The organism is Nicoliella sp. ESL1120 (assembly GCF_058508515.1).
Genome location: NZ_CP196383.1, coordinates 749,728 through 807,398 on the forward strand (window position 1 = coordinate 749,728; position 57,671 = coordinate 807,398).

Sequence of the window (57,671 nt, forward strand, 5' to 3'; positions counted from 1 at the left end):
CGTTAAGAAGCATCAAAAAGCTTCACAAAGCAATCCACAAGGTGGAATTAATGATGTTGAAGCACCAATTCATGTTTCTAACGTTATGATTATTGACCCTTCTAACAATGAACCAACTAAGATTGGTATCAGAGAAGACAACGGAAAGAAAGTTCGTTTCTCAAAGAAGACAAACACATCACTCGATTAAAATTTGACGAAGGGAGGATATCTCATTTATGCCAAGTCGCTTACAAGACAAATACACTAATGAAATTTCAAAAGCATTAGTTGAAAAATTTAACTACTCATCAATCATGCAAGCTCCTAAGCTTGATAAGATTGTTTTGAACATGGGTGTTGGTGACGCTGTTACCAACGCTAAGAATTTAGACGAAGCCGTTGCTGAATTAGCTTTGATCTCAGGTCAAAAGCCTTTAGTTACTAAGGCTAAGAAATCAATTGCCGGTTTCAGATTACGTGAAGGTATGTCAATCGGTGCTAAGGTTACTTTACGTGGCCAACGCATGTACGAATTCTTAGACAAATTAATCAATGTTTCACTTCCACGTGTTCGTGATTTCCATGGTGTTAGCAAGAAATCATTTGATGGCCGTGGTAACTACACTTTAGGTGTACGTGAACAATTAATTTTCCCAGAAATCAACTACGATAACGTTAACCGCGTTCGTGGATTAGATATTGTTATTGTTACTACTGCTAATAGTGATGAAGAATCACGTGAATTATTAGCACAGTTCGGAATGCCATTCACTAAGTAGTGAATCAATAGGGAGGCTTTATATTGGCTAGAAAAGCATTAGTTTTAAAAGCAAATCGTCCTGCAAAGTTCTCAACTCAAGCATACACAAGATGTGAACGCTGTGGACGTCCTCACTCTGTTTACAGAAAATTCCATCTATGCCGTCTTTGTATTCGTGATTTAGCCCACAAGGGTCAAATTCCTGGTATGAAGAAGGCTAGTTGGTAAAATATAAAAAATAAAGGGAGGCTTATCGTTTATGTCTATGACAGATCCAATTGCAGATTTCTTAACTCGCATTCGTAATGCCAACATGGCTCGTCACGAATCAGTTGAAGCACCTGCATCCAAAATTAAACGTGCCATTGCTGAAATCCTTAAACGTGAAGGATTCGTTCGCGATGTTGAATACATCGAAGACGACAAGCAAGGTGTTATCCGCGTATTCTTAAAGTACGGTAAGGATAACGATGGTAGAAACAACCGTCGTGTTATTACTGGTTTGAAGCGTATTTCAAAGCCAGGTTTACGTTCATACGTTGATTCTCAATCTGTTCCTAAGGTTTTAAATGGTTTAGGAATTGCGATTATTTCAACTTCTGAAGGTGTTATTACTGATAAGGAAGCTCGTGCCAAGAAGATTGGTGGAGAAGTATTAGCTTACATTTGGTAAAATTTTAAAAGTATTGGAGGTGTAATTTTGAGTCGTATTGGTTATAAAAAGGTTGAATTACCTGAAAAGGTTGAATTCAGTCAAGATAATGACAAGTTAACTGTTAAGGGACCAAAGGGTACTTTATCAACTATCCTTTCTCCTGAAATTTCAGTTAAAGTTGAAGACAACGTAGTAAGTTTCGAACCTAACGTTCGTTACACTAACAAAGTTCGTGCAATGCACGGTACTATGCGTGCTAACTTTAACAACATCGTTGAAGGTGTTAGCAACGGTTTCAAGAAAACCCTTAAGCTTATCGGGGTTGGATACCGTACTCAACTAAAGGGTAAGACTTTAATTCTTAACGTTGGTTACTCAAACCCAGTTGAAATTGAAGTTCCTGAAGATCTTGAACTTGAAGTTCCTGATAACACTACTATCAACATTAATGGAATCAACAAACAACACGTTGGTGATTTCGCAGCTAAGGTTCGTGCCGTTCGTTCACCTGAACCATATAAGGGTAAGGGTATTCGTTACGAAGACGAATATGTACGTCGTAAAGAAGGTAAAACTGGTAAGTAATATTATTATTACTTATTATTTTGCTACTATATTAAATTAGAGGTGACTATTTTGATTACAAAACCAGATAAGAACAAGACACGTCAACGTCGTCATTTACGTGTCCGTAATAAGATCTCTGGTACTGCCGAGTGCCCACGCTTGAACGTTTTCCGTTCTAACAAAAACATCTACGCTCAAATTATTGATGACGTAGAGGGTGTGACGCTTGCTAGTGCCTCAACTCTTGATAGCGAAGCTAGTGAAGGTAACAAAACTGATCAAGCTAAACTTGTAGGTAAGTTAGTTGCTGAACGTGCAGCTAAGAAAAATGTTAAAAATGTTGTATTTGATCGTGGGGGTTACTTATACCATGGCCGTGTTCAAGCCTTGGCTGAAGCCGCTCGTGAAAATGGACTAGAATTCTAAAAAAGGAGGAATTGATAACACATGGCTAAAAAAATTCGTCCGAACCAAATTGACGCAAGTAAATTAGAACTTGAAGATAATGTTGTTGCTATTAATCGAATTACCAAGGTTGTTAAGGGTGGACGTCGTCTACGTTTTGCTGCTTTAGTAGTTGTTGGTGACAAGAATGGACATGTTGGTTTCGGTACTGGTAAAGCTCAAGAAGTTCCAGAAGCTATTCGTAAAGCTGTTGAAGACGCTCGTAAGAACTTAATTGAAGTACCAATCGTTGGAACTACTATCCCTCACGAAGTTGTTGGTATCTTCGGTGGTGGAAAGATCATGTTGAAGCCAGCCGTTGAAGGTTCTGGAGTTGCCGCTGGTGGTGCTGTCCGTGCCGTTATGGAATTAGCTGGTATCGATGATGTTACTAGTAAGCGTTTAGGTTCAGACACACCAATTAATTCAGTTCGTGCAACTTTTGAAGGCTTAATTTCATTGAAGAGTGCAGAAGAAGTTTCTGCTTTACGTGGTGTTTCTGCTCAACACTTAGCAGAATAAGGAGGAGTTTAGAGATGGCTCAATTAAAAATTACTTTAGCTCATAGTGCAACGCACCGTCTCCCTAAGCAACGTAAAATCGTTGAAGCACTTGGTTTACATCGTGTTAACAGCACTGTTGTAAGACCAGACAACGAAGCTGTTCGTGGTGCATTATTCAAAATTGCACATTTAGTTAAAGTTGAACAAGTTAAGTAATTTATCTATTTAATAAGGAGGTGTACTTTTAATGAAGTTAAATGAATTAAAAGCTGCTGAAGGCTCACGTTCATCAAGATCAAGAATTGGTCGTGGTCGCGGAAGTAAAGGTAAGACCGCTGGTCGTGGACAAAAAGGTCAAAAGGCTCGTAGCAAGACTCGTTTAGGTTTTGAAGGGGGCCAAATGCCTCTTTACCGTCAAATGCCAAAACGTGGTTTCTCTAACATTAACCGTAAAGAATATGCAGTTGTTAACTTAGCATCATTAAATCAATTTGATGATGGTGCTGATGTAACTCCTGAAAAGCTTGCGGAAGCTGGTTTAGTTAAAAACGTTAAGTTCGGAATTAAGGTCCTTGGCGAAGGCGATTTAACTAAGAAATTGACTGTTAAGGCTAACAAGTTTTCTAAGTCAGCCCAATCAGCAATTGAAAACGCTGGCGGTAAAATTGAGGTGATCTAATGCTATCAACCATAACGAACGCTTTTAAGATAAAGGATATTAGAAATAAAATTCTCTTTACTTTAGGAGTACTAATTGTTTTTAGACTTGGTTCATTTATTACTGTTCCTGGTATAAACGCGAAGGCACTTCAAAGCGTTTCTTCTTCTGGATTGGTTAGCATTTTAAACACCTTTAGTGGTGGTGGATTAACAAACTACTCCATCTTCGCTATGGGTGTTTCACCGTATATTACTGCTCAGATTGTTGTTCAACTGCTCCAAATGGACATCGTTCCTAAATTTGTGGAATGGGGAAAACAAGGGGAAGTTGGACGACGTAAATTAAATCAGGTTACTAGAATTATGACCGTTGTTCTTGCATTCATCCAATCTGTTGGGATTACTGCAGGTTTTAATACTTTAAGTAGTTTAAACCTTGTTAAAAACCCAGGAATTGCGACATATGTAAGTATCGGTATTATTCTAACCGGTGGTTCAATGTTAACAACCTGGATGGGAGACATGATTACTGATCGAGGAATTGGTCAGGGTGTTTCCATGATTATCTTTGCAGGTATTGTTGCAAGAATTCCAGTTGGAATCCAACAACTATATACTGATTATATTTTGGGTGAAAGTGGATCTGGTTTATGGCAAGGAATTGCATTCTTAGCTGTAATTCTTGTTGCTGTTTTAATTATTGTTACTTTTGTTACCTGGGTTCAACAGGCTGAACGAAGAATTCCGATCCAATATACCAGACGGGTTTCTAGTTCAAATGATAGTAGTTATCTACCATTAAAAGTTAACGTTGCTGGGGTTATCCCAGTTATCTTTGCCAGTTCGTTTATTTCGACTCCGCAAACAATTTTGATTTACTTTGCGAATAACCATCAAAACGATACTTGGTATCAGATTATGTCACAAATATTTAATATGCAATCAATTTATGGTTCCATATTATATACACTTCTAATCGTTATCTTTACTTTCTTCTATGCTTTCGTTCAGGTCAACCCAGAAAAACTTTCTGAGAATTTAACAAAGCAAGGAAGTTATATTCCAGGAGTTTGGCCAGGTAATGAAACTCAAACCTATATTTCTAAATTATTAATGCGTTTGAGTGTTGTTGGTTCTGTTTTCTTAGGAATCGTTGCATTAATTCCACTTATTGCTCAAAACGTTTGGAACTTGAGTGAATCAGTTGGTTTAGGTGGTACTAGTTTGTTGATTATTGTTGGTGTTGCAATCGAAGCAATTAGACAAATTAAGGGATTGATGATGAAGCGTGAATACGTTGGATTCATTAAGAACCCAAGACCAACTGATTTATAAAATCAAAGGGGATAAATAGCTATGTCAATGAATCTTATTTTAATGGGCCTTCCAGGTGCTGGTAAAGGTACTCAAGCAGAATATATTGTTGAAAAGTATGGAATTCCTCATATTTCAACTGGTGACATCTTTCGTGCTGCGATTAAAAATCAAACTCCAATGGGAGTTGAAGCTAAGAAGTACATTGATAAAGGTGATTTAGTTCCAGATGAAGTTACATCTGGAATCGTTAAGGATCGTTTATCAAAAGATGACACTAATAAGGGTTATATGTTAGATGGTTTTCCTAGAACTTTACAACAATCAAATGATTTAGAAAAAATCACAAGTGAACTTAATAAACCAATTGATGCAGTGATTAATATTGATGTTGATCCTAATACATTAGTTGAAAGATTATCCGGCCGATTTATTTGTAAGAATTGTGGTGCTACTTATCACAAACTTTACAAAATGCCTAAGGTTAAGGATACTTGTGATGTTTGTGGCGGACATGAATTTTATCAACGAAGTGATGATAAGCCAGAAACAGTTAAGAATCGTTTAGATGTAAACATTAAGATGAATACACCTTTAATTGATTTTTACAAGAATAAAAATGTTTTATTCACTGTTGATGGTAATCAATCCATCGAAGATGTTACTAAGGCAATTACAAAAATTCTTGATCAATTTAAAGCATAATTTCTCTTAAATATCAATTTATTGTTGATATAATTGTTCAGCTGCGTTTTGTGTGCTAAACTATCCTATGTATGTAGGATTTTGAGAGATAAGTGGGCTTTTTGCTCATTAATAAAATCTATAAATTTTTAGGAGGATTTTTCTTTGTCTAAAGATAATGTCATTGAAGTTGAGGGTAAAGTTTTAGAAACTTTACCTAATGCAATGTTTCGTGTTGAATTAGAAAACGGACATGATATTTTGGCTCACGTGTCAGGTAAGATTCGGATGCACTACATTCGCATTTTGCCTGGTGATAAAGTTACTGTGGAACTATCTCCATATGACTTAACTAAGGGTCGCATCACATACCGTTTTAAGTAAAACTTTTGTTTAGGAGGCAATTAGAATGAAAGTACGTCCATCAGTAAAACCAATGTGTGAAAATTGTAAAGTTATTAGACGTAAGGGTCGGGTTATGGTTATTTGTACTAACCCTAAGCACAAACAACGTCAAGGTAAGTAATTAATTTATTAATATAGGAGGTGTAATTTAATGGCTCGTATCGCTGGAATTGATTTACCACGTGATAAGCGTATCGTAATCGGTTTAACTTACATTTTTGGTATCGGTAAGTCAAGATCACAAGAAATTCTCTCAAAAGCAAACGTTTCTGAAGATGTTCGTGTTCGTGACTTAACTCCTGACCAAGAAGATAAAATTCGTGAAGTTGTTGACAGTTACAAAATTGAAGGTGACTTACGTCGTGAAGTAAGTATGAACATCAAGTTACTACAAGAAATTGGTTCATACCGTGGAATGCGTCATCGTCGTGGTTTACCTGTTAGAGGTCAACACACTAAGAACAATGCTCGTACTCGTAAGGGTAAAAAGGGTAGTAAGTAAAAAATATTTATGAAGGAGGTAAATAATTCTCATGGCAACTAAAAAAAGAAATACACGTAAGCGTCGTGTAAAGAAAAATATTGAATCTGGTGTTGCTCATATTCACTCCACTTTCAATAATACTTTAGTAATGATCACTGATGTTCAAGGAAATGCTATTGCCTGGTCTTCTGCTGGTGCTTTAGGTTTCCGTGGTAGTCGTAAGTCAACTCCTTTTGCTGCTCAAATGGCTGCAGAAGCTGCTGCTAAGACTTCAATGGAACATGGTATGAAGACTGTTGAAGTAGCTGTTAAGGGTCCTGGTTCAGGTCGTGAATCTGCTATTCGTGCACTTCAATCTACTGGTTTAGAAGTTTCCGCTATTCGCGATGTAACTCCAGTTCCTCATAACGGATCTCGTCCTCCAAAGCGTCGTCGGGTTTAAGGTTATTTATCCGTTATTTGCTTAACGGTGATAAACTTTTATTGACTCGTAACGTTTTGAAAGGGGTAGAAGATAAGAATGATTGAATTTGAAAAGCCTGATATTCATAAAATTGATGAAACCGATAACTATGGTGAAGTTGTTGTAGAACCATTAGAACGTGGTTATGGAACAACCCTTGGTAATTCTTTAAGAAGAATTTTACTTTCATCTTTACCTGGTGCTGCGATTACTAGTGTTCAAATTGATGACGTCTTACATGAATTCTCTACTATTAAGGGTGTTGTGGAAGATGTTACTCAAATTATTCTTAATGTTAAGAAAATTGATTTGAAGATTGAAGGATCAGATGACGCTGAAAAATCTTTCGAGATTAATGTGACTGGTCCAGCTAATGTTACTGCTGGTGATATCGAAGCCGATGCAGATGTTACAATCTTGAATAAAGATTTACACATTGCAACGGTTGCAGAAGGGACTACTTTCCATATGCGCTTAACTGCAAATAAGGGTCGTGGTTACGTTTCTGCTGATGAAAATAAAGCACGTAATGAAGGAATGCCAATCGGTGTTTTACCAGTTGATTCCGTTTATACCCCAATCGAACGTGTAAATTACCAAGTTGAAAATGCACGGGTTGGTCATAAAGCTGATTATGATAAGCTTACGCTAGATGTTTGGACTAATGGTTCTATGACACCTAGTGAAGCTGTTAGTTTGGCTGCTAAGATTCTAACTGATCACCTTAATATGTTTGTTAACCTTACCGATGAAGCTAAGAACACAAAGGTAATGGTCGAAAAAGAAGAAACACATAAGGAAAAAATGTTAGAAATGACAATTGAGGAATTAGACCTTTCTGTTCGTTCTTACAATTGTTTAAAACGTGCTGGGATTAATACTGTTCAAGAACTTACTGATAAGAGTGAACCTGATATGATGAAGGTTCGTAATCTAGGTCGTAAGTCCCTTGATGAAGTAAAAATTAAGTTAAATAACTTAGGCTTGTCCCTACGTAAAGAAGATTAAAAGGAGGATATCCAGATATGAGTTACCGTAAATTACAACGCACTAGTGCTCATCGTCGTTCATTACTTCGTAATTTAACCACTGAATTATTAATCAATGGTCAAATTAAGACTACTGAAGCACGTGCTAAAGAAGTTCGCTCAACAACTGATAAGATGATTACGCTTGGTAAGCGTGGTGATCTTAGTGCTCGCCGTAAAGCAGCTGCATTCTTACAAAACGTAATTGCTGATGCTAAAGAAGATGGCGATACTGTAACCGTTCAAACTGCTTTACAAAAGCTTTTTGATGATGTTGCACCTAAGTATTCCGATCGTAACGGTGGATACACTCGTATGTACAAGACCATGCCTCGTCGTGGTGATGGTGCATCAATGGTTATTTTACAATTAGTTGACTAATTAATTGTTTATAATTTCATATTAAATGAAATCACTAGGGTTAGTAATATAGAACGTTATGATGATGGGAATCCCGAGTCTAGTTCGAATATAGATTTTTATCTATGCATTACTAACCTGTTAGTGATTTTTTTATACATAAATTTATATTAAAATAGAACCGAGGGATTATTATCAACGATTACATTATTAAAGTAAGCCATCTAAAATATAAATACGCAGATTCTGATCAATATTCAATAAATGATGTGTCTTTTAACGTTAAGCAGGGAGAATGGTTATCTATTATTGGGCATAATGGTAGTGGAAAAAGCACTTTGATTAGTGCTTTAGATGGTTTAATTGAAATTGATAGTGGATCGATTGAGGTAGAATCAGTCCCATTAAGTCCTGATTCCGTTTGGGATATTAGAACTAAAATTGGATTAGTATTTCAAAATCCAGATGATCAATTTGTTGGAGCAACCGTTGAAGATGATATTGCATTTGGGTTACAGAATCGACAAATTGAATATAATAAAATGCATCAAATTGTTGATGATTCATTAAGGGCTGTTGATATGCTGGACTTTAAGCAAAAAGCACCTTCAGATTTATCTGGTGGGCAAAAACAAAGAATTGCATTAGCTGGCATCATAGCTCTAAAACCTAAGATAATTATTTTGGATGAAGCTACTAATATGTTAGACCCTGCTGGTAAATCAAATATTTTATCTGTAATTAATAAGTTGAAACAAGATTATGGATTAACAATTATTTCGATTACTCATGATGTAAATGAATTAAAGCTTGCAGATCGTATTCTAGTCTTAAATAATGGAACAGTAGTCGCTGAAAATCAACCTGACGAAATATTTAGCGATCCTGAAAAACTAGTTGACATGGGTTTAGAATTACCATATGCGGCTAAAATAAAGGAAAATTTAAAGCAGCACGGAGTCAGTGTCCCCAATTATTATTTAAATGAAGGAGCATTTATAGAATGGATCAAGCAGTTTCCTTTAAAGAAGTAAGTTACTTGTATCAGCCTAATACACCATTTGAATCTAAAGCTTTAAATAACATCAGTTTTAATATAAATAAGGGTGATTTTTGGGCCCTTGTTGGTCATACTGGAAGCGGAAAATCAACATTGATTCAACAAATTAATGGGTTATTGTTACCAACCTCTGGATCTGTTACTGTTAAAGATGCAATTTTAAATTCAAAAACGGCCATAAAGGAAATTTATCGAATTCGAAAAAAAGTTGGAATTGTTTTTCAACAACCGGAGAATCAACTATTTGAGGAGACCGTTGAAAAGGACATTTCGTTTGGACCGAAGAATTTTGGAATTGCAGAAGATAGGCTACACCAGTTAGCCTTAGACAGCGTTAAGCGAGTTGGACTCCCTAGTTCATTATTACAACGTTCACCATTTGAACTATCAGGAGGTCAGATGAGAAGGGTTGCAATTGCTGGAGTTTTAGCAACTAATCCAGATATATTAGTTTTAGATGAGCCGACAGCGGGATTAGATCCAAAGGGGCAATTTGATATTATGAATTTGGTATCAGATTTGAGAAATAAACATGGCATCACAGTGATCTTAGTTACTCATCAAATGGAAATGGTTGCTAAATATGCTGACTACGTAGCTGTTCTAAATCATGGAGCTCTTTGTTTTAAAGGGACGCCAAGAGAACTATTTCAGGATCAATCCTTACTTTCTAAAATGAATCTAGCAGTGCCAGAAACCGTTAGATTTGCCAATGAACTTAGTAAAATTGGAATTAAAATGTCATCTTTTCCTTTGACCCCTGATGAATTGACATCAGAACTGCTTGCCAAAATAAATTTTAAAATGAGTGATCAAAATGAATAAGTTATTATTAGGCCGTTACATTCCTGGCAATTCAATTATCCATAAAATGGATCCAGCATCTAAAATATTGTTATCGATATTTTTTGTTTTTATTATTTTTTTTGCGAATAACATCATTACCTATGGTTTAATGACTATTTTATCTTTAACGGCTGTTTTGGCTTCTAAAACGCCATTAAAATTCTTTTTACGTGGAATCAGGCCCTTAGTCTGGGTAATTATTTTTACTGTAATTATTCAAATTTTATTTGATAATACTGGACAGGTATTATTTAAATTTAGCTTTATAACGATTACTGACGATGGATTAAAAACTGCTGGATTCATTTTTATCCGTTTCTTGTTAATTATTTTTTTCTCGACGGTATTGACGCTCACTACTGACCCGCTTTCGATTGCTTCTGGAATTGAAAAAATTTTGATGCCATTGAAAAAAATTAAATTTCCTGTTTATACAATGTCTTTGATGATATCGATCTCATTACGATTTGTTCCAACATTGATGGATGAAACTGAAACAATTGTGAAGGCTCAGAGTTCACGTGGGGTTAATTTTAAAGAGGGAAATATATTGAATCGCGCCAAAAAAATGGTGCCAATTCTAATTCCATTATTTATAAGTTCCTTTAAGCATGCTGAGGGATTAGGCCGAGCAATGGAAGCTCGTGGTTATAAGGATGGCGATAATCGGAGTCGTTATCATATTTATAAAATGTCTAGAATTGATTTTTACACCTGGATGATTTTTATTCTAATTGCGATTTTAGTGATTTTATTTAGGAGGTGAGGAATTGGCACGCTTTAAAATCATATTAGCTTACGATGGCACTAATTTTGCGGGATTTCAAAAACAACCCCATCAACGAACGATTGAGGGAGTTTTAACTAGTGTTGTTAATAAAATGGCTAAAAACCCAGATCCTAAAATTCCTGTATTTGGATCGGGGCGCACTGATGCAGGTGTTCATGCTTTGGGCCAAGTAGTTCATTTTGATTTTCCGTATCAAATTAGTGAAATTGGAATGTTAAAGGGGATTAACAGTATGCTGCCCCTTGATATGGAAGTTACAAACGTTCAAATAGTTGCTGATGATTTTCATGCTCGATATGATGTTTCTGGAAAACGTTATATGTATCGATTTGATTTAAGTGAATTTATTAATCCTTTTAAAAGATTCTATACGGGACATTGGCGTTTCCCAGTAGATATTGATAAAATAAAAAAAGCAATTGTCGACTTGGTTGGTGAACATGACTTTTCGAGTTTTGTTGCTTCTGGATCGACGGCTAAGACAAATGTAAGAACAATTTACGAAGCCACTTGTTACCTTGATAAACAACAAAATGAAGTTGTTTTAGAATTTTATGGAAACGGGTTCTTATATAACATGGTAAGAATTATGGCTGGGGTTCTAATCGAAATCGGTGCTGGCAGAAGAGATGTTAACGATATTAAACGGCTCTTTAAAGTTAAAAATCGAAATCAGGCGCGCTTGACAGCGCCAGCTAGCGGACTATATTTAAAGCGGGTTTATTATGAGGGCGATGATCCTAAGCATCCAACTAAATTACCAGTCAAACAACGTTAATTTATTATTGACTTTATTGATAAATGTTTGTATTATGGTAGTTGGTATTGTTTGCCCCACAATAAAGCCCCGGAAACTTTTAGTTGGTGTCGAACAAACACAGAAACATGGAGGAATTCAAATTGCGTACAACATATATGGCAAAACCAGGTGAAGTAGAACGCAAATGGTACGTTATCGATGCAGATGGCATCGAATTAGGACGTTTATCAACTGTTGTTGCTTCAATCTTAAGAGGAAAAAATAAACCAACATTTACACCAAACGTTGATACTGGTGATAATGTTATTGTTATTAATGCATCAAAGATTGCATTATCAGGTCGTAAGGCTGCTAACAAGGTTTACTACCACCACTCCAGTTATATTGGTGGTTTGAAATCAAAGACTGCAGGCCAAATGCGTGAAAATACACCTGAAAAGCTTATCGAAACTTCAGTTAAGGGTATGTTACCTCATGGTACTTTGGGTCACCAAGTATTTTTGAAGTTACATGTATACGCTGGCGAAGATCATAAGCATGAAGCTCAAAACCCAGAAAAGTTAGACATTAGTAAATTAATTTAAGGAGGGGACTAATTTGGCTCAAGTACAATATCGCGGCACTGGTCGCCGTAAAGATTCAACTGCACGAGTACGCTTAGTACCCGGAACTGGTAAGGTTGTTATTAACGACAAGCCAGTTGAAGATTACATTCCATTTGCAAACTTACGAGAAGTAATTATGCAACCATTTAACGTTACTGAAACTCTTGGTAACTATGACGTTTTTGCTAACGTTAATGGTGGTGGTTACTCTGGTCAATCTGGAGCAACTCGTCATGGAATTGCACGTGCATTATTAGATGTAGACCCAGATTTCCGTGGTCCATTAAAGCGCGCTGGTTTATTAACTCGTGATCCTCGGATGAAGGAACGTAAGAAACCAGGTTTGAAGAAGGCTCGTAAGGCTGGTCAATTCTCAAAACGTTAAAATTTATTTTTATACATTTTGGCTCTGCTCCCGTTTGGAAGCAGAGTTTTTTTGTTCGATTTAAAAGGAGTTTAGTCATGAATAATACATCAAAATTAGTGATAAGGGCCATTTTTATTGCTTTGATAATCATTCAAACTACAGTACCAGGATTGGGATATATTCCAATTGGCCCGTTAAGTTTAACCATTATTCCAATCACAGTGGTTATTGCTACGGTTACATTAGGGACTAGTGATGGGGTATTAATTGGAACGATTTGGGGATTAATTACGTTTGTAAGAGCGTTCTTTTGGCCGACTAGCCCATTAGCTCAATATGTTTTTATTAATCCGCTTGTGTCTGTTTTACCGAGAATTTTAATCGGATTAGTAGCTGGAATAATCTATAACCGTATTTTTCATGCCAAAAATTCTAAATTAATTTTGGCACTTACTGGTATAATTGGATCTTTGACAAATACAGTTTTGTTATTGAGCATGATTTACGTTTTTTATCATGGATATGCTCAGCAACTATACAACATTAATGTGAAAGAACTTTTGCCTTATTTGTTAACTGTATTTACCACAAATGGAGTTTTGGAGGCGATAATAGCTGCTGTTATAACACCGCTAGTCTCTATCCCATTAACTAAATTCATTAATAAGCAAAGAAGACTGTGACATACGTCTTCAAATATAAAAATGACGGATCCTATATTCATTAGGGGTTGGTCAAATAATTATGGATTCGTATTAACGATGATGAATAAAAAATGGTTCTTGGTATAAGAAATTTTTATTTCCTATATCAAGAACCATTTTATGGTCTTACGATCTATTCTCCGTTTTAACTAATCTTCTTTTTTAGGTTCTTCCTTTTTACGAGGAGCTGCTTTGATCATCTTTAACTTCTTATTATTGATAACGACCTTATTATGGTACTTATCAACGATTGCAGGATCATCAGAATTGAAGGAAATGAGAAATGAATTTGTATATCCCTTTTCGATAATTCCAGTAAATTTCTGTTTTTCTAATGTAAATGATACTTGGTCTCCAACGTTGTACTTTGCTTGTTCTGGACTAACCTCAGTATTTTTAGCCAAAATGCTCATCTCCTAAAACGTTTTATCCTTTGCAATATAACTAAAAAAAACTACAATGTCAATTTATTTTCTTAAAAATCTCTACATATCATCTAAATTAGATTGTTTTTAATTTTAAATCTCGTTAAAATGAATTATAAATATAGTTCACGGAATAGGAGAATATAAATGAAATTACTTGAAGAACGGATCAAAAAAGAGGGAACGGTACTACCAGGTAACATTCTAAAAGTTGATCGTTTTTTAAATCACCAAGTTGACCCACAGCTAATGGATGAGTTAGGGCAAGAATTTGCTAGACTGTTTAAAAATGATCATATCACTAGAATCTTAACTGTTGAATCTTCCGGTATTGCTCCTGCTGTTTTTGCAGGACTTCATTTAAACGTTCCAGTCGTTTTTGCACGTAAGAACAAGAGTTTGACGCATAATTCTAATATCTATTTTGCAGATGTTTATTCATATACTAAGCAAGTTACTAATCAAATTAGTATTGATAAGCGTTTTATTAATTCAAATGATAATGTTTTGATCATTGATGATTTTTTGGCTAATGGACAAGCTGTTTCTGGTTTATTAGATATTATTAAAGATGCTGGAGCTAAGATCGCAGGGGTTGGAATCGTGATCGAAAAGAGTTTCCAAGATGGTCATAAGTTAATCAATGAAAAGGGAATCAAACTAGAATCACTTGCTAGGGTGAAGTCCCTTGATGATAATCAAGTTACATTTGTAGAATAAAATAGTTGAAAGTAGTGATTTAATTGACTAATAATTTTATTTATCCCGGTGATACTATCGGAATTATTAATAATGATGTCAATTCATTTAATTTAATCACAGCAGCAAAAAGAAACGGACTAAAAGTGGGAATGTACACTGATAATGCTGATAATCAGTTTGATTCAATTGCTGACTTTGTGATCAATGCCTCTTTAAAGGATACCGATAAGCTAAAGGATTTCGCACAACGTTGCGATGTTATTACCTATAATTCAATTCGTACGAATTCAGACTTAATTAACTATCTGACTCAGTTTACGAGGGTCCCACAGGGAACTGATATTTTAGAAATTATGAATGATCGTCTGATTGAACAGGCATTTTTAAATGATTTGAATGTTAATACGTTGCCTTATGTTACGATCGTAGAATTAAATGATCTTTATAATTCAATTGATTCAATTGGCTATCCAGCAATTTTGAAGCCGATTCAAAAATCATTTTTCAATGATCAACAGTTAATTATTCATAATCAAGTTGATATTGCCAGGGCAGCGATTATGCTAGATCGGGGTACCTACATTTTAGAGCCATATATTGAACATGAATTTGAATATTCATTGAATATTATTAATGGGATGAAAGATGAACCCAAGTTGATTCCATTAGTTCAGTGTAGATATAAGGGAAAGCAGTTAATTAGCGCATCTAATATTACCGCCTTGAGTTCGGATGTTAAAACGGAAATGAATCGGATTGGAAATCTAGTTTCTGATAATTTAAAATATTTTGGAGCCTTTAAAATAAAATTCTTGGTTACTAATAATGATACGATCTACATTAAATCGATTGAACCAAGGCTAGATATAGAAGCAATGATCTTCGACCGTTGTGTTGAAAGTATCACCGACGGTCATTTAAGATCGATTTGCGGATTACCTACTTATCCAAAGGTAGATGATGATACTTTTTACCTTAGAACGTTTACTCAAGATCAACTTGAAGATATAAAACGTCAATGGGCCCTAAAACCGAATTGGCAATTTGTATTTTATACCAAGGGTGAGAACGAACATGGTGCAATTGGTCATGTAATCGTTCCGACTAGTGATTTAGATAAAACTTTAGAGCAAGTGAATAACTCTGGAATTTGGGATTAATAAGTGTCGGTATATTAACTATATCGGCGCTTTTGTGTTATTAGTTATTAAAAAATTGCTATGCTATAATAATAATGATAAGAGATTGAGAGAGGATTGAATAACGTTGTCCAATAATGAACTTTTGGCAGGGATGAACGATAAGCAAAGTGAAGCCGTTTTACAAACTGATGGCCCGCTATTAATTATGGCAGGTGCAGGGAGTGGTAAAACGCGTGTTTTAACTCATCGGATTGCACATTTAATTCAGGATAATAATGTTTTACCCTGGAATATTTTGGCGATTACTTTTACTAATAAAGCTGCACGAGAAATGAAAGAACGGGTCATTAAACTATTAGGACCTAGTGGAAATGAAGTTTGGGTTTCTACCTTCCATGCTCTTTGCGTTAGAATTTTAAGACGTTATATTGATATTTTAGGTTATGATAAATCATTTACGATTGCTGGGACTAGTGAACAACAAACTTTAATTAAGAATATTTTAAAGGATTTAGATTATGATCCAAAGATTTATAGCCCCCGTTCAATTTTATCGATGATTTCGAACGCCAAAAACGATTTACAAACGCCAAATGAGTTCGTATCGAATAATAATAATGCTGAAAATCCCTTTATTAAGGTGACTGGTGAAGTTTATAAACAATATCAAAAAGAACTTCATCGCAATCAATCGGTTGATTTTGATGACTTGATCATGATGACAATTCAATTGTTTGAAAAAGCCCCTGATGTTTTACATTATTACCAAGATAAGTTTAAGTATATCCACGTTGATGAATACCAAGATACGAACGAGGCACAATATAGACTCGTTCACATGCTAGGTGAAAAGTACGAAAACGTTTGTGTAGTTGGGGATGCTGACCAAAGTATCTATGGTTGGCGTGGTGCAAATATGAATAATATCTTAGACTTTCAAGATGATTATCCTAAGGCGCATGTGACATTATTGGAACAAAACTATCGTTCGACTAAAACAATTTTGAACGCTGCAAATGCAGTTATTCAAAATAACGAAGAACGTAAGGATAAAAATTTATGGACTGAAAATGCAGTCGGAGAAAAAATTACTTATTATCGTGCGCAGAGTGAATTTGATGAATCACGCTTTGTTGTTACAAATATTAAGAATGAAATGAGTAACAATCATTATTCATATGGTGATTTTGCGGTTTTATATCGAACTAATGCACAATCACGTGTAATTGAAGAAACCCTTTTAAAATCTAATATTCCATATACAATTGTTGGTGGTCATAAGTTTTACGATCGTAAGGAAATCCAAGATGTTTTAGCGTACTTAACATTGCTTGCTAATCCAAGTGATTCCATGAGTTTACAAAGAATCATTAATGAACCTAAACGTGGAATTGGCGCCGCTAGTATTGAAAAACTAGTTAACTTTGCTAATGCTAACTCATGGAGTGTATTTGAAGCTTGTCAAAACATTGAATTAAATAATGATATTAGTAGTCGAGCTAGAAGGGCAATTGATAATTTTGGTGCGGTAATGACAGCCCTACAAGCCGATGTAAATAAATTATCATTAACTGACTTAACGAATGCCGTATTAGAAAAAACTGGTTATTTATCGACTTTAAAAGCTTCAAAGACATTGGAAGCAAATGCGCGTGTTGAAAATATTGAGGAATTTTTATCAGTTACAAAGCATTTCGATGACTCCCATCAAGATGGCTCAGATGATGGTACGTTAGTTGACTTTCTTTCTGATCTATCGTTAGTATCAGCACAGGATGATATTGCTGAAAATACCCCAGAAGTAACCTTAATGACTTTGCATGCAGCAAAGGGACTAGAATTTCCAGTCGTATTTATGATTGGGATGGAAGATAGTATTTTTCCACTTTCCAAAGCAATGGAGAATCCAAAGGAGCTAGAAGAAGAACGTCGATTGGCTTATGTTGGAATTACACGTGCACAAAAGAAACTTTATTTAACAAATACATTTGCCAGGATGTTATATGGTCGAAGACAAACGAATCCAGCCTCCCAATTTATCGAAGAGATTAACCCTGATTTAATTAATGCAGTTAACTCGAATGGAAGGACTGCTTCTAGTGGGGCAATTAAAACCCCATTTGATAGTCCAAATAATCGTAATGCTCGTTTTGCTAATTCTTCTCCTTATCGGGGACCAAGTAGTCATAAGTCAACGAAGCAAACAACTGGGGCTAGCAACCAGACTTGGAATGTTGGAGACAAGGTTTCTCATAAAGCTTGGGGAACTGGAACCGTTGTTAAAGTTGATGGAAACGGTGAAAGTATGGAATTAGATATTGCATTTCCAACTCCAACCGGTGTGAAAAAATTACTTGCAGCATTTGCACCAATTACTAAGGAATAAATCTTTTGAGGAGGAATGTTTGTGAGTACTAAAGGTTCTGAACAAGCTGCTGAGCAAAAGATAAATGAAATTAAGCCAAAACTAAAAAGATGGAGTCGTGAATACTACGTTCAAGATAAACCTAGTGTTGAAGATGCTGTCTATGATGCCACTTACCAGGAATTAGTTAACCTAGAAAAGAAGTATCCTAATTTAATTACCGCTGATTCACCAACTCAAAATGTGGGTGGACAAGTCCTACCACAATTTTCAAAAGTGAATCATAATATTCCCTTATTATCATTAGGGGATGTTTTTTCAAAAACTGAATTGGATGATTTTACCGTTAGAATTGAAAAAAATTACCCAGAAGTAGCGCAATTTAACTGTGAACTGAAAATTGATGGACTCTCGATATCATTACGTTATGAAAATGGATTACTTGTTGAGGGATCAACTCGTGGTAATGGTCAAATTGGTGAAGATATTACTAGGAATTTAAAAACGATTCCTTCGATCCCGCAAAAATTAACCCGTCCAATCACGATTGAAGTTCGGGGAGAATGTTATATGCCCAAGGATTCCTTTGCAAAATTAAATGAAGAACGGGAACGGAATGGAGAAAATGTTTTTGCTAACCCTAGAAATGCAGCTGCCGGTAGTTTAAGGCAGTTAAATCCACGCATTACTGCTAGTCGTCATTTAAGTACGTTTATGTACAATGTGGCTGATTATAATGATTTAAAAACGAATACCCAAAGTGGCTTGTTAGCTGAATTAAAGGATTTAGGATTTACAATTAACCCTAGCTACCATGTTGCTAATAACTTAGATCAAATTAATTCTTATATTGATGAATATCAAGCAAAACGTGATAGCTTAGAATATGGAATTGATGGAATCGTGGTTAAAGTGAACGAATTAAATTTACAAACCCAAATTGGGGCGACCGTTAAAGTTCCCAAGTGGGCGATTGCATATAAGTTCCCTCCCGAAGAAGAAGAGACCAAATTAATCGATATTGAATGGACGGTCGGTAGAACTGGGGTCGTAACTCCTACTGCTGTTATGGAACCAGTTAAGCTAGCTGGAACCATTGTTTCGAGAGCTTCTCTTCATAATCCTGACTATTTGAAAGAAAAGGGTGTTCGAATCGGTGATACCGTTAAGTTGCATAAAGCCGGGGATATTATTCCAGAAATATCCGAATATATTGCGACTAAGCGACCGAAAGATTCTAAACCATATTTAATTCCGACCGAATGTCCTTCTTGTAAGGCTAAATTGGTTCATTTAGATGACGAAGTCGCATTGAGATGTATTAATCCAGCTTGTCCTGCACAGCTTACTGAGCAAATGACTCATTTTGCTTCTCGAAATGCAATGGATATTACTGGGTTGGGCCCTAGAATCGTTCAACAACTTTTTGATCATAAGTTATTATCTGATGTTGCAGGACTTTATAGTTTGAAATTGGATGATCTATTAAATTTGGATAAGTTTGGTCCTAAATCTGCTGAAAACTTATTAAATTCTATTAATAATAGTCGAAATAATTCTATGGAACGCTTATTATTTGGGTTAGGAATTCGACATGTTGGTTCTAAAGCAGCTAGATTAATCTCTGAACACTTTAAAACGATCGACGCTTTAAAAGAAGCTGATGCAGATTCGATTGCTTCAATTAATTCAATGGGGACTGTGATTGCCGATAGTGTTACGACTTACTTTAGTAGTACTCCAGCACAAAGATTAATAAATCAACTAAAATCATTGGGGGTTAACATGCGTTATACCCGTTCAGATGAATCGAAGAATGATAATTCATTTTTTGATCAGAAAAAAGTTGTACTAACTGGTAAACTTGAGCAAATGACCAGGCCTGAAGCAACTGCCTGGCTGCAAGATCATGGTGCTAACGTTACCAGTAGTGTTTCTAAGAGTACTGATTTAGTGATTGCTGGCAAGGATGCCGGTAGTAAGCTGACTAAGGCGGAAAGCTTGGACATCACGGTTTGGGACGAACAACGTTTTATTTCAGAAATTAAAGGTTAGCGCATTTAGGAGGAATCATTTTGAAACGTTTAAGTGTTGTTATCGCTGCCTTGGCATCGATAGTTTTATTGGCTGCCTGTGGTAGTAGTAATAGTAGTAAAAATAGCAGTAAGACCAGTGATACTCAATTGACTGGCCAATCTGATACTAATTATTATCAAAGTGTAATTAAAAATGGACATTATTTGACTAGTAAGTCACGTGGAGTCAATGTTCAACAAAACGGAAATCAACTGAACTTAAAAAGTTTTGAAGCTGGTTTAATGAACATCTCAAAAAAGCAATTTTCAACTGGTAAATATGTATTCCAAGAGGGACAATACGTTTCCACTGATACGACTGAAAACTGGCTAGGGAGAAAGACTAAGAGTAATCCTGAGGGGTTGAACCCAGCTGGTAAGGATACCAAGGTACCACTATATTTGCAACAAATGGATGAGCAAGATTTCTTAACCCAAGATGGGAACTCACTTAAAATGAGTGGAATGACGATTGGATTAGGAATCAATTCCATTTACTATTACCAAAAGCAAGCTTATGGTGCGACTTATCAAATGAAGCTTAGTGATGCTGAAATCAAGTCACAAAGCAAGCGGATTGCGAATACAATTCTTGCTAGACTACGCAAAAATAAAGCGTTGAAAGATATCCCAATCGTAATTGCATTATATAAGCAAGCTCCAGATGACAGTTTAGTTGGTGGTAATTTCTTTGCTTATTCTGTTAATGATGGATCTTCAACCAGTGTTTCAAATTGGACTTCTATTAACCAACAAAACTATGTGTTCCCAGTTGCTTCTGGTCAAAAGGGGCCTTCTAATAACAGTGATGAAAATGATTTTTCTAACTTCAAGACCCAAATTCAAAACTTCTTCCCGAATTTAAGCGGAGTGACTGCACAAGCACAATATATGAATGGTTCATTAACTGGGATGAATATTAACATTACGACCCAATTTTATAGTCAAACTGAAATCATTAGTTTTACCCAATATCTTCAATCGACTGCTTCCAAGTACCTACCTACTGGGGTCCCGATTGATATTACCGTTGCTTCCACAACGGGAGTCCAAAGTTTCCTATCAAGAAGTACAAATTCAAAGAACTTTACATTCCATATATTTAACAGCTATTAATAATAAATAGTGTTAAAATATGAGATGAGATCAAAATTAAATTCAGAAAGAAGGACAATTGATGGCTGACAGAATTGACAAAGAAACGGTTAATCACGTTGCTGAATTAGCAAAGTTATCTTTAACCGAGGATCAATTACCTTACTTCACTGGTCAATTAGATAGTATTATGGATTTAGTTGATACATTAAGTGAGGTTGATACTGATGGAGTAGAACCTACTTACAGTGTTACCGACCAAATTAATGTAATGCGCGAAGACGTTGCTCAAAATTGGGGCGAACGTGATGCATTGCTAAACAATGCTCCCGAAGTAGCAGACGGCTTAATTCGGGTACCTACGATCATTGACGAAAGCGAGGATTAATGATGAATTATTTTGATAAAGATATTACCAGTATTCATCAAGCCTTAGTTAATGGTGACATTACCGCTGAAGAATTAACTAAGCAAACGCTTGATAATATCAAAGCTTCAGACTCAGACATCAATGCCTTCATTAATTTAGATGAAGATGGCGCAATTAAAGCGGCCCAAGCAATTGATAAAGCTGGAATTGACCCAGATAACGTCTTATCAGGGGTTCCAGTTGCCATTAAGGATAATATCCTAACCAATGGCTTCACCACCACTGCAGCATCTAAAATGCTTGAAAACTTCAAGCCTATTTTTGACGCAACGGTAATGAAAAAGTTAAATGCTAAGCAGACCATCACCGTTGGTAAAACGAATATGGATGAGTTTGCCATGGGTGGATCAACCGAAAACTCAGCGTTCAAAAAGACCCATAACCCTTGGAACTTAAGTAAGGTTCCTGGTGGTTCTTCTGGTGGTTCTGCTGCCTCAGTTGCCGCTGGTCAAATTATCTTTGCACTGGGTTCTGATACTGGTGGTTCAATTCGCCAACCAGCTGCTTATAATGGGATCGTTGGGTTAAAGCCCACTTACGGTCGGGTCTCTCGTTGGGGATTGATCGCTTTTGGTTCTAGTTTGGATCAAATCGGTCCATTGACCAGAAATGTGTTCGATAACGCAGTGGTATTGAACGCCATTGCAGGCCATGATGAACATGACTTGACCAGCTCAGACAAGGAAGTTCCTGACTATACCGCTACCATTAAGGACGGGGTCAAGGGCATGAAGATTGCATTGCCTAAGGAATACCTTGCTGAAGGAATTTCACAAGACGTTAAAGACGCTATCTTAAAGGCTGCCGAAACCTACAAGCAATTAGGCGCAACCGTTGAAGAAGTATCATTACCACACACTAAGTACGGGGTTGCTGCTTACTATATTTTGGCTTCCTCAGAAGCTTCTTCTAACTTACAAAGATTTGATGGGATTCGTTACGGATACCGTTCTCCTGAAGCTAAGAACCTTGAAGAAGTTTATGTCAAGAGTCGTTCTGAAGGATTTGGGGACGAAGTTAAACGTCGGATCATGCTTGGAACCTTCTCGCTTTCAGCTGGGGCATTTGATGCCTATTTCCAAAAAGCTGCAAAGGTTAGAACTTTGATGATCAATGATTTCAAGAAGGTCTTCAAAGATTACGACTTGATTTTAGGACCAACTGCACCGACGACTGCTTTTGGAATTGGCGAAGATATTTCTGACCCAGTTACCATGTACTTGAACGATGCAATGACGATTCCAGTTAACCTAGCTGGTCTCCCTGCAATGTCACTTCCAGCAGGGTTTAGTGATGGGATGCCAATTGGGATGCAATTAATCGGCCGCCCATTTGATGAAGCTACCATCTACAAGGCTGGTTACGCATTCGAACAAAATACTGATTTCCATAAGGAAACGCCAGAAGTGGGAGGGGACAAATAATGAATTTTGAAACGACTATTGGTTTGGAAGTTCATATTGAATTAAAGACCAATTCTAAAATTTTTAGTCCTTCACCAGTTGACTATGGTGATGAGCCTAATGCTAATACCAACGTGATTGATTGGGGATATCCTGGGGTATTACCTAGCACTAATAAGCAGGTAGTTGCCAATGGGATTACTGCTGCGTTGGCATTAAACGCTGAAATTGAAAGACACCCACACTTTGATCGGAAGAACTATTTCTATCCAGATAATCCAAAGGCTTACCAAATCACCCAAAATGATAAACCAGATGCCCATGATGGTTGGTTGGAAATTGAAGTTGATGGTAAGAAGAAGAAAATTGGAATTGCAGAAATGCATATTGAAGAAGATGCTGGGAAAAACAGTCACGGGCGGAATTACTCCTACGTTGATTTGAATCGGCAGGGAACTCCTTTGATCGAAATTGTTTCAAAACCTGAAATCTCCACCCCAGATGAAGCGTACGCATACCTTGAAACATTAAGACAACGAATCCAATTTACTGGGATTTCTGATGTTAAGATGGAAGAAGGTTCGATGCGGGCAGATGTTAATATTTCAATCCGTCCAATTGGCCAAAAGGAATTTGGTCAAAAGGTTGAAATTAAGAACATGAACTCATTTAACTATGTGCGCAAGGCCTTGGCATACGAACAACAACGGCAAAGACAGGTCCTTATGTCTGGTGGCAAGATTCAACAAGAAACCCGTCGGTTCGACGAAAAGAATAATACTACAATTCTAATGCGGGTCAAGGAAGGTGCGGATGATTACCGTTACTTCCCAGAACCAGACCTACCAGCATTGGATATTTCAGATGAATGGATCAACGAACTGCGTGAATCCCTTCCAGAAATGCCAAACGAAAGAAAACAACGTTATGTTAATGATTTAGGCTTAACAGATTATGATGCGATGGTTCTGACCCAAACCAAGGAAATGTCTGATTTCTTTGATCAATTAGTTGCATTAGGAGCTGATCCTAAAATTGCTTCTAACTACTTGCAAGTAAACGTGAACGGATACTTGAATGAAGAACAGGTCGACCTAGCTGATACCAAGATCACTCCTGAAAACCTAGCATCCATGATTAAGCTAATTAGTGATGGTACGATTTCCAGTAAGATGGCTAAGAAGGTCTTTAAGGCGGTAACCGAAGGGGAAGAACCTAAGGAATTCGTCGAAAAGAAGGGCTTAGTTCAATTATCAGATCCTGCTAAGTTACAACCAATTATTGATGAAATCCTAGCTGCCAACCCACAATCAATTGAAGATTTCAATAATGGGAAGGATCGCGCTAAGGGATTCTTAGTTGGTCAAATCATGAAACAAACTCGTGGAAAAGCCAACCCACAAGTGGTTAACGAGTTGTTAATGAAAGCTTTAAACAAATAGGAGAGTTGTGTAAGAATGCGAAAGCGGGCAAGAATTATTTATAACCCGACCGCCGGACGTGAAGCTCTGAAGCAAAAAATGATTGACATTTTAAGTGTTTATGAAAAAGCTGGTTATGAAACCAGCGTTTTTGCAACTACTCCCCAACCTAATTCTGCTAAGAATGAGGCGATTAGAGTGGCTAAAGATGGGTTTGAATTAGTAGTTGCTGCTGGTGGTGACGGAACCTTAAATGAAGTAATTAACGGTTTAGCACCACTGCCGCATCGGCCTAAATTAGCAATTATTCCGGCCGGAACTACTAATGACTACGCACGGGCGCTTCATATTCCGCGTGAAGATCCAGTTGCGGCTGCTAAAGTTGTCTTAAAGAAGCAGTCTTTAAAAATGGATGTTGGTCAAGCTGGCGATAATTATTTTATTAATATTGCTGGTGGTGGTTTATTAACTGAATTAACTTATGATGTTCCTTCAGATTTAAAAACCATTTTCGGTTACCTGGCGTACTTAGTTAAGGGTGCCGAGATGCTACCCAGAATTAGACCAATTCAAATGGATCTTAAGTATGACGGTGGTCACTTTAAGGGCAAAGCTTCAATGTTTTTATTAGCAATGACTAATTCGATCGGTGGGTTAGAAAGAATTGTTCCTGACGCATCATTAGACGACGGTCAGTTTACTTTAATTATTGTTAAAACCAGTAATCTGGTTCAAATTGCTAGATTGTTAGCAAAAGTGATTAACGGTGGTCGACATATTGATGATCCTAAAATCATTTATAAGAAGACGACTAGGTTAACCGCAAAACCAGTAAATAATAAAATGCAGATTAATTTGGATGGTGAATATGGTGGAGACGCCCCAATGGTATTTACGAACCTAAAGCAACATATCGATACCATTGTGGACGTTGATAAATTACCGGATACTGCGTTTAGTGATACTGGGACAATTGAAGCCGAACAAAAATTTGTTCAAAAAGTTGATAAATTAAGTTAAAACAAGTTTTAAAAAAGAAAAATTTTGCTGTATGATTGAGATATAGCAAAATTTTTTTATTTATAGAATAGGGGACTAAATTTGAAAACGCCAGTACAAGCAGGCAAGACCTATAACGTTAAAATCGTTGATTTAACATACCAAGGACTCGGGGTTGCTAAAATCGAAGACTTTCCAGTCTTTGTTAACAATACCCTGCCTGGTGAAACCGCAGTAATTAAAGTGAAGGATATTAAAAAGAACTTTGCATTTGGATCACTTGTTGAACTGACCAGCAAGAGCGCCGATCGGGTTGAAAATGTCAATTGGGACTATCTCCAAACTGGAATTGCACCATTGCAACACTTGAGCTACGAAGCTCAATTACGCTTTAAGCAACACCAAATTGAAGAGTTATTTGATAAGCAAAAGATTAAGGTCGATGTCTTACCAACGATGGGAATGGAGCATCCTGATCACTATCGTAATAAGGCATTGATTCCAGTTAAGATGATCAATGGCGAGTTGACAACTGGTTTTTATAAAAATCATTCCCATGACTTAGTTCCGATTGAAGATTTCTATATTCAACAACCAGAAATTGACCATGCGATTCTAGTGGTTCGGGATGTTTTACGCAAGTACCATGTTCGTCCGTATGATGAAAAGAATCACAACGGAGTGATTAGAAACATTATGGTTCGCCGCGGTTACTACAGTCATGAAATGATGATTGGTTTGATCACGCGGACTAAAAAATTACAATTAGCTGATCAAATTGTAAATGAAATTGTGGATGCCCTGCCAGAAGTGAAGAGTATTGTGCAAAACGTTAATTTGAAGGACAACAACGTGTTGTTGGGCAAGAAGAATAATGTTTTATATGGGAAGCAATACATTACGGATGAATTGCTGGGCCTGAAGTTCGCAATTTCTTTGAATTCGTTCTACCAGGTCAATCCAGTGCAAACTGAAAAGCTGTATTCACTTGCGATTGACCATGCTGATTTAGGTCCTAATGATGTCGTGATCGATGCTTACTGTGGAATCGGAACGATTTCATTGGCTGTTGCGCAACACGTTAAGCAGGTCTACGGGGTGGAAATCATTCCCCAAGCAATCGAAGATGCCAAAATCAACGCCCAAAAGAACCACATTAACAACGTGAAGTTCGTGGCTGCTAAGGCTGAAGATCAAATGGCCAAGTGGCAAGCACAGGGCTTGAAACCTGACGCCATCATCGTTGATCCACCACGCAAGGGATTAGCATCATCATTCATCGACAGTGCGGTTGAAATGCAACCTAAGAAGCTAATCTACGTCTCATGTGGACCATCAACGTTGGTTCGTGATACAAAGCGCTTAATGGAAAAAGGCTACCATATTTCACGGCCCATCCAGCCAGTTGATCAATTCCCACAAACGGTGCATGTGGAAAGTGTAACCATTTTTGAAAGAGATTAGATAAATTAAGAGAGCTATTCCGTTAGGGATAGTTTTTTTATTTGGTTATTCTTGACTGTTTAGTCAAAAAACATATAATGTAATTATGGGAAGAAGAAAAAGTTTTAATCAATCAGAAGTATTAAATAAAATTAGTATGGTGTTTATCCAATACGGTTTTGAAGGAACTTCACTAGATTTACTAGTTAATGCCACTGGACTGCTCAGAGGTAGTCTTTATGCTACATTCGGTAGCAAGTTAGGGATGTTCATTGCAGCTTTGAAAGAAAATATTAATCATGGGAAGGATTCGTTTGTAACAACTTATTTAATAATTATTGCAATGATGGAATTAATTGGTATCAATGTGGAGGTAAAGCAAATTGTTTTAAATTGGTATCATACTCAATCCCAAGGTGATATTGAATTAACCCTGGGAAGAGCGTTGTTACATAAAAGTGGACTTTTAGGAGGAATTGATGATGGAAAACAAAGTTGAAATTAATTCAAGAAACTTAGTTGTGATCCCACAAGGAATTGACAAGGTATTAAGTTTGAAAAAATCATTAACTTTTCAATTAAATCATATATTAGGGGCAACAATTGATAACGAAATTCTAAACGAATCAAAGGGAATTAAAGATGGCGGAACTAATATTCCAGGGTATTATGCCGGAACTTTTATTAAAAATAATCGTAAATCGTTTTTTAATATTAAGAGATCTAGCACTGCAGTTGTAATCGAATTAACTAATGAAGACTATAATCAGCTGGTAATTGGAGTTGATAATCCGAGAGAGTTGGTTGATCAAATTAACAATTTGGTTGCAATTAATAATAAATAGCTAGCTATTTACTATTAAAATTAAAATCAATTACCCATTGACGTTGGCTGAGATTCGAAACGCTTAATGGAAGGGGATTATAACATTACTCGGCCGATTAAATCGGTTAATCAATTCCCACAAAAGGTGCATGTAGAAATGGTAACCATTTTTGATGAAAATTAGGTAAAAAGTATAACTACTTAAAAAAGAACGTTATTATTATATTAATAACGTTCTTTTTGTATGGTAAGATAGTACTAAATCTTTAATTTATGTGAGGAATTAAATGAAAGCAGACAGTACTACCTTAGTGGATTTTTTATCCCAAAATAAGACCCTTTTTAAAATTCCTGTATACCAGAGAAACTATGAATGGGGAGAAAACCAGTGTAAGCAACTTTTTAATGATTTGATCAAATCAATTGAAATAAATAGTGGACATTTTATTGGAACGGTAGTATATGTTCCTGAATCTGGTGAAAAGATGAGCCACATTGATATTATTATTGATGGTCAGCAGCGTTTAACAAGTTGTATGTTGTTATTATGTGCACTTGCTAAAAGTGATTCAAACATTAGCAATGAGATTACTGAGAATTTAATAATGAATAAGTTCGTTTCAATGAATGACCATATAAAATTGCAGTCCGTAGATAGTGATAAGTTGGCATTCAGGGCTGTTGTAAATGACTTAGAATATAGTCATCCTTCAAAAATAGTTCAAAACTACCAATTTTTCAAAAAGTTAATTTCAGAATCTAAATATACTCCACAACAATTGTTTGAAGGCTTGAATTTTTTAAATATGGTTTATATAGATTTAGATGGAAAGGGTGAAGCCGAAAACCCACAAATTATTTTTGAAAGCCTAAACTCAACCGGCTTATCATTATCATATTCTGATTTAATTCGAAACTTTTTATTAATGAGTTTAGATTCAAATGATCAAGAAAAATTATATAAGGATTACTGGCTAAGAATAGAAAGTTTAATTACAAATAAGGATTTTGATGGCTTTGTTCGAAATTATTTAATTATGAAAACTAATAGAATAGTTGCTATTAAGAATGTTTATTCCACTTATAAGCATTTTTATTCTGATAATGATTTTAATTCAGAGACGGCTTTAATTGATTTATATGAAAATGCTAAAAATTACGATAAAATTTTGAATGCTAATAGTGAGTCGAATGATTTTAATCGAATTATGAGACATATTAATATCTTAGACAAAAAAGTTGTTTATCCTTACTTCATGAAGTTATTAGATATGCAGTCTTCATCTAAAATCACTTGGAGTGAGATTAACGAGATTGCTCACGTAATTGAAAGCTTTTTATACAGAAGAATGGTGTGCAGTGTTCCTAGCAATGGACTAAATACAATCTTTATTGGTTTAACTGGGACTAGTAAGAATGATAGTGAATTGAGCATTCTACAAAAAAGATTTATAAATGTTAATTTTCCCGATGATAAGATGTTTAGGGATAACTTAATTGACTATCCCATTTATGATAGAAAGCCCAATTGGGCCAAGTTAAGCTTGGTGGTAATTGAAGAGCATAAGACAAAAGAGACAATTGACTTTGAAGATGCACAGGTAGAACATATAATGCCGCAAAAATTGTCTGATGATTGGAAAATAGACGTTCCCAATGCTGATTCGATTAATCGTGATTACGGTAATACAATTGGGAATTTAACGTTGACCAAGTATAATCAGGAATTAAGTAATAAAACTTTTGATGAAAAAAGGGCGTATTACTCACAATCTAACGTTCTTTTGACTAGGGAATTATCCAATAATTATGACGATTGGAATAAAAACAGCATTATTAGTAGAACTAATGAGTTAGCTCGTGAATTGATTCAAATTTTTCCTAAGTTAGGGATATTTAGTAAATTTACAATTGCAGATCTTAGCGGAGAACATTTAATTGATGAAAATATAGATGTTACTGGGACTAAACCAATTAGATTAACAATTCAGGGACACTCTATTAAGGTGAGTTCATGGAAATATTGTCTAGTTGAATTTTTAAATTATGTTTGGCAAAATGATACTTCCACTTATTATAATGTTAAAAATGATTATTCCGTGTCTAAGGCCTTATTAGGTAGCGCAAGGTCACCTAAGGTATTAAGTAATGGCGAAACGATAGATACTAATCATTCTGCAAAAACAATTGTGGCTTTGATATCTAAAATGTCTGAAATTTGTGGAATTAGTGATGAAGTTAGCTATACGCTTAGATAAAAATGGATTTTGAACATAAAAAAGCTCGTGAATCGCACGAGCTTTTTTACGTATAAACATATTTTACTTATTAATTTGTTTTTGGTGGAAATAATAAACTGGCACTCCAATTGCGGTTAAAATCACACCAGCAATTACCAATCCAGTTTGCGTGAAGATCGTAATGATCAACACGAAGAGCGCACCGACCAACGCAATGACAGGGACGATTGGATAACCAGGCACTTTATATGGCCGATTCAAATCAGGGCGCTTTCTTCTCAGCATAATCACTTCGACGAATAATAGACAGAAGAATGACCACACGATGAACATCGACATATCAGTTAAAATATCAAAACTTCCTGAACACATCATCAATACGGCAACGATGAATTGGAAAATTGCTGCAACGTAAGGGGCCCCATTCTTGCTGACCTTAGCAAAGTGTTGACTGAATGGAATCATATTTTCGCTTCCTAGCACCCGTGGAATTTGAATTCCAGTAAAGAGGTAACCATTAATGGCTCCGTAAACTGACACTAAGATTCCAATCGTTACTAATTTACCACCGTATGCGCCAAAAATTTGGCTAGCAACTTGGGATGCCGTATTTTGATTCCCTGCAATTTCATTAATTGGCATGTTCTTTAAGAACACGAAGTTGATTAACGTGTAGATGATGGTAATTAAACTCAACCCAATGATAATCGCCTTTGGTAGGTCTGATTTAGGGTTTTTAAGTTCACCAGCAATGTTACTAATCCCAATCCATCCATCGTATGCGAACATCGTTGCAAGCAATCCTTGACCGAATGCCGACCATACGTTAGTGTGATTGATTGGCGTAAAAGGCCATAGTTGAACGTGAACTTGTCCGGGGATGAATAATCCAACTAAAGCAATGATTAAGATCGGAATCAACTTGATGATCAAAGCAATTGATTGGACCTGACCAGCTAATTGACTTCCCAGTAAGTTGATGATCAAAATCGTTAATCCACAAGCAATTGCCACCATTAGGCTCATGCTAGTCGAAAGGTGAAATAGGTTAACGAACTGGGTCCCAAATACTAAACATAATCCAGCTACGTTTCCAGGCGTGTAGACTAGTGATTGTGCCCAACCAAACAAGAATCCAGTTAACTTACCGTAACCTAATTCCAAAAACTTAACTGGACCACCAGTTTCGGGAAGGGCCGCTGCTAATTCTGAAACCGTTAGCCCTGCACAAATGGTCAAAATTCCAGAAACGATCCATACTAGAATCGTTAATCCAAACGAGTAGGTATTGGCTACGACGCTAGCGGTCTTGAAGAAGACTCCACCACCGATAACGGTTCCCATTACTGTCGCAAACGCGGCGAATGGACCAATCCCACTTTTTTTAATATCATTTTTCACTTTCAATTCCTCCATAAAAGTAATGAAACTATTTTAACACTTTTTTAAGAACTCGTCATTTTTACCCAAAAAAATAACCATCAATCTAAATTGATGGTTATTTAAAGGTTTATTTTAGTTACTTAGATCAACATCGTGGCGTCTTTGGAAATCAGCAATGTTTTTATATTCTGATTCAAATTCACGGGTTAATCGAATGAAAATTGGTAGTAATTCACGATAAATTTCGTAGTTTTCTTGGTTCGGTTCGAGGGCAAAACTCTTCCCAACAAAGTGCTTAACTTCTGCCAAGTCATCGATCATTCCTAAACTATACATTCCAAGGGTGGCAGCCCCTAATGCAGTTCCTTCGACGCTTTCTGGAATGTGAACCTCTTGTTCAAAAATATCAGAAATAATTTGTCGACAAATGGCAGATTGTGCAAATCCACCTGTTACTTGGATCGACTTAGGTTCACCGACGACTTCCTTTAATGCAAGTGAGACGGTATAGAGGTTATAAACAATTCCTTCCAATGCGGCTCTGATCATGTGTGCTCTGGTATGGATTCTAGTCAAACCAAAGAATGATCCCCGCGCGTTGGCGTTCCAGATTGGAGCTCTTTCCCCACCAAGGTAGGGGTGGAAGATCAAGCCATCTGAACCAGCATTAATCTTTGAAGCAATCTTAGTTAGGATTTCATATGCACTCACACCCATTTGTTCAGCAGTTACTTTTTCAGGGGCACAGAGTTGATCACGGACCCACTTGAAGACGCTTCCACCATTGTTAACGGGACCACCAATAACCCACATTCCCTTAGTGAGGTAGTAACAAAAGACTCGTCCCTTTTTATCCGTCTTAGGCTTGTCAGACATGATTCGAACAGCACCTGAGGTTCCAATCGTAACGGCTTCGACACCGGGTTGAATGGCGTTGACCCCGAGGTTTGCCAATGGACCATCAGATGATCCAATGACAAACGGCGTACTTGGATCTAGGTTAAGTAGTTTGGCAGTGGTTGGGTGTAAGCCCGTTAGTTGGTAAGTGGTATCAACTAGTTCTGGTAATTGGTCACGACTAACCCCAGTTAATTTAAGTGCATCTTCATCCCAATCGAGGGTGTAGATGTTAAACATCCCAGTAGCATTGGCGATTGAGTAGTCTTCCTTTAAAACGCCAAAGAAACGATGCAAGATGTATTCCTTGATACCGATGTACCAGCGAGCTTGATTATAAATATCCTGATGGTCATGTTTGAGCCAAAGAATTTTAGATAGTGGGGTCATTGGATGGATTGGCGTCCCGGTGGCTTCATATAGCTTTTGGCCCATATCGCTTTGCTTAAGTTCTTGGGCGTATTTATAAGCACGGTTATCGCCCCAAGTGATGGCACGCGTCAATGGCTTGTATTCATCATCTAAGACGATCAAACTATGCATGGCACATGAGAACGAAACGCCCTTGATAGTATCTTTTTCTTGATCGACCATTGCGGTTAACTTTCGAATCCCCCTGACGGTGGCACCTAGGATTTCATCTGGATCTTCTTCCGACATATCGGGCGTATCTTGGTACATTGGATAGCCGTTATTTTGGAGACCAGCAATTTGACCGTTTTCATCATATAAAATGACCTTTGCACTTGTGGTTCCAATATCTACACCAATAATATAGTTCATTTTGTTACCTCATCTCTTTATTTTTGTTTTATAAAAATAATGGTTAATGTCGTTTATATTATATGAAATCAATTATACACCTTCAAGCAATAGCCGTATTAAATTCGATTATCAGATATTTGTAATGTATAATTGATATATTAATGAAATTGGAATGATTATTTTGAATAATAATAGTAATTCTAGGGTGGCCCGATTTACTAAGTTACGGCGGATTAGCCGAATCCGCAGTTTTTTTAAATTGATAATTTTGATGGGGCTTATTTTTTTATCGTTGATGGGAATGAATTGGTATCAACATTATCAAAATCGCAAATTAAATAGCTACCCAATTCGTGGGGTGACCATTAGCCAACAGAATAGTCATGTTGATTTTATTTCACTGGCTAACATTGGTGAAAAATTTGTGTATATTCGTGCTAGTCAAGGTTCGATCTATACTGATGACGACTTTGCTGATAATTATCAACGTTCCCAAGGATCCGATTTAAAAGTGGGCGTTTATCATTCGTTTAGTTTTAGCAGTAGCGCTAAGAATCAGTTTGCTAATTTTAGTTCTGAAGTAGGAAATAATGTTGGAATCCTGCCAATTGCAATTCAAATCAACACGAATGAAGCGGAATTGAATCACCAGCAAATAACATCAGTGCGTAAATTTATTGGTTTAGTGCAAAAGCTTTATGATCGGCGCGTCGTAATTTGGACGACCAATAAGATCTATCAGCAAGTTAAGTTTGGTAAACAGCTATGCTTATTCTGGTCGCTCAATAATAGCTTAGAACATAATCAGATCGCATTGAAAACATACAATGCGAATCAAACGTTAAAAAATGATGGGCAAAATCAACAATTCATTCAATCGGTATTTAGCGGGAATAAGCGACAATGGTTGAATTACATTCGGCCGCATTTATTAAAAAATGGGGGAATCACAATTGAAAACTAACTTTGCACAACATTTTAAACAACTCGGTTTTGATCATTTAACACCGATTCAAGATCAGGTATATCAACCAATCATAGATGGAAAATCAGTATTAGGACTATCCCCAACTGGATCGGGGAAAACAGTTGCCTTTACCATTCCGATCGTTGAAAAATTGACCCCAGGTGCTGGTACTCAAGTGTTGGTATTAGAACCATCACAAGAATTAGCAATGCAAATCACTTCTGTAATAAGGGATTGGGCAAAATTGAACGATGCGAAGGTATTAGCGCTAACTGGTGGCGCAAACGTAAAGCGACAAATTGAAAAATTAAAGAAGCGTCCTGAAATAGTAGTTGGCACGCCAGGAAGGGTCTTAAACTTACTGGATGAACATAAGCTAAAGCTACACCATTTACAAACGGTGGTAATAGACGAAGCTGATGATTTATTGCAAGACACGACTTTATCCTCTGTGAGGTCAATTATTAATCAGGGGCCATCCGACGTTCAATTAACGTTCTTTTCGGCAACTGATACCGAAATTCTGCATTCCCTAAAACAATGGTTCAACGTTGAACCAGAATTGATTGACGTTCGTTCGATTGACCATAGCTCAGGTGAAGTCAAACATCGGCTATTGAACGTTTCGCGTGGTAATCGTAACCAAATGTTGAATCGCTTACTTCATATTAATGGCTTCAAAGCACTGGTATTCTTCGATCAACTATTGGATTTAAACAGAGCTTACAGTTTTTTTAGACATAATCACATAACTAATGTTGCTTCTTTAACTAGTAATATGAATCAAATGCAACGACAAAAAGCGATTTCAGGTTTTCGAAAGGGACACTATAAATTATTGCTTACTACTGATGTTGCGGCGCGGGGGTTGGATATTGTTAAATTACCAGCCGTGGTGAATTTTGATCTGCCTAAGGAAGCTAATCAATACGTCCATCGGGTCGGCAGAACCGGGCGTATGGGTGAACCCGGTCTAGTGGTTAATTTTGGGAATGATCATGATTTTAGAGATTTAAAAAGGTTGATCGTGGACAACGGCTATGATTTACGGCCAACGTTTTTCTATCAAAATAATCTAGTTGATAAAGTCAGCACTAAAAAGCCGCACTCTTCTGCACCAAAGATTGAACCGACAGCTGCAAAAACAGCTTCTAATGCTGAGCAATCCGCAGCAAGCATTCAAACTAATGAAGAAAAGCCACAAAGAAAGCCACGTAAAAAGTCAGCCCCTAAGTCGGACAAACCATTAAAAGCAACTAAAAAGCAGCTCAAACATCGTAATAAAAAACATTTAAAGAATAAGGGCATGCGAAAAAAATGGCGTGATGCTGACAAATAACCCCCTTTACTTTACATTGTAAAGATGAGAGAATTAAGAGTGTTGTGGCCCCATAGCACAACAGGATAGGGCACCCGCCTCCTAAGCGGATGATCCCGGTTCGAGTCCGGGTGGGGTCATTTGTAACAAATCGACTAAAAAATTTACACAAAATTTACAAAAATCAGATATTATATTTACATTGCCTTGTTAGAATGAACTTGTTAAATAAATAAAGGACTTTCAGGGAGGCTCTTTTAATGCTTAGTATGAAAAAAGCGTTATCATTTGTAACAATTTTAGGTGTATCTGGTGTATTACTTGCAGGATGTGGAAGCAAGTCATCAAACAGTGGTTCTAGTTCATCAAGTTCAAGTACCAAAATTACTGCTGTTGGTTCAACTGCTTTACAACCACTTGTAGAACAAGCAGCTACTGATTTCCAAAGTGCTAATTCAGGTGCAAGTATCACCGTTCAAGGTGGTGGTTCAGGTACTGGTTTAAGCCAAGTACAACAAAAGGCTGTTCAAATTGGTAATTCTGATATTTTTGCTGAAAAGCAATCAGGTATTAAGGCTAGCGAATTAAAGGATCACCAAGTTGCAGTTGTTGGTATGGCTCCAGTTGTTAACAAGGATGCCGGCGTTAAGAACGTTACTATGGATCAATTAAAGCAAATCTTTACTGGTAAGATCACTAACTGGAAACAAGTTGGTGGTAAGGACGAAAAGATTAGCGTTGTTAACCGTGCTAAGGGTAGTGGTACTCGTGCTACATTCGAACAAGCTGTTCTAGGTGGCGCAACTGCTGTTAAGGCTCAAGAACAAGACTCAAATGGTACTGTTCAAAAGATCGTTTCAACAACTCCTGGTGCTGTTAGTTACCTTGCATTCTCATTCTTAAATGACAAGTTACAAGCACTTTCAATTGACAATGTTAAGCCAACTGATGAAAACGTTGAAACTAACAAGTGGAAGATCTGGTCATACGAACACATGTACACTCCAGCTACTCCAAACAAGGAAGCTGAAAAGTTCATCAAGTACATCCAATCTGACAAGGTTCAAAACGGATTAGTTAAGAAACTTGGTTACATCAGTATCTCAAACATGAAGGTTACTAAGGATGCTGACAACAAAGTTACTAACAAGTAATTAAAAACAATTTATTAATAGAGGGACTGGAGGAGTACGTTTAGTACCGCTATCCAGTTCTTTCTATTTTACGGGGGATTAGATTAAATGGATCAAATCAAAGCAAAGTTGATGAAGCCTTCTAAGGAAACGAAACAAGAAACGGTTGGTAAGGTCATCAGTTATACTTGTATTGTTGCAATTATGCTTTTAGTTTTATTGGTTTTGTATTTTATTATTTCATTCGGGATGTCTACTTTTACTAAAAACAATGTAAATTTATGGTCGTTTCTTTCAGGAACTAACTGGAGTCCAGGCCAAGTAGATGCCCATGGTAATCCTGAAGTAGGGGCTCTCCCAATGATTGTTACATCTTTTGCAGTTACAGTTTTATCAGCATTAGTTGCGACTCCATTTGCGATTGCGGTTTCGTTATTTATGACGATCATTGCTCCTAAACATGGAAAAGGGTTCCTACAAGCAATCATTGAATTATTGGTCGGAATTCCATCAGTTGTTTATGGTTACATTGGTTTAACCTTAGTCGTTCCTTTCATTCGTGGAATCTATGGCGGAACTGGTTTTGGGATTCTATCAGGAACCATCGTGTTATTTGTAATGGTATTACCAACCATTACTTCTTTGACTGTTGATAGCTTAAAGGCTGTGCCACGTTACTACCTTGAAGCATCACTTGCCTTAGGAGCAACTCGTTGGCAAACAATTTACAAAGTGATTTTAAGAGCTGCAACACCAGGAATCTTAACTGCGATTATTTTTGGGATGGCACGGGCGTTTGGTGAAGCCTTAGCCGTTCAAATGGTTATTGGTAATGCTACCTTAATGCCAAAGAGTTTGTTAACTCCAGCCGCAACTTTGACTAGTCAATTAACTACTGGAATTGGTAATACTGTTATGGGATCATTACCAAATAATGCCCTTTGGTCATTAGCATTAATCCTATTACTAATGTCACTTGTATTTAACATCGCCGTTAAATTCGTTGGTTCGAAGGGAGACTTGAATAAATAATGAATCCGAAAATTGCCAATAAAATTGCAGACGCTGTTATTTACTTATTAGTAGCAGTCGTTGTTGTCATCTTAGCTTTACTGATCGGTTTTATCTTGATTACTGGAGTGCCTCATATTTCATGGCATTTCTTAACCTCTGTTTCACAATCATTTTCTGCTGGTGGGGGAATTAGAGACCAATTATTTAATTCCATTTACCTATTGATCTTAACCTTGATTATTTCATTTCCAATTGCGTTAGGTTCAGGGATTTACTTAGCTGAATACGCACCTAAGAATTGGTTTACAAACTTGATTCAAACATCAATTGAAGTATTAAGTTCGCTACCTTCAATCATTGTTGGTTTATTCTGTTACTTGCTTTTTGTTATTGAATTCCAATTAGGTTTCTCAATTCTATCTGGTGCAATTGCATTAACGTTCTTCAATTTACCTTTATTAACTAGAAGTATCCAAGAATCATTAGAATCCGTTCCTGACTTACAAAGACAAGCTGGTGCATCACTAGGCCTTTCAAGATGGAAAACCATCACTGGAATTATTTTCCCAATTGCCATCCCTGGAATTATTACTGGGATCATTCTTAGTGCTGGACGGGTGTTTGGTGAAGCTGCTGCTTTAATTTATACCGCTGGTGAAAGTGCTCCAGTAATTAGCTATACAGATTTTAATCCATTTGATACTGCTAGTTTCTTAAATCCAATGCGGCCAGCTGAAACATTAGCTGTTCACATTTGGAAAGTTAATACAGAAGGGGTTACTCCTGATGCTGCTCAAATTTCAAGTGGCTCTTCTGCGGTCTTGATTATTGTTATCTTGATTTTTAACTTAGGTGCTCACTACATTGGTAAGCGACTCTATGATAAAATGACTGCTAGTAAGTAATCTGTGAAGGAGAAATAATTGTGGCTTTTAAAAACTATGATTTTAATGATACCTACTTCGCTTCTTTCGATGAGGAAAAAGCGTTAGTAACCAAAGATATTCAAGTTTATTATGGTGATAACCATGCTTTTCATGATGGGAATTTATCATTTTCTAGAAATAAAATTACCGCTTTGATCGGTGCTTCCGGTTCTGGGAAGTCCACTTATTTAAGGTGTTTAAATCGAATGAATGACGACGTTGCACGTGTGACTGGGCAAATCCTTTATCGGGGTATGGATATCAATACCTCAGATGTTAACGTTTATGAGGTTAGAAGCCATATTGGAATGGTATTCCAAAGACCAAACCCATTTGCTAAATCAATTCGTGAAAACATTACATTTGCTTTAAAACAACATGGTCTTAAGGATAAGTCCGAATTAGATAAGCGGGTCGAGGAAAGTTTAAAGGGCGCATCGCTTTGGGATGAAGTTAAGGATCGTCTTGATAAAAGTGCGCTTTCCCTTTCTGGTGGTCAAGCTCAAAGACTATGTATTGCAAGAGCGATTGCAATGAAGCCAGACATCTTGTTAATGGATGAACCTGCGAGTGCATTGGATCCAATTTCAACTAAAAATATTGAAAACACTTTGAATCAATTGAAGAAGGATTATACGATCATCATTGTGACTCACAATATGCAACAAGCTTCTCGGATCAGTGACTATACTTCATTCTTCCATTTAGGCCATGCGCTTGAATTCGATAAGACTGAAAGAATATTTACTAATCCACACGTTAAAGCAACTGAAGATTATATTTCTGGTAACTTCGGTTAAAATGGGGGTAGCACAATGACAGATAAAATTATCACATCAGAAAATGTTCGCCTCTATTACGGAGAAAAAGAGGCTTTGCATGGAGTAAATTTAGATTTTAAAAAGAATGAAATTACTGCTTTGATTGGACCATCTGGTTCTGGAAAATCAACTTATTTAAGATGTTTAAATCGAATTAACGATTTGCTTCCAGATGTAACCGTTACTGGTAGTATTAAGTTAGATACCAAAGACATCTATGCACCAGATGTTGATATTACTGAATTAAGAAAAAAAGTTGGAATGGTGTTTCAACAACCCAATCCTTTTCCATTTTCTGTTTACGAAAACGTTGCTTATGGTGTAAAATTAGCAGGACGGAGTAAAGTTTCTAAGGATGAAATGGACAAAATTGTAGAGGACAGCTTGAAAAAAGCTGCTGTTTGGGATGAAGTAAAGGATAATTTAAATGATAGTGCACTATCATTCTCTGGTGGTCAACAACAAAGAATTTGTATTGCACGGGTATTAGCTGTTAAACCTGAAATTATTCTTTTAGATGAACCAACCAGTGCGCTTGATCCTATCTCTAGTTATGCGATTGAAAATACTTTACTAAAGATTAAAGAGGACTATACTATTATTATTGTTACTCATAATATGCAGCAAGCATCTCGTATCTCGGATCAAACTGCATTCTTACTAGATGGAAATCTAGTTGAAGCTGGCCCTACTAAAGAAATTTTCATTAATCCAAAGGAAAAGGAAACCAATGATTACCTTAATGGTAAGTTTGGATAAGGGGGAAATATAATGCACGACGAATTTTTAGAAGAACTTAAAGAGTTACAAACTACTTTCATGAACATGGGGATTAACGTTAGTGAACAAATTTATCAAGCCTCAACTACTTTCATGAACCACGATAAGTCCAGAGCTAAGTTAATTGTTAACGATGATTCTCAAGTTAACACCGAAGAAGTAGATCTTGAAAAGGAAGCATTGAACTTAATTGCTTTACAACAACCGGTAGCGGCTTACTTTAGACAAATTATTTGTATTTTAAAGGCAAGTTCTGATTTGGAAAGAATTGGTGACCACGCTAGTTCAATTGCCCAAGAAACCCTTCGGATGAAGAAAAAACAAAAATTATCTGATGTTGACGATATTATTTCGAAGATGACTTTAAAGATTAGAGAAATGCTTGAAGCAACTCTTGATGCTTACCTTCATGAAAATGAATCAGCAGCTAAATTGATTGCTCAAGATGACCTAACAATTGATAAATATTTTGTTGAATCTCGTAATTTAATTATTGCTGAAATTGAAAAGGATACTAAGAAAATTCCTTCCGCAGCTAGTTATTTATTAGTTGTTCGTTTACTTGAAAGAATCGGAGATCACATTGTCAATCTTGACGAATGGGTTGTATATAATCATTCTGGTAAGCTAGTGGAATTAAATCCAGGAAAAATTGAACCTGATTTAATCAAAAATGAATTAAAGACCGAAAAAGAAGAGGTTGATAATTCTAATTTAAAAGAAGCAAAGGAATCAGAAGATAGTTCATCCAAGTAATGATTAAAAACGATTTAATATTCATTTTTAATTAATTTAACTTTGGGGTGGAAGAATGAACACGATTTTGTTAGTTACAAATCATTTGAAATTAGCGATGAAAATCAATGCGGCTGGTAATAGTCGTGGCTTTTTCATCAATAATTTTACGAATATTTCAGACATTGATAGCTATCTTAATAGCTCTAAAATTGTTGGAATTGTTTGGGATTTAGATTTGACAAAAACATTCAAGGATTCATTGCGAGCATTAAAATCAGTTCGTGAAAATTTTAATGGACCAATGATTACAATTGAGAAAAAGTATAGTGCTGAGCATGAGCAAGCAATTTTTGAGGCACATTTTGATGATTATATTGTCGACCCAGAAGAAGGGATTGGCATTATTTTAAGAATTGAACAGCGTAATTGGGTCTATAATCGTATTAACAATGATAGCGACAATTCTAAAACTAGTAAACACACTAATTTGATTAAGTACAAGCATTTCACTGTTGATTTAAAACATTTTCAAGTTCAGTATTATGATGATAATATGAAGCTAACCCCCAAAGAATTTTACTTAATGAACTATTTGATTCGCCATAGCGGAATGGTTTTAAGTCGAGAGAAAATATACAACGGAGTGTGGGGATCTGAGCAAGATGAATTTTCCTACATTTCGTCTAGAATTGTTGATATGCACATTAGCCATTTACGAGATAAGTTAAAAACGTTAGCTAATGATGAGGCTAAAATAAAGACCATTCGTGGTTTTGGATATCAATTTGAATAAAGATAAAAAAGAACGTCTTTCAGGCACTGAGAGACGTTCTTTTTTATTGAAAATTGAATGAATAAAGGGCATTGTTCTACCTCTAATATGCTGCCTTGTAAAATTGTTTATACGCATTTAACCATCGCTAAATCATTACAATTTTGTTATATTTCGCCAAAATAAAGCCCCCATATACTGAACATTTTCTGTTCAACGTATGGGGGGCTTTATTTTTGTTTTATATAAATGCGGTCACAGTAGCCGAGATTAGAATTAGAATTAAACCAATTACCGTAACGATCATTTCTTTATTAGTTTTCCTTTGGTTTAAGAAGAAGATTCCAGTAATCGTTGCTACGATCACCGAAGTTTGCGAAAGCACAAATCCAGTTGCTAAACCATTCATATCGGGTTGAGCAGATACTAAGTAAGTAAGTGCAGCGAATCCAAAGAAAAATCCCGCAAAGATTTGCATGTATGATACTTTTTCTTTGAATACATTTTCTTTTTTAATCGTAAATAGGTTGTAGATAACAGCACCAATAACCATTCCGATTGCTTGTGGTAAAAAGGCGTGGACCCCATCAATATGAGCGGCTTGGGGAGCTGCTGAATATGACCAATAGCCGAACACCCCAATTATAAGTAGGATGGTTGCCTTACCTAATTGTGATGAACCTGCCTTATCATTTTTTTCCTGCCAAGAAGTCATAATTGCACCAATAATAATAACGATTAATGCGACAATTCCAATTATTTTTTGATTTATGGTACTCCAATTGCCTAATGCAAAGACACCCCAAAGCGATGTTACGATTAATTGTAAAGCAGTAGTGATCGGCATCGTTCTTGATGAACCGATTAGTTGATACGACTTGAAAGCTAATACCTGACCAAAATCCCAACCAATCCCTGATAGCATTGCTAGAATAAAGGCACCACCTGTTGGAATTTGCAATTGTCTAACTACCGCAAATAGGATTGCTAAGCACAGGGTTCCAATCGTAGTTCCTAAAATTTGGTTATTTGGCTTTCCACCAATTTTAGATGCAATCGTCGGAAATAATCCCCACCCAAATAGTGGTCCTAATCCAATTAATAATGCAACTGTATTCACATTCATTCCTCCTAAGCAACAAATTATTTAACTAATCTATTCTACATTAATTTAAAAAAATATTCTATCTTTTTCTAAAAACGGCAAACTTAGACCAAACGTAGTTAAATACAATTACAAATACTTCTCCAATTACCTTCATGATTAGTGTGGAGACCCCTAAATAGACATGCCCAATTGAAATAATGACATCTTCCATGATAATTGATCCAAATCGACCGGGAACGAATATCCCTAGTTCTTTTAGGTAGTTTTTCATTCCAGAGCTTTTAGAGTGAAAAACGAACTTACGGTTAGTAACAAAGGCAAAAATGGTACAAATGATTCCGACGAGGGTATTGTAAAAATTAAGCCAAAATTCAGAACCATTAATTTGTTCACCAGTAATCGGTGCCTTAGTTAGGATGAAAAAGAGAATGTAGTTTAAAACGGTTGTTAATACACCCCAAAATAAGTAGTCAATTGCTTCTTTATTTTTAATATATATTTTTTTGAACATAATTACTTCTTTTCTTTCACAATGTATTTTGGTCGATCCTTTGTTTCCAAATAGATCTTACCAATGTAGTTACCAACTAGACCGAGACAGAATAGTTGAATGCCGCCAATTAATAGGATCACGGATACCATTGATGGCCAACCAGCAACTGATCCACCAAAGAATAGCGCTCTAATGATCACAAATAAAAGGCCCATAATTGAAACAAAACATGAAAACAATCCGATAAAGGTTGATAGCTTCAACGGTGCATCTGAAAAATCAACGATTCCTTCTAGTGAATAGTTAATTAGTTGGTACATTGACCAATGGGTTTTACCAGCAGCTCTGGGGACGCCATCGTATTCCAGGTATTTAGTTTTAAAACCGACCCAACTAAAAATCCCCTTCGTAAAACGATTATATTCTGTTAATTTCAAGACGCTGTCGACATATTGACGGGTCATTAAACGATAGTCCCTTACGTTGGGCTTAATATTAACAGCAGAAATCCAGTTGATTACCTTATAAAAGCTAGAGGATAAAAAGGCTCTAATTGGATTTTGTTTTCTTGATTTTTGAACACAGCCGATGCAATCGTAGTCCTCAGTATTAATTATTTTTAGCATTTTGGGTAATAAAGCAGGTGGATCTTGCAAATCAACATCCATGATCGCAATATATTTACCCTTTACATTTTGCAATCCCGCTGCCATTGCTGATTCCTTACCAAAATTCCTAGAAAAGGAAATATAATGAACGGTATCTGGATGGTTAATTTGGAGGTTTTTAATTTCATTTAACGTATTATCCGATGAGCCGTCATCAATAAATAAATAGTAGGGTTCGTATAGTTTGTTTTTTTGATTCATTTTTTGGAAAACCTGATCCGTTGTCTCAAAGAATAGTTTGATGGACTCTTCTTCGTTGTAACAAGGTACGATTAATCCGATTAATTCCATGTTGATTACTCCCTTAAGTGTATCAATTTACTGTTTTTCATTTTATCATACTAGGTAAATAAAAAATTGTAATCGGTTAATATTTTACAAAATCTACAATGATAAAATATTTTGTTATAATTAAAGTTAAGCATAAAATTTAGTGGAGGTTATATTATGAATACCCCGATCAAAGTAATGACGATTTTTGGGACTCGACCAGAAGCAATTAAAATGGCTCCCATTATCCTAGCGATGAAAAAACGACCAGCGCAATTTAAACCGATTACCGTTGTATCAGCCCAGCATCGTGAAATGTTAGACCAAGTCCTAAGCGTTTTTAAAATTAAACCTGATTATGATTTGAATGTAATGAAACCAAATCAAACCCTAAGTGGAATTACGACTTCTGTAATTAATGGGTTGGATTCAATCATTGATGATACTGCCCCTGATATTATTTTAGTTCATGGTGATACAACAACGACCTTTGCTGCAGCAGTCAGTAGTTTTTATCACCAAATTCCCCTTGGCCATGTTGAAGCAGGGCTACGCACATGGGATAAGTATTCTCCATATCCTGAGGAAATGAATCGTCAAATGACGGATGTATTAGCGGATTTATATTTTGCACCGACCCAGTTAAGTCGTGATAATCTATTAAGGGAACATCATGACGCACAAAATATTTTTGTTACTGGGAATACTGCAATTGATGCCTTAGAACAAACTGTAAGTGCTAATTATAAACATTCTGTATTATCTAAGATTGATACGAAACACCGTATTATTTTGTTAACGATGCATCGGCGTGAGAATCATGGTGAACCAATGCGGAGGACTTTTAATGCGATTAAGGATGAATTAGATCAGCATCCAGATGTCGAAGTTGTATACCCAGTGCACTTAAGTCCAGTGGTGCAAAAAGTGGCTCACGAGTGTTTTGATGGGGATCCACGAGTTCATTTAATTGAACCACTGGGGGTAGTTGACTTCCATAATATGGCTGCAAAAAGTTATTTTATTATGACTGACTCAGGTGGAGTCCAAGAAGAAGCACCATCATTAGGGAAACCTGTGTTAGTATTACGGGATGAAACTGAAAGACCAGAAGGCGTGGATGCTGGTACCCTTAAATTAGTGGGGACTAATACCAAGTTGATTAAACAGGGGATTGAATTATTATTAGATGATCCGATTGCATATCAAAAGATGGCTGATGCTAAGAACCCTTATGGGGATGGTAAGGCATCAACTAGGATTTTGGATGCAATTCAAGCTAATTTAGGGCGGGTGACACATCATGCTTAATCGTATACCAACTAAATTAAGAAGAATTGTAAGCGTATTTATTAATCACTATCAAGCAGCTAACGTTTCTGATTCTGCAGTTGTAATTGCCTATTATTTATTGTTATCAATTTTTCCATTATTATTTATTATTGGTAGTATTCTTAGTTTTTCTGGAATTGATAGTGGTTCAATTTTAAATTATCTCCATCCACTTCTGCCCCCTCAAGTAAATCAAACGCTGGGTCCCATTATAAGCACGGCCCTTAATGGTGGGGGCAAACAACTTTCGGTCGGAATTATCATTACGATTTGGTCCTCAAGTCGGGTAACCGCTGCTTTAAAACGGACGTTTGATAGTGCATATGGGGTTAAAAATAATCACGGAGCGTTAATCACCAGAATTTTTTCGTTTATGTGGATGATCTTAATGTTCGTTGCAATTACGGTAACGCTAGTATTCTTCAGTTTTGGTAATAAGTATATCTTATCGATTTTGAAGGTGCCGACAATCATCTATCAATTAATTGATGACGTTAGGATTCCAGTCTCGTTAGGAATTCTTTTCTTAATATTGATGTTTGTTTACTATGTCATTCCAGCGGCATCCACTAAGTTTAGGTACGTTTGGATTGGTTCATTGGTAGTTACGGTTGGGATTTTAGTTTTATCCCAGGGATTTTCAATTTACTTAACCTACTTTTCGAAGGGCTTTTCAACTTATAAGGCCTTAGGAACGTTTATTATTTTAATGTTTTGGTTATACTTCATTGGAATATTAATTTTATTTGGCGCCGTAGTAAATGCTTCAATTCAGGAACTAAAAGAGGGTAAAATCAAGGCTAAATCTATAAAAGAGCGAATAAAAAAAGTCACAGAACAATGATAGTTCAGTGACTTATGATTATTGATTAGCAGATTTGACTAGCTGGGCTGCAAAGTGATCAAGGGTTTTGATATCATCACCCTCTGGTTCAAGATTGATTTTAACATTATCAGCCCCTTGTGTTGCATTTGCCTGTTTGAATGCATCACTAAATGAATCGACTGCGACGTTATAAAATTCCTCGTAGTATTCATCTCCTGATCCAGCAACTCCATAAACCTTGCCATTTAAGTCTAGTTCTTTTAAGTCGTCAAAAAAGTCGAGCCCTTCTTCTGGTAAGTGTCCTTCATCATAAGTATATGGGCAAACCACACAAATATCAGCTTTTAAAAATTCGGCAGCATCAGTTTGAGAAATTTCTGTTTCAATAACTTCAACCCCTAGGTCTTCAAGGCCCTCAGTGACGATGTCAGCAACATCTTCATTATTTCCGGTAATTGTAGCAAAAACAACGTGCGCTTTCATTATAATAATCTTTCCCTTCATAAATTCTTAATTAAAATATTAGCGTATATTAGTATTAAAAACAATAGGAGGCCGCTTGAATGCAATCCAAAATTACTAAAATTACCGCCCAAAAAAGAAAGGGGCGTTTTAATGTTTTCATTGATGGTCACTATGCTTTTCCAGTTAGTGAAAATGTTTTAATTCAGTTTCAGCTGGTTAAGGACATGGAGATTGATGAGACGTTGAAAAAACGGCTCGTTGCAGCTGAACACGTTGATAAGATTTATCAAAAAGCAATTAATTATATTGCTAGTCAATTAAGGACAGAAAGTGAAGTTATCAATAAATTAGAGACTGAAACCGATGATTCAGATATAATAGAATTAGTTATTCAAAAATTAAAGGATAACTTACTTTTGAACGATCAAAACTATGCTAACAGCTATGTGCGCAGTGAGGTTCGGATTATGGATAAGGGGCCCGTTTCAATTATCCAACACCTAAATCAAAAGGGGATTAGTGATGTTATCGCTCAAAGTGCGGTATCAAATTATTATTCATTTGAAGACCAATTAGCAAATGGCCTCCATCAAGCTCAAAAAATGTTTAAAAGATATCGAAACGATTCATTTAAACAGGCAATGATGAAACTAAAAAATGGTTTAGCTAGAAAAGGCTATTCATTTGATCTGATTAGTGAAATTATCCAAATTGCTAATTTTAAGCCTGATTTAGATAATCAATCTTTAGTATTAGAAAAACAATTTCAAAAGGTTTGTCATCGTTATCGAGGATTAAGTCCTCAAGATAAAAAATTTAAAATTAAGCAATTTTTATATCGAAAAGGATTTCAAATTGATGATATTGATAGATTAATTGATAATCAATTAAGTTAAAGGAGCACTATGAATTATGAATGACCACTTTAAAAGATCAAAAATATTATTTTGGTCATTAGAAATATTGATTGTAGTTGCAATTATTTATTTCTGTAATAAAATTAGCTTTATCTTTTCGCCAGTTGGAATTTTTATTTCCACTGTATTTGTTCCAATATTAGTTGCTGGTGCGCTATTCTACATGTTAAATCCAATTGTTGAACTATTAATGAAAATTCATTATAAACGGTTTAGGGTCAGTAGGACCATCGCAGTTTCAATTATTTTTATTGCCTTTTTAGGGGCTTTAATTTATATTGGAGTTTCCTTTATTCCACGAATTTTCACTCAGGTGACGACTTTATTTTATCATTTACCCGATGTAACTGACTCTACTGAAAAAACAATTGAAAATATTACTAACCATGGTTGGTTAAAGAATGTTGATGTAACCGATTATATTAATCAGTTCCAAAGTTATTTAACTAACTACACGCAAAATATTTTGGGTAGTGTTACAACCAGTTTAGGGAACGTCATTTCAATGGCTACTAGCGTAGTGATCGTGGTAATTACGGTTCCTGTAATCTTATTTTATATGTTAAAAGATGGTCATAAGCTAATGCCAACGATTAAAAAAATGATTCCAGAAGATCATCAAAAGCAAACGTTGGTGTTATTGGGGAAAATGAATGAAACGATTGCCCGTTATATTGGTGGTCAGATGATTGAATGTCTTTTTGTGGGCATTTTTACCTCATTAGGGTATGTATTTATTGGGCAAAAGTATGCTCTTTTATTAGGGGTATTTGCTGGGGTATGTAATATTATTCCATACGTTGGTCCCTATATTGGAATTTTACCATCCTTGTTAGTTGCCTTTTCATATGACGTTTCACAAGTTATTTATGTAATAATTGTCGTATTGATCGTTCAACAATTAGATGGGAACTTAGTTTATCCCAATGTAATTGGAAAGAGTTTACGAATTCATCCCCTTACAATTATTGTTATTTTATTGGCTGCTGGTAATATTTCTGGATTGGTTGGGATGATTTTAGCAATCCCACTATATGCGGTTGTTAAAGTAGTTGTCCAATATTTATATAATATTTGGTTAATTCAACACAATTATGAGGCTAAAAATGATTTAAAACCATAATATCAGTTATGAGTGTGATAGAATGAAATTATTAACATTAATTAGGAGAATAAGATTAATATGAAAAAAGTAATTACTTATGGAACCTTTGATTTATTACACAAGGGGCATGTTAGATTATTAAAACGAGCTCGTGAGCTAGGTGACTACTTAATGGTTGGCCTTTCTAGTGATGAATTCAATGCCGAAAAGGGGAAAAAGGCATATACGTCCTTTGAGGATCGTAAATATGTTTTAGAAGCAATTCGCTATGTCGATAAGGTAGTTCCTGAAAGTGGCTGGGATCAAAAAATCAAAGATGTTCAGGAAAACAACATCGATGTGTTTGTGATGGGTGATGACTGGAAGGGTAAATTTGATTTCTTGAAGGAATATTGTGAAGTTGTTTACCTACCAAGAACTGAAGGAATCTCAACATCAAAAATTAAAAAGGATCTTGGAATTAAAGATTCTGATAATTGGAAAGCTTAATGTCAAAAGTCTATCTTGATTATCTAGGTAGGCTTTTTATTTCTGATTGCTAAATTGAATTATGTTAAAATTAATTGATGATTAAACTAGAAGGGATAAATATATGGTTAATGCATTAGATAAGAATGTCTCAAAACGAAGAACATTCGCAATTATTTCTCATCCGGATGCCGGGAAGACGACGATTACTGAACAGCTTTTGTTATATGGTGGTATCGTTCGTGAAGCTGGAACGGTTAAGGGAAAGAAAAGTGGTAATTTTGCTAAGTCTGATTGGATGGAAATTGAACAAAAACGGGGAATTTCAGTTACTAGTTCAGTAATGCAATTTGATTATCAGGGAAAAAGAATTAATATCTTGGATACTCCTGGGCATGAGGATTTCTCTGAGGATACCTATCGGACCCTAATGGCTGTTGATTCAGCTGTCATGGTAATTGATGCTGCCAAGGGGATCGAAGCACAGACTAAGAAGCTATTTAAGATCTGTAAAATGCGGGGGATTCCTATTTTTACCTTTATGAATAAGATGGATCGTGATAGTCGCGATCCAATGGAATTGATCAGTCAACTAGAAGATGTATTGGGGATTGAAGGATACCCAATGAATTGGCCGATTGGTTCTGGAAAGGTACTAAGAGGATTATATGATCGTTATAACAAGCGGGTCGCTCTTTATCGGCCCGAAGCAGATTCTGAAAAGTATTTACCATTGAACGATGATGGTGATTTAATGGTTGATAGTGATTTGCCAGATGATGAAGTTTATCAAGATGCCAAGACGAATATGGATTTGATTCAAGAGGCTGGAAATCAATTTGATATTGATAAGATCAAAAATGGTGATCAAACACCAGTTTTCTTTGGTTCTGCATTGGCTAATTTTGGAGTTGAAACATTCCTAAATGCCTATCTAGATTTCGCTCCCAAACCTGGTGAACACGAAAACACTATTGATGATGAGGAAATTGAACCAGACAATAGTAATTTCTCTGGCTTTATTTTTAAAATTCAAGCTAATATGAATCCTAGACACCGAGATCGAATTGCATTTGTCCGTGTTTGTTCGGGAGAATTTGATCGGGGAATGGATGTTGTATTACAAAGGACCGATAAAAAACTACGGTTATCGAACGTGACCGAATTTGTAGCCAATACTCGTGAAAACGTTGATAAAGCGGTTGCTGGTGATATTATCGGCCTTTATGATACTGGTAATTTTCAAATTGGTGACACAGTTTTTACTGGAAAACAAGCAATTAAATTTCCACCATTACCACAATTTACGCCAGAGCTATTCATGCGGGTTTCTGCCAAAAACGTGATGAAGCAAAAGTCATTTCATAAGGGGATTCATCAATTAGTCCAAGAAGGGGCGGTTCAGCTCTATACCACTTATTCAACTGGTGATTATATTCTAGGTGCGGTTGGACAACTTCAATTTGAAGTATTTCAATTTAGAATGCAAAATGAATATAATTCAGAAGTGGTTATGGAGCCACTTGGGCATAAAATAGCCCGTTGGATCAAGCCTGATCAATTAGATGAAAAAATGTCATCCTCAAGAAATATATTGGTAAGAGATACCCATGATCAGCCATTATTTTTATTTGAAAATAGTTTTGCTGAACGCTGGTTCCACGATAAATATCCTGATGTTGAATTAATGTCTAAATTATAATCAAAAAAAATAGATGATCTGACCCCTATAGGTTGGACTAATACTTTTTGCTAGGATATCAATCCCAAATATTGATTTGGTGATTGGTATCCTAGTTTTTCTTTTAATCTATTGTTATTGTAATCCTTAATCCATGTTTTCATCGCATTGATTAAGGATTTTTTGGTATCATAATGCGTATTCATCATTTCAATTTTCATGATATGGAAAAATGATTCCATTTGAGCATTATCTAAACATGTCCCCTTACGGGACATGGACTGAATAGCTTCATATTTGTTTAGTGTTTGAACCCAGCTATGACTCTGGTATTGAATTCCTTGATCACTATGCACAATTGAATGCTTAACAGTGTTCTGGATTCTTTTTAGTGCCTGGTTCAACGGCTTTAATGTTAGTTCAACTGTTGGATGGCTGCTAATTCCATATGAAATGATTTTATCAGAATATAAATCCATCACTGGAGAAAGATAAACCCGATGGTTTATATCTTCATTTCCATATCTAAATTCACTTACATCTGTTGTTATCTTCTCTCCAAAACTATTAGATGAAAAATCACCATTTAAAACATTATCAGCAACATGGCCTACTTGGCCATGGTAAGAGTTATATTTACGTTTTCTTTTTCCAAATAGTTGGCACTGTAAACTGTATTTTTGCATAATTCTCTGGACTCTTTTGTGATTAACATGGTATCCATTATTGTTAAATAATGCTGTTATTCTTCTATAACCATAAGCAGGATGATCCTTAACAGCCTTTTTCACCTCAGTATCAAACTCATCATTTATTTTCGAAAGCGAAGCTTTTCTATGATGATAATAACTACTTTTAGGGAATGAAATTGATGATAATATTCTAGAAATTGCAACATCACTAAATTTTTTCACTAATAAATCAATACTTTCGTATTGATTATTAGTGCTTAGTAATTTTTCATAGGATAGTTTAATCGATAAAGCTAAATTTTGCTTTTTTAACAGTTTAATTTGCTTTACAGCGCTATTTGTGAGAACATTCTTTTGATGGGACTTACGTTTATTCATTAAATATAGGCTTCCATTCTCTAATCTCCGTTGCCATGTAAAGATGCTCGATGGAGATGCAATATTAAAATGAAGTGCTGTTTCTGGATACGACTTGTGGTAGAGGTGCATCCATTTCAGCACTTTTAATTTATACATATAAGAATATTCTTGATTATAATGTTTTGCAATAAGCGCTTTTTTACCAAATTTTTTATACGTCTTTACCCACGAGTAGATTGTTGCAACACCCTTAATGCCATATTTATGGTTCAACGTAGTTGATCCAACTCCAGAAAGGTATTCTAAAACAACTTTCAATCTAAATTCATAACTATATTTTGCCAAAATAAAGACCCCCGTATGCTGAACATTTTCTGTCCAACATACGGGGGTCTCTTCAAGATGCTATCCCAAAGGAATAGCATCTATTTTTTATTTAGCAGGCTTTACAGTGATTTCTTGTTTTTTGTCCAACGTAGCTGTTAGGTCTCTTGCATCTTGATGATCAAGGTAAAAGTCTGCGACTTGATCTTCAATTTGTTCTTGGATTAATCTTCTAAGTGGCCTTGCCCCCATTGCAGGGTTATATGCTAAGTCGACAATTTTATCCCTTACGCCATCGCTTACGCTAATATGAATGTTTTGTTGGGCTAACATCTTATTCATATTATTAAGCATTAAGCTTACGATTTGCTTTAGGTCGTCTTTAGAAAGGGGATTAAATTCAACAATATCATCGAACCGATTTAGGAATTCAGGTTTAAAGTAGTCACCCAAGTGATTTAGTGCAGAGTGTGATTTTCCAGATGCGCTAGCACCAAAACCAACATTGGCCTCTACTTTACCAGTTCCAGCATTACTAGTCATAATGATTACGGTGTCCTTGAATGAAACGGTACGCCCTTGTGAATCAGTTAACCTTCCATCATCTAGGATTTGTAAAAATGCATGTAAAACATCTGGATGGGCCTTTTCAATTTCATCAAATAGAATTAAGCTATATGGATTCCTTCTAACTTTTTCAGTTAGTTGGCCGGATTCATTATAGCCCACATAACCAGGCGCAGAACCAATTAGTTTAGAAATTGAATATGGTTCTCGGTATTCAGACATGTCAAATCTAATCATTGAATCCTCAGAACCAAATAACTCTTTTGCAAGTTGCTTAGCTAATTCGGTTTTACCAACACCGGTCGTTCCAACGAATAGGAAGGAGCCAATTGGTCGACCAGTCCCATTAAATCCAATCCGATTTCTTTTAATTGCTTTAGCAACCGTTTCGACGGCTGCATCTTGACCAATAATGCCAGCCTTTAAATCAGCACCAAGGTTTTTTAATTGCTGTTGTTCTTTTGACTGAAGGTCGCCAACTGGGATATTTGTGATTTCTTCAACGATTTTTTGAATATCACGAACAGTGACCTCTGGACGTTCAGAATTGGTATTTTGATTATTGTTCTTAGCCTCTTTAAATCTATTAGCTTCATCACGATAGTATGCAGCTTTTTCGTAGTCCTCTTGTTTTAGGGCCGCTTTTTTTTGTTCATCTGCATTTTTAATTTTCAGTTCAATTGTTTCTGGACTAGTAACATCAATTGTTAGATTCTTTCTTGATCCAGCTTCATCAATTAAATCTATGGCCTTATCAGGTAAGAATCTTCCTTGAATATATCGATCTGAGAGCTTTACAGCCGCCTTTAATGATTCTGCGGAATATTTAACGTGGTGATATGATTCATACTTATCCTTAATTCCCTCTAGGATTTTAACGGCTTCTTTTGGTTCGGGTTCTTGGACCATAACCGTTTGAAAACGTCTTGCCAATGCGGCATCTTTTTCAATGTTACGATATTCATTGAGCGTAGTTGCACCAATTAACTGAAATTCACCACGGGCTAATGCGGGCTTTAATACATTTCCTGCATCCATACCACCTTCGGCATTTCCTGCGCCCATAATTTCATGAATTTCATCAATGAATAAAATAATATTAGGGTTAGATTGGACTTCTTTAACTAGCGATTGCATCCGTTCTTCAAATTGTCCACGAAGGCTAGTTCCTTGGACGATTGAAACAATGTCTAAACTAATGATTTGCTTATCCTTTAATTTTTCAGGAACGTCGCCATTGGCAATCTTGATTGCTAAGCCCTCAACGACTGATGTTTTACCAACTCCAGCTTCCCCAATTAAAACGGGATTGTTCTTGGTTCTTCTATTAAGGATTTCAATGACACGCTTAGTTTCCTTGTCACGACCAATTGCAGGGTCATACTTGCCCTCTTTAGCTAGTTGGGTCATATTGATTCCAAATTTTGATAAAACGCCATCTTTATTTCCATTATTTCCATTATTACCGTTGTTACCATCATTACCATTGTTTTGTGGATTAGGATCAGGTTTATTGGCATCATTATTATTTTGCATTGAGCGGAAGATGTCGTTTAAATCTCCGAATCCAAATGGATCTTGTGCCATATTAGCGCCCCCATTTCCATCGTTTTGTAAAAGTTGATAGCAATTTTGACATAGGTCAACTCGCTGTCTATTGCCATTTCGATTTACATATAAGTGAATTGTTGCTTCATTTTTACGGCAGTTTTGACATAACATATTGCTACCCTCCATTGATTTGATTAGCCAGTTTGGTTTGACCTTTACTGACCATGTAGAGATATTATACAACTTAAACGGGACGATTCAAACAATTTGATTTTATAATAACTCATTTTTGAATTTTTGGAAATTCGGCTTTAGATTTAATATAATAGATGTATAAATTGAAGGGGTGGATAGGTTGACTAAGGATTACGGTGAATTGTTAAAGCAATTGAAAAATGGTGAAATTGATAAAATTGAAGTTGATTCAAAATCTTTTATGGCTTTTCAGAGTGCCTTTATGGATTTTGAGAGTCGTAAAAGGGTCGTTGGGACAGCCTCTTTAGATGGAAAAGTAGTTTATCGATTTGATTCTGACAAATGAAGTACTGGTTAGGGAACGTTTTAAGTTAAAGTACTTCAGATATGTTATAATGAAAAAAAGAGAATTACTTATTGTTTTTTAATCAAATAGTAATTTAAACAAGGAGGATGAATAATGGAACAACGTCAATTTAAAATTATTGCTGAAACTGGGATTCACGCCAGACCTGCGACATTATTGGTTCAAGCAGCAAGTAAATATGCTTCTGACATCAACTTAGAATATGATGGTAAAAAGGTAAATCTAAAATCTATCATGGGGGTAATGTCCCTTGGGGTTGGCCAAAATGCAGCAATTGTTATTACGGCTGATGGTGACGATGAAAAGGATGCTTTAGATGATATTGCTGCCACCCTTAAAAAAGAGGGTTTATCTGACTAAAAATGCACAAAATAGAAGGAATTTCTGCAAGCGAAGGAATCTCAATAGCGAAAGCCTATAAAATCGTTGAGCCTGATTTATCATTTCAAGACACTATCGTTAGTGATAAAAATGCGGAAATTAATAGACTGCATGATGCATTAAGAGCATCAATTAATGAATTATCAATCATTAAGGATGACATTGTTGATAACCTTGGTAAAAACGAAGGAATGGTATTTGAATCACATATTCAAATGCTTTCTGACCCAGAGTTCATTAGTTCAATCGAGCAATTGATTTTAGATCAGGGTATCTGTGCCGAAAAGGCATTGGATGTTACTGCTAATAATTTTATTCATTTATTCAAATCAAATGTTACGAATGTTTGGATGAAAGCCCAAATCAAGGAAAGAACTAGCGATGTGATTGATATTAAAAGGCGGGTTTTAAGTCATCTATTGAACGTTAAGCTTCCCGACCTATCATTGGTAGATCGTCCAGTGATTATCGTTGCAAAGGATATTACCCCAAGTGATATTGCACAGTTAAATGGAAAATATGTTAAGGGGATCGTTGCTGAATTTGGTGCTCAAACATCACATTCATCAATTATGGCACGAACGCTAAAATTGCCAATGATTTTAAGGGCTAAGGGTGCTATTAAGGAAATTCGTAATGATGATGAATTAATTGTAGATGGACTATCTGGAACCATTGTAATTAATCCCACCCGCTTGCAAATGATTGACTATCATGAACGGATCAAGGCTTTTAATATTGAGTTAAAAAAACTGCAAAACTTTAAAGCTAAAATCACCATGACAGAAGACGATCGACACCTAAGCATCGAAGCCAACGTTGGTAGCGATAAGGATTTAAAAGCGGTTACCGATTCATCAGCTGAAGGAATCGGCCTTTATCGAACTGAATTTTTGTTTTTAGGGCACGACAATGTTCCGACCGAAGAAGAGCAGTTTGAAAGCTATCGAAAAGCAGTTTTCCATATGAAGGGCTTACCGATTATTTTTCGAACCTTAGATATTGGAAACGATAAGCAAATCGGTGGTGTGGACTTAGATAAGGAAACTAATCCTGCTTTGGGTCTACGGGGGCTTAGAATTAGCCTAAGGTCTGAAAAAATGTTTCGGACCCAGTTGAGGGCCTTAATTCGGGCATCTGGTTATGGTGAGATATCAATTATTTTCCCAATGGTTTCAACCGTTGATGAGTATCGACGGGCGCGTGATATTTATGATGAAGAACGACTGGCAATGCAAAAAGACGGGCAGAATATGGGAGTTGTAAATTTAGGAGTAATGATTGAAGTCCCATCTGCCGCACTGCTTGCTGATGAGTTTGCTAAGGAAGTTGATGTAGTTAGCATTGGGACGAATGATTTAGTGCAGTATTTAATGGCTGCAGATCGACTCGATGAACGGGTTTCCAATCTATATCAACAGTTGAATCCCGCGGTTTTGAGAACGTTAAAATATGCAATTGATGCGTTTCATGCTGAGGGCAAATCAGTTTCCATCTGCGGAGAAATGGCATCAAGTCGATTAGCCATTCCATTGTTAGTAGGGATGGGGGTTGATAGTTTTTCAATGAATAGCGAATCAATTCTAAGGACTCGTAAACTAATTAGCCAAATTGATTCTAAATACGCTAAAAAAGTTGTAGATGACGTAATTAATAATGCTGCTACTTCTGAAGAAGTAATCGATAAGTTAAATCAATTCTTAGATAAAATTTAACAACGGCGATCATAAAACAGTGCTATTCCCTTTAATATGGGCAGTAGCGCTTTTTTATTAATCAATGGTTGTTTGCAAACTATCTGGCAAAACAATATAATACTAATGATATAGCGGTTTAGAAAAGCATACTCATTTTAATTGAAGGGAAGTGGATAAAATTAATATAGGGATATTTACTGATACCTATTTTCCACAAGTAAGTGGAGTAGCTACTTCTATCAAAACGCTTAAAAGTCAACTAGAAAAAGATGGACATCAGGTCTACATATTTACGACTACGGACCCACATGTTGATAAAAATACGTATGAACGGAATATATTTAGATTTTCTAGTATTCCTTTTATTTCTTTTTCTGATCGACGAATTGCAATTCGGGGGTTATTTCAAGCCTACCAAATTGCCAAAAAGCTAAATTTAGATATTATTCACACCCAAACTGAATTTTCAATGGGGGTTATTGGTAAGTTCGTTGCAAAAAATTTAAAAATCCCATGTCTTCATACCTATCACACGATGTATGAAGATTATTTACATTACGTTGCAAATGGAAAACTGTTGAAACCAATCCATGTTAAGGAAGCAACTTTAGCATTCTGTCATAAAATGACGGGGGTAGTTGCACCTAGTAAGCGGGTTTTGGATACCCTAACTGCTTATGGGG

65 protein-coding genes and 1 tRNA gene (2 of these 66 only partly in view) are annotated in these 57,671 nt (G+C 36.1%); 57 read left to right on the top strand and 9 right to left on the bottom strand.

Annotated features, from left to right (window positions below):
• From rplX to ACSYTE_RS03165, 24 genes are all read left to right on the top strand, one after another.
• Positions 1-190, top strand: partial view of a 50S ribosomal protein L24 gene (gene rplX, locus ACSYTE_RS03050; RefSeq protein ID WP_491717231.1) — the 3' portion only. 119 nt of this gene lie to the left of the window's left edge; the window shows 190 of its 309 coding nt (coding positions 120-309); its start codon lies beyond the left edge, outside the window; it ends in the stop codon at positions 188-190.
• Between the two features lie 28 nt (positions 191-218).
• Entirely contained in the window at positions 219-761 is a 543-nt protein-coding gene (rplE, locus tag ACSYTE_RS03055; RefSeq protein ID WP_491717232.1) for a 50S ribosomal protein L5, read from the top strand.
• 23 nt (positions 762-784) lie between these two features.
• Positions 785-970, top strand: a complete 186-nt coding sequence (locus ACSYTE_RS03060; RefSeq protein ID WP_491717233.1) for a type Z 30S ribosomal protein S14 — start codon at positions 785-787, stop codon at positions 968-970.
• Positions 971-1,001: 31 nt separating this feature from the next.
• On the top strand, positions 1,002-1,415 hold the full coding sequence (gene rpsH / locus ACSYTE_RS03065; protein WP_491717234.1) for a 30S ribosomal protein S8: 414 nt from the start codon (positions 1,002-1,004) through the stop codon (positions 1,413-1,415).
• Between the two features lie 27 nt (positions 1,416-1,442).
• Entirely contained in the window at positions 1,443-1,982 is a 540-nt protein-coding gene (gene rplF / locus ACSYTE_RS03070) for a 50S ribosomal protein L6 (protein ID WP_491717235.1), read from the top strand.
• A gap of 51 nt (positions 1,983-2,033) precedes the next feature.
• The gene (rplR, locus tag ACSYTE_RS03075; RefSeq protein ID WP_491717236.1) at positions 2,034-2,390 is read left to right on the top strand and encodes a 50S ribosomal protein L18; all 357 of its coding nucleotides are present in this window, start codon (positions 2,034-2,036) and stop codon (positions 2,388-2,390) included.
• Between the two features lie 21 nt (positions 2,391-2,411).
• Complete coding sequence (gene rpsE / locus ACSYTE_RS03080) at positions 2,412-2,930, top strand: 30S ribosomal protein S5 (protein WP_219054214.1); 519 nt, start codon at positions 2,412-2,414, stop codon at positions 2,928-2,930.
• A gap of 14 nt (positions 2,931-2,944) precedes the next feature.
• Entirely contained in the window at positions 2,945-3,127 is a 183-nt protein-coding gene (gene rpmD, locus ACSYTE_RS03085; protein WP_491717237.1) for a 50S ribosomal protein L30, read from the top strand.
• A gap of 31 nt (positions 3,128-3,158) precedes the next feature.
• On the top strand, positions 3,159-3,590 hold the full coding sequence (gene rplO / locus ACSYTE_RS03090) for a 50S ribosomal protein L15 (RefSeq protein WP_491717238.1): 432 nt from the start codon (positions 3,159-3,161) through the stop codon (positions 3,588-3,590).
• Positions 3,590-4,906 carry a preprotein translocase subunit SecY gene (secY, locus tag ACSYTE_RS03095; RefSeq protein WP_491717239.1) on the top strand — a complete coding sequence of 439 codons (1,317 nt, stop codon included), beginning with the start codon at positions 3,590-3,592 and terminating at the stop codon, positions 4,904-4,906. The genes rplO and secY overlap by 1 nt, the downstream gene beginning before the upstream one ends.
• Positions 4,907-4,933: 27 nt before the next feature.
• The gene (locus tag ACSYTE_RS03100) at positions 4,934-5,590 is read left to right on the top strand and encodes an adenylate kinase (protein WP_491717285.1); all 657 of its coding nucleotides are present in this window, start codon (positions 4,934-4,936) and stop codon (positions 5,588-5,590) included.
• 144 nt (positions 5,591-5,734) lie between these two features.
• Positions 5,735-5,953 carry a translation initiation factor IF-1 gene (gene infA / locus ACSYTE_RS03105; RefSeq protein ID WP_219054219.1) on the top strand — a complete coding sequence of 73 codons (219 nt, stop codon included), beginning with the start codon at positions 5,735-5,737 and terminating at the stop codon, positions 5,951-5,953.
• Positions 5,954-5,978: 25 nt separating this feature from the next.
• On the top strand, positions 5,979-6,095 hold the full coding sequence (gene rpmJ / locus ACSYTE_RS03110; protein WP_219054220.1) for a 50S ribosomal protein L36: 117 nt from the start codon (positions 5,979-5,981) through the stop codon (positions 6,093-6,095).
• A gap of 30 nt (positions 6,096-6,125) precedes the next feature.
• Positions 6,126-6,476, top strand: a complete 351-nt coding sequence (rpsM, locus tag ACSYTE_RS03115) for a 30S ribosomal protein S13 (RefSeq protein WP_491717240.1) — start codon at positions 6,126-6,128, stop codon at positions 6,474-6,476.
• Positions 6,477-6,507: 31 nt separating this feature from the next.
• Positions 6,508-6,900, top strand: a complete 393-nt coding sequence (gene rpsK / locus ACSYTE_RS03120; RefSeq protein ID WP_219054222.1) for a 30S ribosomal protein S11 — start codon at positions 6,508-6,510, stop codon at positions 6,898-6,900.
• Between the two features lie 78 nt (positions 6,901-6,978).
• Positions 6,979-7,929, top strand: a complete 951-nt coding sequence (locus tag ACSYTE_RS03125; RefSeq protein ID WP_491717241.1) for a DNA-directed RNA polymerase subunit alpha — start codon at positions 6,979-6,981, stop codon at positions 7,927-7,929.
• A 17-nt stretch (positions 7,930-7,946) separates the two neighbouring features.
• A complete protein-coding gene (gene rplQ / locus ACSYTE_RS03130) occupies positions 7,947-8,330 on the top strand; it encodes a 50S ribosomal protein L17 (RefSeq protein ID WP_491717242.1) in 384 nt (127 codons plus the stop codon).
• Between the two features lie 173 nt (positions 8,331-8,503).
• Positions 8,504-9,343 carry an energy-coupling factor transporter ATPase gene (locus ACSYTE_RS03135; RefSeq protein ID WP_491717286.1) on the top strand — a complete coding sequence of 280 codons (840 nt, stop codon included), beginning with the start codon at positions 8,504-8,506 and terminating at the stop codon, positions 9,341-9,343.
• On the top strand, positions 9,313-10,194 hold the full coding sequence (locus tag ACSYTE_RS03140) for an energy-coupling factor transporter ATPase (protein ID WP_491717243.1): 882 nt from the start codon (positions 9,313-9,315) through the stop codon (positions 10,192-10,194). The genes ACSYTE_RS03135 and ACSYTE_RS03140 overlap by 31 nt, the downstream gene beginning before the upstream one ends.
• A complete protein-coding gene (locus ACSYTE_RS03145; protein ID WP_491717244.1) occupies positions 10,187-10,981 on the top strand; it encodes an energy-coupling factor transporter transmembrane component T family protein in 795 nt (264 codons plus the stop codon). Before ACSYTE_RS03140 ends, ACSYTE_RS03145 begins: the two co-directional genes overlap by 8 nt.
• A gap of 4 nt (positions 10,982-10,985) precedes the next feature.
• Positions 10,986-11,783: a tRNA pseudouridine(38-40) synthase TruA gene (truA, locus tag ACSYTE_RS03150; protein ID WP_491717245.1), complete on the top strand. Its 798-nt coding sequence runs from the start codon at positions 10,986-10,988 to the stop codon at positions 11,781-11,783.
• Between the two features lie 122 nt (positions 11,784-11,905).
• Positions 11,906-12,349, top strand: a complete 444-nt coding sequence (rplM, locus tag ACSYTE_RS03155; RefSeq protein ID WP_491717246.1) for a 50S ribosomal protein L13 — start codon at positions 11,906-11,908, stop codon at positions 12,347-12,349.
• Positions 12,350-12,362: 13 nt separating this feature from the next.
• Positions 12,363-12,755, top strand: coding sequence for a 30S ribosomal protein S9 (rpsI, locus tag ACSYTE_RS03160; protein WP_491717247.1), 393 nt, complete (start codon positions 12,363-12,365; stop codon positions 12,753-12,755).
• A 77-nt stretch (positions 12,756-12,832) separates the two neighbouring features.
• Complete coding sequence (locus ACSYTE_RS03165; RefSeq protein ID WP_491717248.1) at positions 12,833-13,420, top strand: ECF transporter S component; 588 nt, start codon at positions 12,833-12,835, stop codon at positions 13,418-13,420.
• A gap of 170 nt (positions 13,421-13,590) precedes the next feature.
• On the opposite strand, the gene ACSYTE_RS03170 is transcribed toward ACSYTE_RS03165, so the two are convergent.
• Entirely contained in the window at positions 13,591-13,845 is a 255-nt protein-coding gene (locus tag ACSYTE_RS03170; protein ID WP_491717249.1) for a DUF2187 domain-containing protein, read from the bottom strand.
• A gap of 168 nt (positions 13,846-14,013) precedes the next feature.
• Between ACSYTE_RS03170 and ACSYTE_RS03175 the strand changes: the two genes are divergently transcribed.
• The 13 genes from ACSYTE_RS03175 to ACSYTE_RS03235 all read left to right on the top strand — a co-directional run bounded on the left by ACSYTE_RS03175 (position 14,014) and on the right by ACSYTE_RS03235 (position 30,025).
• The gene (locus ACSYTE_RS03175) at positions 14,014-14,586 is read left to right on the top strand and encodes a xanthine phosphoribosyltransferase (protein ID WP_491717250.1); all 573 of its coding nucleotides are present in this window, start codon (positions 14,014-14,016) and stop codon (positions 14,584-14,586) included.
• A 23-nt stretch (positions 14,587-14,609) separates the two neighbouring features.
• A complete protein-coding gene (locus ACSYTE_RS03180; RefSeq protein ID WP_491717251.1) occupies positions 14,610-15,728 on the top strand; it encodes an ATP-grasp domain-containing protein in 1,119 nt (372 codons plus the stop codon).
• Positions 15,729-15,834: 106 nt separating this feature from the next.
• Complete coding sequence (gene pcrA / locus ACSYTE_RS03185; RefSeq protein ID WP_491717252.1) at positions 15,835-18,096, top strand: DNA helicase PcrA; 2,262 nt, start codon at positions 15,835-15,837, stop codon at positions 18,094-18,096.
• A 21-nt stretch (positions 18,097-18,117) separates the two neighbouring features.
• The gene (gene ligA, locus ACSYTE_RS03190; protein ID WP_491717253.1) at positions 18,118-20,130 is read left to right on the top strand and encodes an NAD-dependent DNA ligase LigA; all 2,013 of its coding nucleotides are present in this window, start codon (positions 18,118-18,120) and stop codon (positions 20,128-20,130) included.
• A 20-nt stretch (positions 20,131-20,150) separates the two neighbouring features.
• On the top strand, positions 20,151-21,266 hold the full coding sequence (locus tag ACSYTE_RS03195) for a CamS family sex pheromone protein (RefSeq protein ID WP_491717254.1): 1,116 nt from the start codon (positions 20,151-20,153) through the stop codon (positions 21,264-21,266).
• 61 nt (positions 21,267-21,327) lie between these two features.
• Positions 21,328-21,633: an Asp-tRNA(Asn)/Glu-tRNA(Gln) amidotransferase subunit GatC gene (gene gatC, locus ACSYTE_RS03200; protein WP_219054236.1), complete on the top strand. Its 306-nt coding sequence runs from the start codon at positions 21,328-21,330 to the stop codon at positions 21,631-21,633.
• Between the two features lie 2 nt (positions 21,634-21,635).
• A complete protein-coding gene (gene gatA / locus ACSYTE_RS03205) occupies positions 21,636-23,099 on the top strand; it encodes an Asp-tRNA(Asn)/Glu-tRNA(Gln) amidotransferase subunit GatA (protein WP_491717255.1) in 1,464 nt (487 codons plus the stop codon).
• On the top strand, positions 23,099-24,520 hold the full coding sequence (gene gatB / locus ACSYTE_RS03210) for an Asp-tRNA(Asn)/Glu-tRNA(Gln) amidotransferase subunit GatB (protein WP_491717256.1): 1,422 nt from the start codon (positions 23,099-23,101) through the stop codon (positions 24,518-24,520). Before gatA ends, gatB begins: the two co-directional genes overlap by 1 nt.
• 15 nt (positions 24,521-24,535) lie before the next feature.
• On the top strand, positions 24,536-25,519 hold the full coding sequence (locus tag ACSYTE_RS03215; RefSeq protein ID WP_491717257.1) for a diacylglycerol kinase: 984 nt from the start codon (positions 24,536-24,538) through the stop codon (positions 25,517-25,519).
• 81 nt (positions 25,520-25,600) lie between these two features.
• A complete protein-coding gene (rlmD, locus tag ACSYTE_RS03220; protein ID WP_491717258.1) occupies positions 25,601-26,962 on the top strand; it encodes a 23S rRNA (uracil(1939)-C(5))-methyltransferase RlmD in 1,362 nt (453 codons plus the stop codon).
• Between the two features lie 85 nt (positions 26,963-27,047).
• Complete coding sequence (locus tag ACSYTE_RS03225; protein ID WP_491717259.1) at positions 27,048-27,440, top strand: TetR/AcrR family transcriptional regulator; 393 nt, start codon at positions 27,048-27,050, stop codon at positions 27,438-27,440.
• Complete coding sequence (locus ACSYTE_RS03230; RefSeq protein WP_491717260.1) at positions 27,424-27,786, top strand: hypothetical protein; 363 nt, start codon at positions 27,424-27,426, stop codon at positions 27,784-27,786. Before ACSYTE_RS03225 ends, ACSYTE_RS03230 begins: the two co-directional genes overlap by 17 nt.
• Positions 27,787-28,054: 268 nt before the next feature.
• Entirely contained in the window at positions 28,055-30,025 is a 1,971-nt protein-coding gene (locus tag ACSYTE_RS03235; RefSeq protein ID WP_491717261.1) for a DUF262 domain-containing protein, read from the top strand.
• Between the two features lie 63 nt (positions 30,026-30,088).
• Here ACSYTE_RS03235 and ACSYTE_RS03240 read toward each other — a convergent pair whose 3' ends face one another.
• A complete protein-coding gene (locus ACSYTE_RS03240) occupies positions 30,089-31,423 on the bottom strand; it encodes an APC family permease (RefSeq protein WP_491716058.1) in 1,335 nt (444 codons plus the stop codon).
• Positions 31,424-31,522: 99 nt separating this feature from the next.
• A complete protein-coding gene (gene gntK, locus ACSYTE_RS03245; RefSeq protein ID WP_491716059.1) occupies positions 31,523-33,070 on the bottom strand; it encodes a gluconokinase in 1,548 nt (515 codons plus the stop codon).
• A gap of 277 nt (positions 33,071-33,347) precedes the next feature.
• On the opposite strand from gntK, the gene ACSYTE_RS03250 reads away from it, so the two are divergent.
• The 10 genes from ACSYTE_RS03250 to ACSYTE_RS03295 all read left to right on the top strand — a co-directional run bounded on the left by ACSYTE_RS03250 (position 33,348) and on the right by ACSYTE_RS03295 (position 41,542).
• On the top strand, positions 33,348-34,016 hold the full coding sequence (locus tag ACSYTE_RS03250; protein ID WP_491716060.1) for a GH25 family lysozyme: 669 nt from the start codon (positions 33,348-33,350) through the stop codon (positions 34,014-34,016).
• The gene (locus ACSYTE_RS03255; protein WP_491716061.1) at positions 34,006-35,358 is read left to right on the top strand and encodes a DEAD/DEAH box helicase; all 1,353 of its coding nucleotides are present in this window, start codon (positions 34,006-34,008) and stop codon (positions 35,356-35,358) included. Before ACSYTE_RS03250 ends, ACSYTE_RS03255 begins: the two co-directional genes overlap by 11 nt.
• A 46-nt stretch (positions 35,359-35,404) precedes the next feature.
• Positions 35,405-35,477, top strand: a tRNA-Arg gene (locus ACSYTE_RS03260).
• 129 nt (positions 35,478-35,606) lie between these two features.
• Positions 35,607-36,491, top strand: a complete 885-nt coding sequence (locus ACSYTE_RS03265; RefSeq protein ID WP_491717287.1) for a phosphate ABC transporter substrate-binding protein PstS family protein — start codon at positions 35,607-35,609, stop codon at positions 36,489-36,491.
• Positions 36,492-36,578: 87 nt separating this feature from the next.
• Positions 36,579-37,502, top strand: a complete 924-nt coding sequence (pstC, locus tag ACSYTE_RS03270; RefSeq protein WP_491716062.1) for a phosphate ABC transporter permease subunit PstC — start codon at positions 36,579-36,581, stop codon at positions 37,500-37,502.
• The gene (pstA, locus tag ACSYTE_RS03275) at positions 37,502-38,389 is read left to right on the top strand and encodes a phosphate ABC transporter permease PstA (protein ID WP_491716063.1); all 888 of its coding nucleotides are present in this window, start codon (positions 37,502-37,504) and stop codon (positions 38,387-38,389) included. Before pstC ends, pstA begins: the two co-directional genes overlap by 1 nt.
• A 20-nt stretch (positions 38,390-38,409) precedes the next feature.
• Positions 38,410-39,210: a phosphate ABC transporter ATP-binding protein PstB gene (pstB, locus tag ACSYTE_RS03280; protein WP_491716064.1), complete on the top strand. Its 801-nt coding sequence runs from the start codon at positions 38,410-38,412 to the stop codon at positions 39,208-39,210.
• Positions 39,211-39,225: 15 nt separating this feature from the next.
• The gene (gene pstB, locus ACSYTE_RS03285) at positions 39,226-39,990 is read left to right on the top strand and encodes a phosphate ABC transporter ATP-binding protein PstB (RefSeq protein WP_491716065.1); all 765 of its coding nucleotides are present in this window, start codon (positions 39,226-39,228) and stop codon (positions 39,988-39,990) included.
• A gap of 12 nt (positions 39,991-40,002) precedes the next feature.
• A complete protein-coding gene (phoU, locus tag ACSYTE_RS03290) occupies positions 40,003-40,767 on the top strand; it encodes a phosphate signaling complex protein PhoU (protein ID WP_491716066.1) in 765 nt (254 codons plus the stop codon).
• Between the two features lie 67 nt (positions 40,768-40,834).
• On the top strand, positions 40,835-41,542 hold the full coding sequence (locus tag ACSYTE_RS03295; RefSeq protein ID WP_491716067.1) for a winged helix-turn-helix domain-containing protein: 708 nt from the start codon (positions 40,835-40,837) through the stop codon (positions 41,540-41,542).
• A gap of 220 nt (positions 41,543-41,762) precedes the next feature.
• On the opposite strand, the gene rbsU is transcribed toward ACSYTE_RS03295, so the two are convergent.
• The 3 genes from rbsU to ACSYTE_RS03310 all read right to left on the bottom strand — a co-directional run bounded on the left by rbsU (position 41,763) and on the right by ACSYTE_RS03310 (position 44,081).
• On the bottom strand, positions 41,763-42,641 hold the full coding sequence (gene rbsU, locus ACSYTE_RS03300; RefSeq protein ID WP_491716068.1) for a ribose/proton symporter RbsU: 879 nt from the start codon (positions 42,639-42,641) through the stop codon (positions 41,763-41,765).
• Positions 42,642-42,705: 64 nt separating this feature from the next.
• Positions 42,706-43,140, bottom strand: coding sequence for a GtrA family protein (locus ACSYTE_RS03305; protein ID WP_491716069.1), 435 nt, complete (start codon positions 43,138-43,140; stop codon positions 42,706-42,708).
• Positions 43,141-43,142: 2 nt separating this feature from the next.
• Positions 43,143-44,081, bottom strand: a complete 939-nt coding sequence (locus tag ACSYTE_RS03310) for a glycosyltransferase family 2 protein (RefSeq protein ID WP_491716070.1) — start codon at positions 44,079-44,081, stop codon at positions 43,143-43,145.
• 156 nt (positions 44,082-44,237) lie between these two features.
• Between ACSYTE_RS03310 and wecB the strand changes: the two genes are divergently transcribed.
• Complete coding sequence (gene wecB, locus ACSYTE_RS03315) at positions 44,238-45,371, top strand: non-hydrolyzing UDP-N-acetylglucosamine 2-epimerase (protein ID WP_491716071.1); 1,134 nt, start codon at positions 44,238-44,240, stop codon at positions 45,369-45,371.
• Positions 45,364-46,236 carry a YihY/virulence factor BrkB family protein gene (locus ACSYTE_RS03320; RefSeq protein WP_491716072.1) on the top strand — a complete coding sequence of 291 codons (873 nt, stop codon included), beginning with the start codon at positions 45,364-45,366 and terminating at the stop codon, positions 46,234-46,236. The genes wecB and ACSYTE_RS03320 overlap by 8 nt, the downstream gene beginning before the upstream one ends.
• Positions 46,237-46,254: 18 nt before the next feature.
• Here ACSYTE_RS03320 and ACSYTE_RS03325 read toward each other — a convergent pair whose 3' ends face one another.
• Positions 46,255-46,704 carry a flavodoxin gene (locus ACSYTE_RS03325; protein ID WP_491717288.1) on the bottom strand — a complete coding sequence of 150 codons (450 nt, stop codon included), beginning with the start codon at positions 46,702-46,704 and terminating at the stop codon, positions 46,255-46,257.
• A 77-nt stretch (positions 46,705-46,781) separates the two neighbouring features.
• Here ACSYTE_RS03325 and recX point away from each other — a divergent pair, with 77 nt between their 5' ends.
• The 4 genes from recX (at position 46,782) to ACSYTE_RS03345 (ending at position 50,875) form a co-directional block, all read left to right on the top strand.
• Positions 46,782-47,579 (top strand): recombination regulator RecX, encoded by a 798-nt coding sequence (recX, locus tag ACSYTE_RS03330; RefSeq protein ID WP_491716073.1) that lies wholly within the window; start codon positions 46,782-46,784, stop codon positions 47,577-47,579.
• A 16-nt stretch (positions 47,580-47,595) separates the two neighbouring features.
• A complete protein-coding gene (locus ACSYTE_RS03335; RefSeq protein WP_491716074.1) occupies positions 47,596-48,723 on the top strand; it encodes an AI-2E family transporter in 1,128 nt (375 codons plus the stop codon).
• 60 nt (positions 48,724-48,783) lie between these two features.
• The gene (tagD, locus tag ACSYTE_RS03340) at positions 48,784-49,194 is read left to right on the top strand and encodes a glycerol-3-phosphate cytidylyltransferase (protein ID WP_491716075.1); all 411 of its coding nucleotides are present in this window, start codon (positions 48,784-48,786) and stop codon (positions 49,192-49,194) included.
• 103 nt (positions 49,195-49,297) lie between these two features.
• On the top strand, positions 49,298-50,875 hold the full coding sequence (locus ACSYTE_RS03345) for a peptide chain release factor 3 (RefSeq protein WP_491716076.1): 1,578 nt from the start codon (positions 49,298-49,300) through the stop codon (positions 50,873-50,875).
• 50 nt (positions 50,876-50,925) lie between these two features.
• Here ACSYTE_RS03345 and ACSYTE_RS03350 read toward each other — a convergent pair whose 3' ends face one another.
• Positions 50,926-52,251 (bottom strand): IS3 family transposase, encoded by a 1,326-nt coding sequence (locus tag ACSYTE_RS03350; RefSeq protein ID WP_491716077.1) that lies wholly within the window; start codon positions 52,249-52,251, stop codon positions 50,926-50,928.
• 87 nt (positions 52,252-52,338) lie between these two features.
• Positions 52,339-54,519 (bottom strand): ATP-dependent Clp protease ATP-binding subunit, encoded by a 2,181-nt coding sequence (locus ACSYTE_RS03355; protein ID WP_491716078.1) that lies wholly within the window; start codon positions 54,517-54,519, stop codon positions 52,339-52,341.
• A 184-nt stretch (positions 54,520-54,703) separates the two neighbouring features.
• On the opposite strand from ACSYTE_RS03355, the gene ykzS reads away from it, so the two are divergent.
• From ykzS to ACSYTE_RS03375, 4 genes are all read left to right on the top strand, one after another.
• A complete protein-coding gene (gene ykzS, locus ACSYTE_RS03360) occupies positions 54,704-54,889 on the top strand; it encodes a protein YkzS (RefSeq protein ID WP_491716079.1) in 186 nt (61 codons plus the stop codon).
• A 114-nt stretch (positions 54,890-55,003) separates the two neighbouring features.
• Positions 55,004-55,270 (top strand): phosphocarrier protein HPr, encoded by a 267-nt coding sequence (locus ACSYTE_RS03365; protein WP_491716080.1) that lies wholly within the window; start codon positions 55,004-55,006, stop codon positions 55,268-55,270.
• 2 nt (positions 55,271-55,272) lie between these two features.
• On the top strand, positions 55,273-57,006 hold the full coding sequence (gene ptsP, locus ACSYTE_RS03370) for a phosphoenolpyruvate--protein phosphotransferase (protein ID WP_491716081.1): 1,734 nt from the start codon (positions 55,273-55,275) through the stop codon (positions 57,004-57,006).
• A gap of 160 nt (positions 57,007-57,166) precedes the next feature.
• Positions 57,167-57,671: the 5' end (the start) of a glycosyltransferase family 4 protein gene (locus tag ACSYTE_RS03375; protein WP_491717289.1), read on the top strand. Its footprint extends 680 nt past the window's final position; only the first 505 of its 1,185 coding nucleotides appear in the window; it begins with the start codon at positions 57,167-57,169; its stop codon lies beyond the right edge, outside the window.

Excerpts from the sequence above, each read along its gene's own strand:
- rpmJ (WP_219054220.1), top strand. The coding sequence starts at position 5,979 with ATGAAAGTACGTCCATCAGTAAAACCAATGTGTGAAAATTGTAAAGTT.
- wecB (WP_491716071.1), top strand. The coding sequence starts at position 44,238 with ATGAATACCCCGATCAAAGTAATGACGATTTTTGGGACTCGACCAGAA.
- ACSYTE_RS03140 (WP_491717243.1), top strand. The coding sequence starts at position 9,313 with ATGGATCAAGCAGTTTCCTTTAAAGAAGTAAGTTACTTGTATCAGCCT.
- rpsM (WP_491717240.1), top strand. The coding sequence starts at position 6,126 with ATGGCTCGTATCGCTGGAATTGATTTACCACGTGATAAGCGTATCGTA.
- tagD (WP_491716075.1), top strand. The coding sequence starts at position 48,784 with ATGAAAAAAGTAATTACTTATGGAACCTTTGATTTATTACACAAGGGG.
- gatC (WP_219054236.1), top strand. The coding sequence starts at position 21,328 with ATGGCTGACAGAATTGACAAAGAAACGGTTAATCACGTTGCTGAATTA.
- ACSYTE_RS03145 (WP_491717244.1), top strand. The coding sequence starts at position 10,187 with ATGAATAAGTTATTATTAGGCCGTTACATTCCTGGCAATTCAATTATC.
- ACSYTE_RS03310 (WP_491716070.1), bottom strand. The coding sequence starts at position 44,081 with ATGGAATTAATCGGATTAATCGTACCTTGTTACAACGAAGAAGAGTCC.
- ACSYTE_RS03345 (WP_491716076.1), top strand. The coding sequence starts at position 49,298 with ATGGTTAATGCATTAGATAAGAATGTCTCAAAACGAAGAACATTCGCA.
- ACSYTE_RS03250 (WP_491716060.1), top strand. The coding sequence starts at position 33,348 with ATGGGAATGAATTGGTATCAACATTATCAAAATCGCAAATTAAATAGC.
- ACSYTE_RS03215 (WP_491717257.1), top strand. The coding sequence starts at position 24,536 with ATGCGAAAGCGGGCAAGAATTATTTATAACCCGACCGCCGGACGTGAA.
- ACSYTE_RS03335 (WP_491716074.1), top strand. The coding sequence starts at position 47,596 with ATGAATGACCACTTTAAAAGATCAAAAATATTATTTTGGTCATTAGAA.
- ACSYTE_RS03305 (WP_491716069.1), bottom strand. The coding sequence starts at position 43,140 with ATGTTCAAAAAAATATATATTAAAAATAAAGAAGCAATTGACTACTTA.
- ACSYTE_RS03235 (WP_491717261.1), top strand. The coding sequence starts at position 28,055 with ATGAAAGCAGACAGTACTACCTTAGTGGATTTTTTATCCCAAAATAAG.
- rpmD (WP_491717237.1), top strand. The coding sequence starts at position 2,945 with ATGGCTCAATTAAAAATTACTTTAGCTCATAGTGCAACGCACCGTCTC.
- ptsP (WP_491716081.1), top strand. The coding sequence starts at position 55,273 with ATGCACAAAATAGAAGGAATTTCTGCAAGCGAAGGAATCTCAATAGCG.
- rpsK (WP_219054222.1), top strand. The coding sequence starts at position 6,508 with ATGGCAACTAAAAAAAGAAATACACGTAAGCGTCGTGTAAAGAAAAAT.
- ACSYTE_RS03125 (WP_491717241.1), top strand. The coding sequence starts at position 6,979 with ATGATTGAATTTGAAAAGCCTGATATTCATAAAATTGATGAAACCGAT.
- pstC (WP_491716062.1), top strand. The coding sequence starts at position 36,579 with ATGGATCAAATCAAAGCAAAGTTGATGAAGCCTTCTAAGGAAACGAAA.
- ACSYTE_RS03365 (WP_491716080.1), top strand. The coding sequence starts at position 55,004 with ATGGAACAACGTCAATTTAAAATTATTGCTGAAACTGGGATTCACGCC.
- ACSYTE_RS03355 (WP_491716078.1), bottom strand. The coding sequence starts at position 54,519 with ATGTTATGTCAAAACTGCCGTAAAAATGAAGCAACAATTCACTTATAT.
- ACSYTE_RS03230 (WP_491717260.1), top strand. The coding sequence starts at position 27,424 with ATGGAAAACAAAGTTGAAATTAATTCAAGAAACTTAGTTGTGATCCCA.
- rplQ (WP_491717242.1), top strand. The coding sequence starts at position 7,947 with ATGAGTTACCGTAAATTACAACGCACTAGTGCTCATCGTCGTTCATTA.
- gatB (WP_491717256.1), top strand. The coding sequence starts at position 23,099 with ATGAATTTTGAAACGACTATTGGTTTGGAAGTTCATATTGAATTAAAG.
- rpsH (WP_491717234.1), top strand. The coding sequence starts at position 1,002 with ATGTCTATGACAGATCCAATTGCAGATTTCTTAACTCGCATTCGTAAT.
- gntK (WP_491716059.1), bottom strand. The coding sequence starts at position 33,070 with ATGAACTATATTATTGGTGTAGATATTGGAACCACAAGTGCAAAGGTC.
- gatA (WP_491717255.1), top strand. The coding sequence starts at position 21,636 with ATGAATTATTTTGATAAAGATATTACCAGTATTCATCAAGCCTTAGTT.
- phoU (WP_491716066.1), top strand. The coding sequence starts at position 40,003 with ATGCACGACGAATTTTTAGAAGAACTTAAAGAGTTACAAACTACTTTC.
- rpsE (WP_219054214.1), top strand. The coding sequence starts at position 2,412 with ATGGCTAAAAAAATTCGTCCGAACCAAATTGACGCAAGTAAATTAGAA.
- ACSYTE_RS03320 (WP_491716072.1), top strand. The coding sequence starts at position 45,364 with ATGCTTAATCGTATACCAACTAAATTAAGAAGAATTGTAAGCGTATTT.
- rplE (WP_491717232.1), top strand. The coding sequence starts at position 219 with ATGCCAAGTCGCTTACAAGACAAATACACTAATGAAATTTCAAAAGCA.
- ACSYTE_RS03225 (WP_491717259.1), top strand. The coding sequence starts at position 27,048 with ATGGGAAGAAGAAAAAGTTTTAATCAATCAGAAGTATTAAATAAAATT.
- ACSYTE_RS03175 (WP_491717250.1), top strand. The coding sequence starts at position 14,014 with ATGAAATTACTTGAAGAACGGATCAAAAAAGAGGGAACGGTACTACCA.
- ACSYTE_RS03165 (WP_491717248.1), top strand. The coding sequence starts at position 12,833 with ATGAATAATACATCAAAATTAGTGATAAGGGCCATTTTTATTGCTTTG.
- rplO (WP_491717238.1), top strand. The coding sequence starts at position 3,159 with ATGAAGTTAAATGAATTAAAAGCTGCTGAAGGCTCACGTTCATCAAGA.
- ACSYTE_RS03240 (WP_491716058.1), bottom strand. The coding sequence starts at position 31,423 with ATGGAGGAATTGAAAGTGAAAAATGATATTAAAAAAAGTGGGATTGGT.
- secY (WP_491717239.1), top strand. The coding sequence starts at position 3,590 with ATGCTATCAACCATAACGAACGCTTTTAAGATAAAGGATATTAGAAAT.
- pstB (WP_491716065.1), top strand. The coding sequence starts at position 39,226 with ATGACAGATAAAATTATCACATCAGAAAATGTTCGCCTCTATTACGGA.
- ACSYTE_RS03100 (WP_491717285.1), top strand. The coding sequence starts at position 4,934 with ATGAATCTTATTTTAATGGGCCTTCCAGGTGCTGGTAAAGGTACTCAA.
- pstA (WP_491716063.1), top strand. The coding sequence starts at position 37,502 with ATGAATCCGAAAATTGCCAATAAAATTGCAGACGCTGTTATTTACTTA.
- ACSYTE_RS03265 (WP_491717287.1), top strand. The coding sequence starts at position 35,607 with ATGAAAAAAGCGTTATCATTTGTAACAATTTTAGGTGTATCTGGTGTA.
- recX (WP_491716073.1), top strand. The coding sequence starts at position 46,782 with ATGCAATCCAAAATTACTAAAATTACCGCCCAAAAAAGAAAGGGGCGT.